Source organism: Streptomyces sp. A01 (assembly GCF_059026195.1).
This window is the reverse complement of sequence record NZ_JBWLKN010000001.1, coordinates 567,781-624,031: the sequence shown is the minus strand read 5'-3', so window position 1 is coordinate 624,031 and position 56,251 is coordinate 567,781. Positions and strand designations below refer to the sequence as shown.

The 56,251-nt window shown below is 72.5% G+C and carries 42 protein-coding genes (1 of these 42 cut by a window edge); 13 read left to right on the top strand and 29 right to left on the bottom strand.

What is annotated here, in order from left to right; genetic code table 11:
- The 3 genes from AC5P1B_RS02515 to AC5P1B_RS02505 form a co-directional block, all read right to left on the bottom strand.
- Nucleotides 1-4,757, bottom strand: a 4,757-nt coding sequence (locus AC5P1B_RS02515) for a beta-ketoacyl synthase N-terminal-like domain-containing protein (RefSeq protein ID WP_493884469.1), incomplete at its 3' end; no start/stop codon positions are given.
- 446 nt (nt 4,758-5,203) lie between these two features.
- A complete protein-coding gene (locus tag AC5P1B_RS02510) occupies nt 5,204-13,774 on the bottom strand; it encodes a type I polyketide synthase (protein ID WP_493884468.1) in 8,571 nt (2,856 codons plus the stop codon).
- 411 nt (nt 13,775-14,185) lie between these two features.
- Nucleotides 14,186-14,905: an SDR family oxidoreductase gene (locus AC5P1B_RS02505; RefSeq protein ID WP_493884467.1), complete on the bottom strand. Its 720-nt coding sequence runs from the start codon at nt 14,903-14,905 to the stop codon at nt 14,186-14,188.
- A gap of 105 nt (nt 14,906-15,010) precedes the next feature.
- Between AC5P1B_RS02505 and AC5P1B_RS02500 the strand changes: the two genes are divergently transcribed.
- Nucleotides 15,011-15,883, top strand: coding sequence for a LysR family transcriptional regulator (locus AC5P1B_RS02500; RefSeq protein ID WP_493884466.1), 873 nt, complete (start codon nt 15,011-15,013; stop codon nt 15,881-15,883).
- 43 nt (nt 15,884-15,926) lie between these two features.
- Here AC5P1B_RS02500 and AC5P1B_RS02495 read toward each other — a convergent pair whose 3' ends face one another.
- The 4 genes from AC5P1B_RS02495 to AC5P1B_RS02480 form a co-directional block, all read right to left on the bottom strand.
- Nucleotides 15,927-16,676, bottom strand: a complete 750-nt coding sequence (locus tag AC5P1B_RS02495; protein WP_493884465.1) for a maleylpyruvate isomerase family mycothiol-dependent enzyme — start codon at nt 16,674-16,676, stop codon at nt 15,927-15,929.
- The gene (locus AC5P1B_RS02490; RefSeq protein WP_493884464.1) at nt 16,666-17,520 is read right to left on the bottom strand and encodes a fumarylacetoacetate hydrolase family protein; all 855 of its coding nucleotides are present in this window, start codon (nt 17,518-17,520) and stop codon (nt 16,666-16,668) included. Before AC5P1B_RS02490 ends, AC5P1B_RS02495 begins: the two co-directional genes overlap by 11 nt.
- On the bottom strand, nt 17,517-18,560 hold the full coding sequence (locus tag AC5P1B_RS02485; RefSeq protein ID WP_493884463.1) for a cupin domain-containing protein: 1,044 nt from the start codon (nt 18,558-18,560) through the stop codon (nt 17,517-17,519). The genes AC5P1B_RS02490 and AC5P1B_RS02485 overlap by 4 nt, the downstream gene beginning before the upstream one ends.
- Before the next feature lie 88 nt (nt 18,561-18,648).
- Nucleotides 18,649-19,830, bottom strand: coding sequence for an FAD-dependent monooxygenase (locus tag AC5P1B_RS02480; RefSeq protein WP_493884462.1), 1,182 nt, complete (start codon nt 19,828-19,830; stop codon nt 18,649-18,651).
- A 439-nt stretch (nt 19,831-20,269) separates the two neighbouring features.
- Between AC5P1B_RS02480 and AC5P1B_RS02475 the strand changes: the two genes are divergently transcribed.
- Both AC5P1B_RS02475 and AC5P1B_RS02470 read left to right on the top strand, forming a co-directional pair.
- Complete coding sequence (locus AC5P1B_RS02475; protein ID WP_493884461.1) at nt 20,270-21,106, top strand: IclR family transcriptional regulator; 837 nt, start codon at nt 20,270-20,272, stop codon at nt 21,104-21,106.
- 101 nt (nt 21,107-21,207) lie between these two features.
- Nucleotides 21,208-21,663 carry a GNAT family N-acetyltransferase gene (locus AC5P1B_RS02470; RefSeq protein WP_493884460.1) on the top strand — a complete coding sequence of 152 codons (456 nt, stop codon included), beginning with the start codon at nt 21,208-21,210 and terminating at the stop codon, nt 21,661-21,663.
- 232 nt (nt 21,664-21,895) lie between these two features.
- Here AC5P1B_RS02470 and AC5P1B_RS02465 read toward each other — a convergent pair whose 3' ends face one another.
- Nucleotides 21,896-22,879: a helix-turn-helix transcriptional regulator gene (locus AC5P1B_RS02465; protein WP_493884459.1), complete on the bottom strand. Its 984-nt coding sequence runs from the start codon at nt 22,877-22,879 to the stop codon at nt 21,896-21,898.
- A gap of 136 nt (nt 22,880-23,015) precedes the next feature.
- Between AC5P1B_RS02465 and AC5P1B_RS02460 the strand changes: the two genes are divergently transcribed.
- Nucleotides 23,016-23,411 (top strand): RidA family protein, encoded by a 396-nt coding sequence (locus AC5P1B_RS02460; protein WP_493884497.1) that lies wholly within the window; start codon nt 23,016-23,018, stop codon nt 23,409-23,411.
- Nucleotides 23,412-23,939: 528 nt separating this feature from the next.
- Here AC5P1B_RS02460 and AC5P1B_RS02455 read toward each other — a convergent pair.
- The 4 genes from AC5P1B_RS02455 to AC5P1B_RS02440 all read right to left on the bottom strand — a co-directional run bounded on the left by AC5P1B_RS02455 (nt 23,940) and on the right by AC5P1B_RS02440 (nt 29,115).
- Nucleotides 23,940-24,194, bottom strand: a complete 255-nt coding sequence (locus tag AC5P1B_RS02455) for a hypothetical protein (RefSeq protein ID WP_493884458.1) — start codon at nt 24,192-24,194, stop codon at nt 23,940-23,942.
- Nucleotides 24,195-24,239: 45 nt separating this feature from the next.
- The gene (locus tag AC5P1B_RS02450) at nt 24,240-24,473 is read right to left on the bottom strand and encodes a hypothetical protein (RefSeq protein ID WP_493884457.1); all 234 of its coding nucleotides are present in this window, start codon (nt 24,471-24,473) and stop codon (nt 24,240-24,242) included.
- Nucleotides 24,474-24,627: 154 nt separating this feature from the next.
- Nucleotides 24,628-25,548 (bottom strand): lytic polysaccharide monooxygenase auxiliary activity family 9 protein, encoded by a 921-nt coding sequence (locus AC5P1B_RS02445; RefSeq protein WP_493884456.1) that lies wholly within the window; start codon nt 25,546-25,548, stop codon nt 24,628-24,630.
- Between the two features lie 240 nt (nt 25,549-25,788).
- On the bottom strand, nt 25,789-29,115 hold the full coding sequence (locus tag AC5P1B_RS02440; protein WP_493884455.1) for an ATP-binding protein: 3,327 nt from the start codon (nt 29,113-29,115) through the stop codon (nt 25,789-25,791).
- Nucleotides 29,116-29,357: 242 nt separating this feature from the next.
- On the opposite strand from AC5P1B_RS02440, the gene AC5P1B_RS02435 reads away from it, so the two are divergent.
- Nucleotides 29,358-30,401 (top strand): NADP-dependent oxidoreductase, encoded by a 1,044-nt coding sequence (locus AC5P1B_RS02435; RefSeq protein ID WP_493884454.1) that lies wholly within the window; start codon nt 29,358-29,360, stop codon nt 30,399-30,401.
- 278 nt (nt 30,402-30,679) lie between these two features.
- Here the strand turns inward: AC5P1B_RS02435 and AC5P1B_RS02430 are convergent, their stop codons facing one another.
- Entirely contained in the window at nt 30,680-32,065 is a 1,386-nt protein-coding gene (locus tag AC5P1B_RS02430) for a pyridoxal phosphate-dependent decarboxylase family protein (RefSeq protein WP_493884453.1), read from the bottom strand.
- A 127-nt stretch (nt 32,066-32,192) separates the two neighbouring features.
- Between AC5P1B_RS02430 and AC5P1B_RS02425 the strand changes: the two genes are divergently transcribed.
- Nucleotides 32,193-32,612: a YchJ family protein gene (locus AC5P1B_RS02425; protein WP_493884452.1), complete on the top strand. Its 420-nt coding sequence runs from the start codon at nt 32,193-32,195 to the stop codon at nt 32,610-32,612.
- A gap of 28 nt (nt 32,613-32,640) precedes the next feature.
- On the opposite strand, the gene AC5P1B_RS02420 is transcribed toward AC5P1B_RS02425, so the two are convergent.
- Together AC5P1B_RS02420 and AC5P1B_RS02415 are read right to left on the bottom strand one after the other, a co-directional pair.
- Complete coding sequence (locus AC5P1B_RS02420) at nt 32,641-33,453, bottom strand: SAM-dependent methyltransferase (protein ID WP_493884451.1); 813 nt, start codon at nt 33,451-33,453, stop codon at nt 32,641-32,643.
- Nucleotides 33,450-34,355: a helix-turn-helix domain-containing protein gene (locus AC5P1B_RS02415; RefSeq protein ID WP_493884450.1), complete on the bottom strand. Its 906-nt coding sequence runs from the start codon at nt 34,353-34,355 to the stop codon at nt 33,450-33,452. The genes AC5P1B_RS02420 and AC5P1B_RS02415 overlap by 4 nt, the downstream gene beginning before the upstream one ends.
- A gap of 220 nt (nt 34,356-34,575) precedes the next feature.
- Between AC5P1B_RS02415 and AC5P1B_RS02410 the strand changes: the two genes are divergently transcribed.
- Nucleotides 34,576-35,196 carry a hypothetical protein gene (locus tag AC5P1B_RS02410; RefSeq protein WP_493884449.1) on the top strand — a complete coding sequence of 207 codons (621 nt, stop codon included), beginning with the start codon at nt 34,576-34,578 and terminating at the stop codon, nt 35,194-35,196.
- Nucleotides 35,197-35,254: 58 nt separating this feature from the next.
- On the opposite strand, the gene AC5P1B_RS02405 is transcribed toward AC5P1B_RS02410, so the two are convergent.
- Nucleotides 35,255-36,163, bottom strand: a complete 909-nt coding sequence (locus AC5P1B_RS02405; protein ID WP_493884448.1) for a LysR family transcriptional regulator — start codon at nt 36,161-36,163, stop codon at nt 35,255-35,257.
- Between the two features lie 102 nt (nt 36,164-36,265).
- On the opposite strand from AC5P1B_RS02405, the gene AC5P1B_RS02400 reads away from it, so the two are divergent.
- Nucleotides 36,266-37,552, top strand: a complete 1,287-nt coding sequence (locus AC5P1B_RS02400) for an MFS transporter (protein WP_493884447.1) — start codon at nt 36,266-36,268, stop codon at nt 37,550-37,552.
- Nucleotides 37,553-37,557: 5 nt separating this feature from the next.
- Here AC5P1B_RS02400 and AC5P1B_RS02395 read toward each other — a convergent pair whose 3' ends face one another.
- Nucleotides 37,558-38,022: a hypothetical protein gene (locus AC5P1B_RS02395; protein WP_493884446.1), complete on the bottom strand. Its 465-nt coding sequence runs from the start codon at nt 38,020-38,022 to the stop codon at nt 37,558-37,560.
- Nucleotides 38,023-38,312: 290 nt separating this feature from the next.
- On the bottom strand, nt 38,313-39,077 hold the full coding sequence (locus tag AC5P1B_RS02390; protein ID WP_493884445.1) for an SCO4651 family lipoprotein: 765 nt from the start codon (nt 39,075-39,077) through the stop codon (nt 38,313-38,315).
- Nucleotides 39,078-39,470: 393 nt separating this feature from the next.
- Between AC5P1B_RS02390 and AC5P1B_RS02385 the strand changes: the two genes are divergently transcribed.
- Nucleotides 39,471-40,289 carry an APH(3'') family aminoglycoside O-phosphotransferase gene (locus AC5P1B_RS02385; protein ID WP_493884444.1) on the top strand — a complete coding sequence of 273 codons (819 nt, stop codon included), beginning with the start codon at nt 39,471-39,473 and terminating at the stop codon, nt 40,287-40,289.
- A gap of 210 nt (nt 40,290-40,499) precedes the next feature.
- On the opposite strand, the gene AC5P1B_RS02380 is transcribed toward AC5P1B_RS02385, so the two are convergent.
- Complete coding sequence (locus AC5P1B_RS02380) at nt 40,500-41,327, bottom strand: endonuclease I family protein (RefSeq protein ID WP_493884443.1); 828 nt, start codon at nt 41,325-41,327, stop codon at nt 40,500-40,502.
- Nucleotides 41,328-41,720: 393 nt separating this feature from the next.
- On the opposite strand from AC5P1B_RS02380, the gene AC5P1B_RS02375 reads away from it, so the two are divergent.
- Nucleotides 41,721-42,533, top strand: a complete 813-nt coding sequence (locus AC5P1B_RS02375; protein WP_493884442.1) for an amidohydrolase family protein — start codon at nt 41,721-41,723, stop codon at nt 42,531-42,533.
- 65 nt (nt 42,534-42,598) lie between these two features.
- Here AC5P1B_RS02375 and AC5P1B_RS02370 read toward each other — a convergent pair whose 3' ends face one another.
- The 5 genes from AC5P1B_RS02370 to AC5P1B_RS02350 all read right to left on the bottom strand — a co-directional run bounded on the left by AC5P1B_RS02370 (nt 42,599) and on the right by AC5P1B_RS02350 (nt 48,912).
- On the bottom strand, nt 42,599-44,050 hold the full coding sequence (locus AC5P1B_RS02370) for an MATE family efflux transporter (RefSeq protein ID WP_493884441.1): 1,452 nt from the start codon (nt 44,048-44,050) through the stop codon (nt 42,599-42,601).
- 6 nt (nt 44,051-44,056) lie between these two features.
- Nucleotides 44,057-45,085 carry a cysteine synthase family protein gene (locus AC5P1B_RS02365; protein ID WP_493884440.1) on the bottom strand — a complete coding sequence of 343 codons (1,029 nt, stop codon included), beginning with the start codon at nt 45,083-45,085 and terminating at the stop codon, nt 44,057-44,059.
- Between the two features lie 29 nt (nt 45,086-45,114).
- Nucleotides 45,115-46,599 carry a Y4yA family PLP-dependent enzyme gene (locus AC5P1B_RS02360; RefSeq protein ID WP_493884439.1) on the bottom strand — a complete coding sequence of 495 codons (1,485 nt, stop codon included), beginning with the start codon at nt 46,597-46,599 and terminating at the stop codon, nt 45,115-45,117.
- Nucleotides 46,596-47,633: an ornithine cyclodeaminase family protein gene (locus AC5P1B_RS02355; protein WP_493884438.1), complete on the bottom strand. Its 1,038-nt coding sequence runs from the start codon at nt 47,631-47,633 to the stop codon at nt 46,596-46,598. Before AC5P1B_RS02355 ends, AC5P1B_RS02360 begins: the two co-directional genes overlap by 4 nt.
- 286 nt (nt 47,634-47,919) lie before the next feature.
- Complete coding sequence (locus AC5P1B_RS02350; protein WP_493884437.1) at nt 47,920-48,912, bottom strand: TauD/TfdA family dioxygenase; 993 nt, start codon at nt 48,910-48,912, stop codon at nt 47,920-47,922.
- A 452-nt stretch (nt 48,913-49,364) separates the two neighbouring features.
- Here AC5P1B_RS02350 and AC5P1B_RS02345 point away from each other — a divergent pair, with 452 nt between their 5' ends.
- The gene (locus AC5P1B_RS02345; RefSeq protein ID WP_493884436.1) at nt 49,365-50,741 is read left to right on the top strand and encodes a GH1 family beta-glucosidase; all 1,377 of its coding nucleotides are present in this window, start codon (nt 49,365-49,367) and stop codon (nt 50,739-50,741) included.
- A 78-nt stretch (nt 50,742-50,819) separates the two neighbouring features.
- Here the strand turns inward: AC5P1B_RS02345 and AC5P1B_RS02340 are convergent, their stop codons facing one another.
- Nucleotides 50,820-51,464, bottom strand: a complete 645-nt coding sequence (locus AC5P1B_RS02340; RefSeq protein WP_493884435.1) for a LysE family transporter — start codon at nt 51,462-51,464, stop codon at nt 50,820-50,822.
- Nucleotides 51,465-51,533: 69 nt separating this feature from the next.
- On the opposite strand from AC5P1B_RS02340, the gene AC5P1B_RS02335 reads away from it, so the two are divergent.
- Both AC5P1B_RS02335 and AC5P1B_RS02330 read left to right on the top strand, forming a co-directional pair.
- Nucleotides 51,534-51,962 carry an Lrp/AsnC family transcriptional regulator gene (locus AC5P1B_RS02335; protein ID WP_493884434.1) on the top strand — a complete coding sequence of 143 codons (429 nt, stop codon included), beginning with the start codon at nt 51,534-51,536 and terminating at the stop codon, nt 51,960-51,962.
- Nucleotides 51,963-52,198: 236 nt separating this feature from the next.
- A complete protein-coding gene (locus AC5P1B_RS02330) occupies nt 52,199-52,966 on the top strand; it encodes an AfsR/SARP family transcriptional regulator (RefSeq protein ID WP_493884433.1) in 768 nt (255 codons plus the stop codon).
- A gap of 85 nt (nt 52,967-53,051) precedes the next feature.
- Here the strand turns inward: AC5P1B_RS02330 and AC5P1B_RS02325 are convergent, their stop codons facing one another.
- The 4 genes in view from AC5P1B_RS02325 to AC5P1B_RS02310 are tightly spaced (at most 9 nt apart) and all read right to left on the bottom strand, a layout consistent with a single transcriptional unit that may run on beyond the window.
- Nucleotides 53,052-53,264: a ferredoxin gene (locus AC5P1B_RS02325; protein WP_493884432.1), complete on the bottom strand. Its 213-nt coding sequence runs from the start codon at nt 53,262-53,264 to the stop codon at nt 53,052-53,054.
- A complete protein-coding gene (locus AC5P1B_RS02320; protein ID WP_493884431.1) occupies nt 53,264-54,544 on the bottom strand; it encodes a cytochrome P450 in 1,281 nt (426 codons plus the stop codon). Before AC5P1B_RS02320 ends, AC5P1B_RS02325 begins: the two co-directional genes overlap by 1 nt.
- 9 nt (nt 54,545-54,553) lie before the next feature.
- Complete coding sequence (locus AC5P1B_RS02315; RefSeq protein WP_493884430.1) at nt 54,554-56,119, bottom strand: long-chain-fatty-acid--CoA ligase; 1,566 nt, start codon at nt 56,117-56,119, stop codon at nt 54,554-54,556.
- A protein-coding gene (locus AC5P1B_RS02310) for an SDR family NAD(P)-dependent oxidoreductase (RefSeq protein WP_493884429.1) crosses the window boundary here: on the bottom strand, nt 56,119-56,251 show its final stretch. It continues 6,215 nt past the right edge of the window; the window shows 133 of its 6,348 coding nt (coding positions 6,216-6,348); its start codon lies beyond the right edge, outside the window; it ends in the stop codon at nt 56,119-56,121. Before AC5P1B_RS02310 ends, AC5P1B_RS02315 begins: the two co-directional genes overlap by 1 nt.

Genomic DNA, 56,251 nt, shown 5'->3' with positions numbered 1-56,251 from the left:
CGACTGTCTCCGAACACCACAGCCCGGTGATCAAACACCGACCGCGTAGTAGCCAACGACCAACCCACGTCCGTAGGTGATACGTCGGTGGCGGCGGCCAGGTGCCTGGCCAGCGCCCGCGCCTGGCCGCGCAGGGCTTCGGCGCCGCGCGCCGAGAGGACCCACGGCACCAGGCCGCCGGCACCGGTGTCCGCGGCCGCTCCGGCCTCCTCAGGCTCGACCGACCCGGCTGACCCGGTCGACTCGCCCAACTCCACTGTCTCGGGCGGCTCTTCCAGGACCAGGTGCGCGTTCGTACCGGAGATGCCGAAGGAGGACACCGCCGCCCGGCGTGGCCGCCCGGCGCGCGGCCACGCGACAGGCTCGGCCAGCAGCCGCACGTCACCGGCGGTCCAGTCCACGTGAGGGGTCGGCTCGTCGATGTGCAGCGAGGCGGGCAGTACGCCATGCCGCATGGCCTCGACCATCTTGATCACGCCCGCGACGCCCGCGGCCGCCTGGGTGTGCCCGATGTTCGACTTCACCGACCCGAGCCACAGCGGATGGCCCTCGGTGCGGCCCTGGCCGTACGTGGCCAGCAGCGCCTGCGCCTCGATCGGGTCGCCCAGGGTGGTGCCCGTGCCGTGCGCCTCGACGGCGTCCACCTCCGCGGGTGCCAGCCGGGCACTGGCGAGCGCTTGGGCGATCACGCGCTGCTGCGAGGGCCCGTTCGGCGCCGTCAGGCCGTTGCTGGCGCCGTCCTGGTTGATCGCCGAACCCCGGATGACCGCCAGCACACGACGGCCGTTACGCCGCGCGTCGGACAGCCGCTCCAACACCACCAGGCCGACGCCCTCGGCCCACCCCGTGCCGTCGGCAGCGGCGGCGAAGGGCTTGCACCGCCCGTCGGGTGCCAGGCCGCGCTGCCGGGAGAAACCGGTGAACATGCCTGGCGAGGCCATCAGGGTCACGCCGCCCGCGAGCGCCAGCGAGCAGTCGCCCTGCCGCAGGGCCTGGGCGGCGAGGTGCATGGCCACCAGCGACGACGAGCAGGCGGTGTCCACGGTGATGGCCGGGCCCTCCAGGCCGAAGGTGAACGCGACGCGGCCGGAGGCCACGCTGGGCGTGACGCCGGTCAGCAGGTGCGCGTCGATGCCGCCCGCCGCCTGGTGCAGCCGTGGGCCGTAGTCCTGAGGGGTCGTACCGACGAACACGCCGGTCGCGCTGCCCCTCAGCGCCGCTGAGCCGATGCCCGCCCGTTCGAACGCCTCCCAGGCGGTCTCCAGCAGCAGGCGCTGCTGCGGCTCGATCGCCAGTGCCTCGCGCGGGCTGATCCCGAAGAAGCCCGCGTCGAACCGCGCCCCCTCGTACAGGAAACCCCCCTCCCTGGCATAGCTCGTTCCCGGCTGGTCGGGGTCGGGATCGAAGAGGCCCGCCAGGTCCCAACCGCGGTCCGTAGGGAACGCGCCGACGGCGTCGACCTGCGCGCGGACCAGTTCCCACAGGGCTTCGGGGGAATCGACACCACCGGGGAACCGGCAGCTCATGGCCACCAGGGCGACCGGTTCGCCGTCGGTTGGCGCGGCGGCGGCCGAGGTGGCCAGGGGCGTGGCGGCCGGGGCGGGGGCGTGCAGCAGCGTGCGCAGGTGTCCGACGACGGCCGTGGGCGTCGGGTGGTCGAAGGTGAGGGTGGTGGGCAGCGGCAGTGCGGTCGCCGTGCTCAGGCGTTCGCTGAACTCCGCCGCCGCCATCGAGTCGAAGCCCAGCTCCTTGAAGGTCAGGCCGGGGTCGATGGTGTGTGTGGTGGCGTGCCCCAGCACGAGGGCCACCTTCGTCCGCACCAGTTCCAGCAGGTCGCGGTGGGCTTCCCGGGCACTGGGCGCGACCGGCGGCGGGGGCGCGTCGGCGGGCCGTGCCCGCTGTTCGACCGCCGGGTGGGCTGCGGGATCGGCAGGATCGGCAGGAGGAGCCTCGTCCGTCGCGCGCGCCGGTTCCGGTGCGGTGCCGGGCCAGTAGCGCTCGCGCTGGAAGGCGTACGTCGGCAGGCTGACGCGGCCGCCCGGCCGCCCGGGCTCGCGCTCCTGCACGTCGCCGCCGAAGGACTGACCCCAGGTCAGTGCGGCGCCGCGCACGTACGCCTGGGCCATGGCCGAGGTGAACGTGCGGGTCTCGGGCCGGTCGCGGCGCAGCACGGCCAGGGCTGCGGGGCGGGGCCGCCCGGAGCCGGACCGCGCGGCGTCGGACTGTGCGCGGTGGGGCCGTGCCGAACAGGACTGATGGGCCTGCCGGGGGTGCTGGGGCTGGACGGTGAAGCATTCCCGCGCCATGGCGGCCAGCGGCGCGTCGGGGCCGAGTTCGACGAACGTGTCCACGCCCGCGTCGCGCAGGGTGCGTACGCCTGCCATGAACCGGACCGCTCTCCGGGCGTGTTCGGCCCAGTAGTCCGGGGAGCTGAGCTGCGCGGCGGTCGCCAGGCGGCCTGTCACATTGGAGACGAGGGGAATGCCGGGCGCGGCGAAGGACAAGCTCGCGGCGACGGCGCGCAGTTCGTGGAGTATCCCGTCCATGTGGGGTGAGTGGAACGCGTGGCTGACCCGCAGTTGGCTGGCTTTGCGGCCGTGTGCCCGCCAGGCGGCCGTCGCCTCGCGTACGGCGTCCTCGTCGCCGGAGACCACCACCGAAGCTGGGCCGTTGACCGCGGCGATGTTCACCTGTTCGCCGTGCTCGGCGAGCGCTTCGGCGGCTTCGTCCGCGGTGGCCTGCCAGGCGGCCATGGCGCCCGGCGTGGTGACGGACTGCATGAGGCGGCCCCGGGCGGCCACCAGCGTGCAGGCGTCGGCGAGTGAGAGCACTCCCGCCACGTGCGCGGCGGCGATCTCGCCGACCGAGTGCCCCATCAGGTAGTCGGCGCGCATGCCCCATGACTCGGCCAGCCGGTAGAGGGCCACCTCGATGGCGAACAACGCGGGCTGCGTGTACGACGTCCGGTCGAGCAGCGCCGGGCCGGACGGGTCGTTCGCGATCCACATGACCTCGCGGAGCGGCCGCTCCAGGTGGGGGTCGAGGCAGGCGCACGCCGCGTCGAGGGCGGCGGCGAAGACGGGGTAGGCCGCGTACAACTCGCTGCCCATGGCCGGCCGCTGGCTGCCCTGGCCGCTGAACAGCAGCGCGATGCCGCCACCGGTGACACGCCCGTGGGTCACAGCGGCGGTGTCCACGCCCTGCTCAAGGGCCCGCAGCGGGTCTTGGAGGCGTGTGGTGTCGTCGGCGAAGATCACCGCGCGGTGGGCGAAGGCGGTCCTGCGGGTGGCCAGCGCGTGGGCGACGGCGGCCGGGGCCTGCTCCGGGTGGTCTCGCAGGTGCTCGCGTAGCCGTCCCGCCTGGGCACGCAGGGCAGCCGGGCTCTTGCCGGACAGCAGCCACGGCAGCACAGAGGGCGGGGCGGGCGCGGCGGGCGGCGCGGACTCGTCGGGGGCGGACGGGGTGGGCGCCTCGGCGAGTACCACGTGGCAGTTGGTGCCGCCCATGCCGAAGGAGCTGACCCCGGCGAGCAGCGGCCGGTCCGGGCGCGGCCAGCCGGTCAGCTCGTCCTGTACCCGCAGGCCGAGTCCGGGCAGCGGGATTCGCGGGTTCGGGGTGGTGTGGTTGAGGCTGGGCGGGAGCTGCCGATGGGCCATGCTCAGGGCTGTCTTGAGCAGCCCGACGATTCCGGCGGCGCTCTCCAGGTGTCCCACGTTCGTCTTCGCCGAGCCGACCAGCAGCGGTGCCCCGGCAGGGCGTGCGGCGCCCAGCGCGGCGCCGAGCGCGGCGGCCTCGATGGGGTCGCCGACCGGCGTGCCGGTGCCGTGCAGTTCGACGTACTGGACGTCGGCGGTCGACACCCCGGCACGCTCGTACGCCCGGCGCAGCACGTCCTCCTGCGTGGCGGTCCCCGGTGACGTCAGCCCGTCGGTGGCTCCGTCGTTGTTGACGGCGCTCGCCTGGATCACGCAGTACACCGGGTCGCCGTCGCGCAGGGCCGCTTCGAGCGGCTTGAGCAGGACCGCGCCACCGCCTTCACCGCGGACGAAGCCGTTGGCCCGCGCGTCGAAGGTGTAGCACCGGCCGTCCGGGGACAGGCCGCCGAACTGGGCGGCGGCCGCTTCCATGCTGTCCTCGCCGAGGATGAGGTTGACCCCACCGGCGAGTGCCAGGGTGCAGTCGCCCTGTCGCAAGCTTTCGCAGGCCATGTGTACGGCGACCAGCGCGGAGGACTGGGCGGAGTCGATAGTCAGGCTCGGGCCGCGCAGACCGTAGCTGTAGGAGACGCGGTTGGCGATGATGCTGCGGTGGGAACCGGTCATGGCGTACCGGTCGTGCGCCCGGTCGGTGACCTGGTCCAGGATGGCGGCGTAGTCGTCCCACATGGCGCCCACGAAAACCCCGGTGCGGCTGCCCGCGATGGTTCCGGGACGGATTCCGACGTCTTCCAGTGCTTCCCAGCACAGTTCGAGCATCAGCCGCTGCTGAGGGTCCATCGCCACCGCTTCACGCGGTGAGATCCCGAAGAACGCGGCGTCGAACGCGTCAACCTGGTCCAGGAAACCACCGAAGGGGGCGGGCGCGTTCCCGCCGGTACGGCGGCGGTCGTCCGGCATGGCGGAAATGGCGCTCTCGCCGTTCCGCAAAAGCCGCCAGAACGCGTCCGGGCTGGACGCCTGCGGCAAACGGCAGGCCATCCCGATGACGGCGATGGGCGCGGCGGACTGAGGTGACCGGGTGGGCGCGGTGCTAACCATCGCACCTCGTCCGGTACTCCGTGTAGGTGGGTATCGGGTCGTCTATGGCCATGGGCGGCACTCCCGCTCCGGACTTGGTGATCGGTGCGAGCACTGCGCCAGCGTGCGGCGTGCCTCTAAAGCCACACCAAACAGAACAGCAGATCACAGCCACGGCAGCGGCGGTCGCCCGCCGCGCGACTGGGCCGCCCGGGAGCGGCGAGGAATGCCACCGAGGACGGCGCGCGGGCCGCCGGTCCCGGCAGACCCCGCCCCCGCCCCAGCACCGAACCGGCACCGAACCGGCACCGAACCGGCGGCAGAACGCCGGTGACCGGCCCGCGTCTCACCGCCGTACGGGTACGACAGCGCGCTGCCGACAGCACACCGCTTCGTCCGGCGGCCGGTCACTGGTCGCGTCAGCGGGGACGAGCGCGCTCTCGGTCCCGCCGGTCCGGGACGCGCGTTCAGTCGGGCTGGTCGAAGAGGGCGAACAGTTCCTCGTCACTGACGGCCTCGAAATCATCCTCGGCGAAGTCCGGAACGCCGGAGATCGCGGCGCTGAGGGAGGCGTTGGCGGCCTCTTCGGCGGTGGCGAGCAGTTCCCGTAGCTGATCGGTGATCCGACCGTGGTCGGACGCGTCCCACGCGGCCGCCTCGATCACCGGCCTGAGCTTGCTCAGTCCGGCGAGCACCGCACTGGTCGGCACGGTCTCCTCCGTGGTGAGCCGCTGCTGGAGGTGGGCGGCGAGGGCGGTGGGCGTGGGGTGGTCGAACATGACGGTCGCCGGCAGCCGCAGCCCTGTGGTGATGTTGAGCCGGTTGCGCAGCTCCACCCCGGCCAGTGAGTCGAACCCGACCTCCTTGAAGGTCCGGTCCGTGTCGACGGCGGCGGCGTCGGTATGGCCGAGGACCGCCGCGGCCACCTCGCGCACCAGCGCCAGGACGGCCCCGTGCCGGTCGTCCTCGGGGAGGGCGGCGATCTGCTGTGCCCACCCCTGGCTGGAGGACTCGCCCTGCGCGGCGGGCTGCGGGGTCCGCCGCGCGGTGCCGCCGACCAGGCGGCGCAGCAGGGCGGGCGGTTCGTCGGCGGAGGCGCGCAGCCGTGCGAGGTCGAACGGGGCCGGGACGAGCAGTGCTTCCGGCCTGCCGAGCGCCGCGTCGAACAGGGCGAGGCCCCGCTCGGGGGTGAGTGGCGTGAGGCCGGTGCGCGCCCACCGGGTCAGACCGGCCTGGGTGAGCGTGCCGCCCATGCCGTGCCCGGTGTCCCACAGCCCCCAGGCGAGGGAGACGGCGTGCTGCCCGTGGGCGGTGCGGTGGGCGGCGAGCGCGTCGAGGAAGGTGTTGGCCGCCGCGTAGTTCGCCTGGCCGCTGGTGCCGCTGATGCCGGACAGGGAGGAGAAGAGGATGAAGGCGGCGAGCGGCTGGTCCTTGGTCAGCGCGTGGAGGTGCCACGCGGCGTCGGCCTTGGGCCGCAGGACGGCGGACAGGTGCTCGGGGGTGAGCGTGGTGACGGTGGCGTCGGCGAGGACACCGGCCGTGTGCACGACGGCGGTCAGCGGATGCCCCGCCGGTACGGTCGTGAGCAGGCGGGCTACGGCGTCGGCGTCGGCCACATCCGCGGCGCTGATGGTCACCTCGGCGCCGTGCTCGGCGAGTTCACCGGCCAGCTCCCGCGCGCCTGGGGCTTCCTGGCCTCGGCGGCTGGCCAGCAGCAGATGGCGTACGCCGTGCCGGGTGACCAGATGCCGGGCGAGGAGCGCGCCGAGCCCTCCGGTGCCGCCGGTGATGAGCACGGTGCCGTCCGGATCGAGGGCGGGGTGCGTCGCGTCGGGCGCCGGTGGTGCGACGCGGGCCAGGCGCGGTACGTACAGCGTCCCGCCGCGCACCGCGATCTGCGGTTCTCCGCTGGCGACGGCCTCGGACAGCGCGGCGTCGCTCTCCGGGCCTTCGAGGTCGACCAGGGTGATGCGGCCGGGGTGTTCGGACTGGGTCGCGCGGATCAGTCCCCACACCGGGGCTGCCGCGAGGGACGTGACGTCGTCGCCGGGGCGGGCGGCCACCGCGCCCGTGGTGACGAACACCAGCCGGGCCCGCGGGGACCGGTCGTCGCTGAGGAAGCGCTGTGCCTGGCGCAGGGCACGGGTCGCCGCGCTGTGCGCGGCGGTCACCGGGTCGGTGCCCACCGGCGTGGCTTCGGTCCTGATGACGATGCCGTCGGCGTCCGGGTCCTCGGGCAGGTCGTCGCCGTCGGCCTCGACCAGCCGCAGCCGTCCATGCCCGGCGGGCCGGAGCACCTCCCACGCCACGGTGAACAGGGAGTCGCGGTCGCCTTCTCCGGTGGCGGCCAGCTGCCGGCGGGCGACGGGGCGCAGGGTGAGGGATTCCACGGCGCCCACTGGTGTGCCGGTGAGGCTGGTGAGCGCGAGGGAGACGGTGTCGGGTCCTGTGGGTGAGACGCGGGCCCGGAGCGCCGTGACGCCGGTGGTGACCGGGGTGAACCCGGACCAGGCGAAGGGCAGCCGGATCTGGTCCGGTGCGGTGGTGGGTGAGGTGTCTGCGACGAGCGGGTGGAGCACGACGTCGAGGAGCGCGGGGTGGATGCCGAAGTGCTCGGCGCCCGCGTGGTGTTCCTCGGGCAGTCGCACCTCCACGTAGAGGTCGTCCTCGTGGCGCCATGCGGCGGTCAGGTTCCGGAAGGCGGGTCCGTAGTCGTAACCGAGCGCGGCGAGGCGGGCGTATACGTCGTCGGGCGGCTCGGCGACGGCGTCGGCGGGCGGTTCGGCAGTGGCGTCGGCGGGCGGCCACGGTCGCGGATCGCCGTCGGGCCCGCGCCCGGCAGGGCCGACGGTGCCGGAGGCGTGCCGGGTCCAGGCGGGTGGTGTGTCGTCGTCGGTCTCGGGTCGCGCGTGGAGAGTGAGGGAGCGGCTGCCGGACGGGCCGGGGCTGGTGACGGTGACCTGGAGGTGGACGGCGCCGCGCTCCGGCAGCGGCAGCGGTGCTTCCAGGGTGAGGTCTTCGACGCGGTTCGCGCCGACCTGGCGGGCCGCCGCGGCGGCGAGTTCGAGGAAGGCCGTGGCGGGCACCAGGGCCGTGCCCGCGATGGTGTGGTCGGCCAGCCAGGGGTGACTGCTGAGCGAGAGCCTGCCGGTGAGCACCAGGTCATCGCGGTCGGCGAGGTCGACGGCGGTGGCGAGCAGCGGGTGGCCCGCGGGGGCCAGGCCGAGGCCGCGCGCGTCGGCGCGGGGCGTCGGCGCCAGCCAGTAGTGCCGGCGCTGGAAGGCGTAGGTCGGCAGGTCCACGCGGTGCGCCCCGGGGAAGAAGGAGGCGACGTCCAGGGGGGCGCCGCTCGCGTGGGCGCGGCCGACTCCGGTGGCGAGCGTGTCGGCTTCGGGGCGGCCCGCGCGGAGCAGTGGGACGGCCGTGGCTGACCCGGTGGTGAAGGAGTCGGCGGCCATGGCCGTGAGGACGGCGTCGGGGCCGACCTCGACGAAGACGGTGGCTCCCCGCTCCTCCAGGGTGCGGGTCGCGTCCATGAAGCGGACGGTGCCGCGGATCTGCCGCACCCAGTAGTCGGGGGAGGCGAGTTGGTCGGGGGTGGCGAGGCGGCCCGTGACGGTGGACACGATGGGGATGGCGGGACGGCGGAACCGCAGGCCGGTGGTGACCTCCCGGAACCGGTCCAGCGCCTGGTCCATGTGCGGTGAGTGGAAGGCGTGGCTGACCCGCAGGCGGCGGGTCTTGCGGCCGCGCTCGCGCCAGAGCGCGGCGATGTCCTCGGCGGCGTCCTGGTCGCCGGAGATGACGACGGCGGCGGGGCCGTTGACGGCGGCGATGGACAGCCGGCCCTCGTACCCGCTGAGGGAGAGCGCGACCTCGGCTTCCTCAGCCTGAAGGGCGATCATCGCGCCGCCCGCGCGCGCCGACTGCATCAGGCGGCCGCGGGCCGCGACCAGGGTGGCGGCGTCGGGAAGGGTGAGCACCCCGGCGACGTGCGCGGCGGCCAGTTCGCCGATGGAGTGCCCGACCAGCAGGCCGGGGGTGAGCCCGTGGTGTGCGAGATACCGGAAGAGCGCCACCTCGATGGCGAACAGGGCGGGCTGGGTGTAGGTGGTCTGGTGGAGCAGCGCCCCGTCCTCGGTTGCCTCGGCGGCGAACATCACCTCGCGCAGCGGGCGTTCAAGATGCGGGTCGAAGGCGGCGCACACGGCGCGCAGCACCTCGGCGAACACCGGCTGTTCCGCGTAGAGTTCGCGGCCCATTCCGGCCCGCTGGGCGCCCTGCCCGGTGAACAGGAACGCCGTCGGCGCCGGGTGGTGTACGCGGCCCACCGCGACGTGGGGCGCTTCGGCTCCTCGGGCCAGCGCGTCGAGTCCGCCGCTGAGGTCGGTGGTGTGGCGGCCGGTGATGACGGCGCGCCGTTCGAAGGCCGTGCGCGTGGTGGCGAGCGACAGCCCGATGTCGGCGGGGCGGGCGGGACCGGTGTCCGGCCGGTCGGCGATGAACGCCCGCAGGCGCTGCGCCTGTTCGCGGAGCGCGGCGTCGCTACGGGCCGAGATGACCCAGTGGACGGGGGTGACGGGGGCGGCCGGGTCCTCCGTGGGGCCGGGGGACGGGCGGGGGGCGTCGGTGGGGCTTGGCTGTTCGATGATCACGTGGGCGTTGGTGCCGCTGATCCCGAAGGAGGAGATGGCGGCGCGGCGTGGGCGGCCTGTCCGGGGCCAGTCCCGTTCCTCGGTGAGCAGCGCGAGAGCGCCGCTGTCCCAGTCGATGTGCGGGGAGGGCTCCCGCACGTGCAGGGTCCTCGGCAGGACGCCGTGCCGGATGGCCTCCACCATCTTGATGACGCCACCGACCCCGGCGGCGGACTGGGCGTGGCCGATGTTGGACTTCAGCGATCCCACGTAGACCGGCTCCCGGCCCTGCCTGTCGCTGCCGTACGTCGCGAGCAGCGCCTCCGCCTCCAGGGGGTCGCCCAGCTTCGTACCGGTGCCGTGTGCCTCGATGGCGTCGACGTCGGCCGTCGTCAGGCGCGCGTCGGCGAGCGCCTGGCGGATGACCCGCTGCTGGGCCTGTCCGTTGGGGGCGGTCAGGCCGTTGGAGGCGCCGTCCTGGTTGACGGCGGTGCCGCGCACCACGGCGAGGACGCGGTGGCCGTTGCGGCGTGCGTCGCTGACGCGCTCCAGGATCAGCAGGCCCGCGCCTTCGGCCCAGCCGGTGCCGTCGGCGGTCGCGGCGAAGGGCTTGCACCGCCCGTCGGGGGACAGGCCGCGCTGCCGGGAGAACTCCAGGAACATGCCGGGGGTCGCCATCACGGTCGCTCCCCCGGCCAGCGCCAGGGTGGTCTCGCCCTGCCGCAGTGACCGCACCGCCATGTGCAGGGCGACCAGCGAGGAGGAGCAGGCGGTGTCGACGGTGACGGCCGGCCCCGTCAGTCCCAGCTGGTAAGCGATGCGCCCGGACAGGACACTGGTGTGCCCGCCGGTCAGGACATGCCCTTCCACGCCTTCGGGGGCGTCGTGCATGCGGGGCCCGTAGTCGAGGGCTGTGCCGCCGACGAACACGCCGGTGCGGCTGCCGTGCAGCGACGCGGGGTCGAGCCCGGCCCGTTCGACCGCCTCCCAGGCGGTTTCCAGCAGCAGCCGCTGCTGCGGGTCCATGCCCAGCGCCTCGCGGGGTGAGATGCCGAAGAACGCGGCGTCGAACTCGCCCGCGTTGTGCAGGAAGCCGCCCTGCCGGGTGTAGCTCTTGCCGGTCCGCTCCGGGTCCTGGTCGTACAGGTCCTCGTGCCAGCCCCGGTCCGTGGGGAACCCGGAGATGGCGTCCGCGCCGTCCGCGACCAGCCGCCACAACTCCTCGGGGCAGGTCACACCGCCCGGATAGCGACAGGCCATGCCGACGATGGCGATGGCTTCCTCGGGCCGGGCGGCGGGGGCCACGGTCCGCGCGCGCGGTACGGGCGCGGGGGCGGACTCCTGCGGTTCCGGTTCCGGGGCGTCGGCCAGTGCGGCGGTGAGGTGGCGGACCAGCACCTCGATGGTGGGGTGGTCGAACAAGAGGGAGGAGGACAGCCGCAGTCCGGTGGCGCGGCTGATCCGGTTGCGCAGCTCCACCGCGCCCAGGGAGTCGAAGCCCAGGTCCTTGAACGTCCGGTGTTCGTCGGCGTCGTCCGCCTCGTACTGCAGCACCACGGCGACCTGGGCCCGCACCAGCTCGGCCATGGCCCGGCGGCGCTCCTCCTCGTCCGCGCGGGCGAACCGCTCGCGCAGCGGGGTCACGTCCGCGCCCGCCGTGTCGTTCCCGACGTAGGCTTCCTGGCCCGGCCAGTAGCGCCGACGCTGGAAGGCGTACGTGGGCAGCTCGACGCGGGCGGCCCCCGTGCCCGCGTACGGGACGGTCCAGTCGACGGGGACGCCGTGGACGTAGGTCTCGGCGAGCGAGGCCAGGAAGCGGCGCATGCCGCCCTCGCCCCGGCGCAGTGTGCCGACCGCCACGGTGTGCTCCGCGTCGCGGGCCTCGGCACTCTGCTCGATGCCGGGCAGCATCACGGGATGCGGGGAGACCTCGACGAACAGGGCGTCGCCCGCGTCGAGGACGGCGCCGATGGTCTCCTCGAACCTGACGGTCTTCCGCAGGTTGCGGTACCAGTACCCGGCGTCCAGTTCCGTGCCGTGCAGGAGGGCGGCGGTCACCGTCGAGTAGATGGGCACCGACGCCGCCCGCGGGCTGATGCCGTCCAGCGCCCGGGTCAACCGCTGCTCGATCTCCTCGACCTGGGCGGAGTGCGAGGCGTAGTCCACGGGAACGCGCCGCGCGCGTACGCCGTCGTCGGCGCACTGGGCGAGCAGTTCGCCGACGGCCGCCGCCTCGCCGGACACCACGACGGAGGACGGGCCGTTGACCGTGGCCACCGAGAGGCGGTCGCCCCAGGCCGCGATCCGCCGGGCCGCCTGGTCGGCGCTCTCGGCCAGCGAGACCATGCCGCCGCGCCCCGCGAGCGCCCCGATCACCTGGGAGCGCAGCGCCACCACGCGGGCGGCGTCGCGCAGCGTGAGGGCTCCGGCCACGCACGCGGCCGCCGTCTCCCCCTGGGAGGCGCCGACGACCGCTGAGGGCACCACGCCGTGGGCGCGCCAGAGTTCGGCCAGGGAGACCATCACCGCGAACAGCGTGGGTTGGATGACGTCCACCCTGTCCAGCGACGGCGCTCCCGGGGTCTGCCGGAGGACGTCTTCCAGGTCCCAGTCCACGAACTCGCTGAGCGCGGTGGCGCATTCGGCCATGCGGCGGGCGAAGGCCGGTGCGCTGTCGAGGAGTTCCACGGCCATCCCGGCCCACTGGGAGCCCTGGCCCGGGAAGACGAACACGACCCGGTCCCCCGCCGGGCCCGTCCCGCGCGCCGGCGGTTCGGTCAGGGCGGGAGCGGACTCCCCGCGCGCCAGCGCGCGCAAGGCCGCGGTGAACTCCTCGCGGCTGTCGGCGATGACGACGGCCCGCTGTTCGAAGGCTGAGCGCGTGGCGGCCAGGGTCCAGCCCACGTCCACCGGCCGCAGTCGAGCGTCGTCCGCGACGCGGGCCGCCAGGCGCTCGGCTTGGGCGCGCAACGCGCGGGCGCCGCGGCCCGACACGGCCCAGGGGACGGCGGTGGGCGCGCTCGCGGGCGCGTCGGCGCGGGCCCGCGCCGGGGACCCGGCCCGGGCGGCGGCGGTGGGCGCCTCGGCGCCGGGCGCGCCGGTGGCGGCCGATGGCCGGGGGGCCTCGCCCACGACGAGATGGCAGTTGGTGCCGCCCATGCTGAACGCGCTCACCCCGGCCACCAGCGGCTGGTCGGCGCACGGCCACGGCGTCAGTTCTCGCTGGACGGCGATGCCCAACTCCGCGAGGGGGATGCCGGGGTGGGGTGACGTGTGGTGGAGGCTTGCGGGAAGCTCGCGGTGGCTGATGCTCAGCAGGGCCTTGAAGAGTCCGGCGATGCCCGCGGACCCTTCGAGGTGGCCGATGTTGGTCTTGGCCGAGCCGACCAGCAGTGGGCCGGTCCGCCCGCTTGCCGTGCCGAGCGCCGCGCCGAGCGCGGCGGCTTCGACGGGGTCGCCGACCGGGGTGCCCGTGCCGTGCAGTTCGACATACTGGACGTCGGCGGCGGCCACCCCGGCCCGCGCGCAGGCCCGCCGTACGACCGCTTCCTGGGCGGCGGCGCTGGGGACGGTCAGGCCCGTGGAGGCACCGTCGTTGTTGACCGCGCTGCCCAGGATCACACCGTAGACCCGGTCCCCGTCGGCGTGCGCGCGGCTGAGGGTCTTCAGGACGGCGACGCCGCCGCCCTCTCCGCGCACGTAGCCGTTGGCACGGGCGTCGAAGACGAAGCAGCGGCCGTCCGGCGAGAGCGCTCCCAGCTGCTCGGACGTCACCGTGCTCGCACTGGTCAGGATGAGGTTGACGCCCCCGATGAGGGCGGCGTCCGACTCGCTCTCCCGCAGGCTCGCGCAGGCCAGGTGCGCGGCGACGAGTGAGGAGGACTGTCCGGAGTCGAGCGTCAGGCTCGGGCCGTGCAGGCCGAGGAGGTAGGACACCCGGTTGGCCAGGAGGCTGCGGTGGGTGCCGGTCATGGAGTGCCGGGAGATCTCCGTGGCGCCCGCCTGGTGCAGCAGCGCCGCGTAGTCGGCCCACATCGCCCCCACGAACACGCCCGTCTGGCTGTCGCGCAGCCGGTGGGCGGCGATGCCGGCGTCTTCCAGGGCCTCCCAGGCCAGTTCGAGCATCAGGCGCTGCTGCGGGTCCATCGCCACGGCTTCCCGGGGCGAGATGCCGAAGAAGGCCGGGTCGAACGCGTCCACCCGGTCCAGATAGCCGCCCGGGCCGCACACGTCGTCACCGGTGGCCGCCGCCGTCTCCCTGCGGTCGGCCCCCGCCTCGCCGACCGCGTCCCCGCCGTCGCGGAGCAGTCTCCAAAAGGCGCTGGGGTCGGGAGACCCTGGGAACCGGCAGGCCAATCCGACGACTGCGATCGGCTCACCCTGCGGTCCACTTGACACCGGCATCGCTTACCCCACCGAACTGTTGACGAAGGGCTGGGAGGCTGAGGCCAGCCGCCTCAGCGCGCGGCGGCGCGGTCCCTGCGCCCGGCCTTCTTCCGCTGCCGACCGCCACGGATCATGCGTCTCCCCGCGTCACCCTGTGCACCCAGATGATCACACACGAGAGGCTGAAGTCCGCCCCTCTGGCTGGATTTAACCGGCAAGTTGACCAATACACCGAGTAGCCATTCACTCACATGGAGTATCTTTGGGTAAAACTCTGCGGCGCCGAGAGGAACTCTTTACCAACCGGCGGGAAGCGGCGGATCGGCGGCGGCGCGTTCCCAGGGAGGCGGGCGCGCCGGGAGCCCCGCCGGTGGCGCTCCCGGCCCCGCGACCTCCCACCAGGCGCCCGGGGACCGGCCGCGACGGCTCTCAGGCCGCCTGGGCGGTCGCGGCCATGACGACCTCACGGACCGTCAGCCGCTGCGGCTGGTCGTAGACGAACCGGATCGCGGACGCCACATCCTCGGGCGTCAGCACCTCGGTGGAGTCCTTCCACGCCTGGTAGTCCGCCTTGACCGCCTCGTCGGTGGTGTGGGAAAGCAGTTCGGTCTCGACGGCGCCGGGGGCGATGGTCGTGACCCGGACCCCGTGACCGGAGACCTCCTCGCGCAGGCTCTCCGACATCGCGTGCACCGCGAACTTGGTGCCGCTGTAGACGGCGTGACTGGGGAAGCTCTTACGGCCCGCCACCGAGCTGACGTTGATCACAGTGCCGCGCCCGCGGGCGATCATGCCGGGCAGGACCGCGCGGACCCCGTTCAGCAGCCCCCTGACATTGACGTCGAACATCCGGTCCCACTCCACGACCGGCTGCCGGGCGACCTCGCCGAGCAGCATCACGCCCGCGTTGTTGACGATCGCGTCGGCTGGTCCGTGGACCTCCTCGGCCTCGGCGACCGCCGCGGCGACGGCCTTGGCGTCGGTCACGTCCACACCCCGGCTCAGGGTGCGCGGGAGCCCGAGCCCTTCCAGGCGCTCGACCCGGCGCGCGAGGAGCAGGAGCGGGTGGCCGAGTCCGGCGAAGGTCCGGGCAGTGGCGGCGCCGATCCCGGAGCTGGCACCGGTGATGACGACGAGTGGCTGGTTCATGAGCTGGTGGGCCTTTCCCTGCGCGTTCCGCTGACTCCTCAACGATCAGTCCTGGACCAGCACCGAACAACACCCAAGATCGCATCGACCGATAACCTGTCGGTTATGGAACGGCGTGAGATCGAAATCTTCCTGACGCTCGCTGACGAGCTGCACTTCCGGCGGACCGCCGAGCGCCTGCGCGTCTCGCAGGCGCGGGTCAGCCAGACCGTCCAGAAGCTGGAGCGGCGCTTCGGGACGGCGCTGTTCGCGCGCACCAGCCGCCGGGTCGCGCTCACCCCGGTGGGACAGCGGCTCCGCGACGACATCGAGCCCGGCTACCGGCGCATCGAGGAAGGGGTCGCCCGGGCGATCGCCGCGGGCCGCGGGATCGACGGGGTGCTGCGTGTGGGCTTCTCCAGCCCCATGGCGGGCGAGCTGATCCTGGAGGCCAAAGACGCCTTCCAACTGCGGCACCCCGCGTGCGACGTCCGGATTCGCGAGGTGCCTGACACCGACCCGTACGGGCCGCTGCTCGCGGGCGAACTCGACCTCCAGATCGCGCGGTTCCCCGTCGCGGAGCCCGGCCTCACCACCGGCCCCGTGCTCATCTCCGACCCGCCTGTGCTCGCCGTCTCCTCCCGGCACCCGCTCGCCCGCCGCGCCGCCGTCTCCCTCGCCGAGCTCAACCGCCATCCGGACCTCCGGCCCGGCGCGGGGAGCGATGAGCCGCCCGCCACCCTCCAGGAGGCGCTCGCACTGGTCGGCGCGGGCCACGCGGCGCACCAGACGACGGGGCAGACCGCCAAGTACCACGCGCGCCCGCACATCACCTTCATCCCGCTCCAGGACGCGCCCCCCGCCGAGTTCGGGCTGGTCTGGCGGACGGCCGGGGAGACGGACCGTATCCGCGCCTTCGGCCGCGCCGCCGCGGACGTCGTCACCGCTGGGGGCGGGCCCGCCGAGGTCTGCTCGTCCTGCCGGATGGGAAGCTCCTGATGGGCAGCTCCTGACAGGAAGCTCCTGAGCCACCCCGTACACGTCACAGCCAGGCGGGCAGCCCCGGCAACTCCCCCGCACCCGGATGGAGTCCGGCGCCCCGCGTGCGCCCGGTGACCCAGCCGAGCAGCGCTGCCGCGCTGCCGCTCACCTCGGTCATCCCGGCCTCGGCCTCCTCGCCGGTGCCGCCGGGCGCGGCGGCGGCCGCGTTCCCCGCGTCCGTTCGGTACGTGCCGTCGCCGTCCACGGGCCGGATGACGAGAGCGGGGCAGCCCGCGCGGGAACCCAGGGTGGTGACGGCGTCGGCGAGCAGCGCGGCCGTCAGGGGGCCGGGCAGGTCCGCGAAGGACGCCCCCGTGCCCAGGTCGACCGTGTGGATCGCGATCTCCCTGGTCCGCAGCCAGGGGATGCGTGCCGCCGGGAGCGAGCGGCCCTGCGCGGTACGGACGGTGACCGCCCACTGGCCGGGCCGCAGCGCCGCGAGGTCGTCGGCGAGGAGGGCGGCCGACGCGGTCGCATCGGCGCGGATGTCGGCGGCGGGCCGGGTGGCACCGGTCTCGATGTCGTGCAGGCGCTGTGCGGGGCTCGCGTACATGGGCGTCTCCACGCCCGTGCGCGCCCAGGCCGCCAGGTTGCGCAGGGCGTCAGCGTTGCGGGCGAGGTGGGTGAGCAGATGGGCGCGGCTCCAGCCGGGCAGTGGGCTGGGCTCCGCCAACTGCCGGTCGGAGAGCGCGGCGAGGTGGGTGTGGAAGGCGGCGGTCAGCTCCCCCAGCCGGTCGAGCTCAGCGGACATCGCGCTTCTCCCGTTGGCAGAGGTTGCGGCACTCCCCCACGCCTTCGATGCGGGTGACCAGCCGGGCGGCGTCGCTCAGATAGCGCCCCGGTTCGCGTGCGTGCCCCACGCCGCCGGGGGTGCCGGTGGCGATCACGTCGCCCGGCTCCAGGGTGATGACCGTGGAGATGTACGCGACGAGAGCGGCCGGGGTGAAGACGAGGTCGCCGGTTTCGGCGTCCTGCATGGTCTCGCCGTCGACCTCGGTGGTCAGCCTGCGATGCGGCCCTCGCGGGCCGAACTCGTCCGCCGTGACCAGCGCGGGCCCCAGCGGCGTGGTCGCCTCGAAGGTCTTGCCCTGGAGCCATTCCCTGGTGCGGAACTGCCAGTCGCGCGCGGTGACGTCGTTGAGGACGGAGTATCCCGCGATGCGCGTAGCGGCCTCTTCGGGGGTCACGTGCCGGGCGGCGGCGCCGATGACGACGGCGAGTTCGCCTTCCCAGTCCACCTGGGTGGAGGCCGCGGGCAGGGTGATGGTGTCGTACGCCCCGACGAGCGCGCCCGCGAACTTCGCGAAGAGGGTGGGGTGCTCGGGGATCTCCCGCCCCATCTCGGTGATGTGCGACCGGTAGTTGAGGCCGACGCAGATGATTTTGCCGGGCCTGGGGATGAGCGGCGCGTAGTCGAGCGTGCCGGAGGCGTGCCGGGTCCCGGTGGCGGCCGCCGCGCGCTCGCGCCAGTCGTGGCGGGCGAGCAGCGCCCCGAGGTCGGCGTCGCCTGTCTCGACCGCCGTCACACCGGCCGGTCCTTCGTCGAGGCGTACGGCTGCGGTGCGGCCCTGGGTCCTGAGGGTGGCGAGTCTCATCGGGTCTCTCCTGTGTCGCTGCGGGCCAGGCCCAGGCGTTCGAGGATGGGGGCGTCGCTGAACCGGAAGAGGTCCAGGGCGGGCTGCCCCGGGTCCGCCTCGATGGCGGTCTCGGTCCAGGACGGCACGGCGATCAGGTCGCCGCGTACGACGGGGTGGCGCGCGCCGCCCAGCGTGAAGGCGCCGGTGCCGCTGAAGACCTGCCAGACGCTGGACCCCGCTTCCCGTACGGCCGCGCCGCGCGCTCCGGGCGCGAACCGGTGCATCTCCAGCCGGATGGTGCGCAGCGCGTCGTCTCCGGTGGCCGGGTTGGTGAACCGGACGGCGGCGTGCCCTGGTTCGAGGGCGGCCGAGAGGTCGAGTTGGGCGGCCAGCGCCGCGTCGGTGTGCTCCCAGCGGTAGGCGGCCAGGGGCGAGTGCGGGGGGACGGGCGCGCCCAGCGGGCGCACGCCCGGGTGGCCCCACAGGCGCTCGGCCCGGGAGCGGTCGGGCGTGGAGCGGTCCTGGAGGGTGTCGTCGCCGTACTCGAAGAACCCGGCGTCCGCGTAGTGGACGAAGGGGATGTCCAGGCCGTCCAGCCAGGCCATCGGCGCCGGGTTGGGGTTGTGGTGGCCGTGGAAGCACATGCCGGGCGTCAGCAGCAGGTCGCCGCGGCGCATGGCGACAGGATCGCCGTCGACGACCGTCCAGACGCCGTCGCCTTCGAGGACGAACCGGAAGGCGTTCTGGCTGTGCCGGTGGGGCGGGGCGACCTCGTGCGGCCCGAGGTACTGGATCGCCGCCCACAGCGTCGGGGTGGCGTACGGGGCCCCGGCCAGACCCGGGTTGGAGATCGCGATGGCCCGGCGCTCGCCGCCTCTGCCCACCGGTACGAGGTCACCGGCCCGTGCGGCGAGCGGGTACAGCTCGTCCCAGTGCCACAGATGGGGCACGGCCCACGGGCTGGGTACCTCGGGCATGAGCCCTTCGCGGATCGTCCACAGCGGGACCAGGCCCGCCTGGTCGAAGTCCGCGTAGAGCCGCTTCTCCTCCGGGGTCATCGGCGGGTCCTGCCTTTCAGGGCGTGGGTCGGCGCGCGGGGCGGGGGTGCGCGGGGGCGCTGTGGGCGGTCGCGGTGTGCCCGGACTCTCAGAGGGCGACCGGCTGGTAGAGCCAGTCCAGGTCCGTGTAGTCGTCGGCGGCGCGCCGGGTGAAGACCCGGTCGCGCAGGGCGGGGATGACCGCGCCGCCGTCGTGCCAGATCTCGCCCCAGGAGCGGGCCAGCCGCTGCACGGCCGCGGTGCGCGGGATGCGCTCGGCCTGGTAGGCGGCGAACGCCTCGGGGATGGCGCCGTCGTGCTTGACCATATGGCGGCTGAGGCATGCGGCGTCCTCGATGGCCTGGCAGGCGCCCTGGGCGAGGTACTGGAGCATGGGGTGCGCGGCGTCGCCCAGCAGCGTCACGCGGCCCCGGGTCCAGTTGGCGATGGGATCGCGGTCGTACATCGGCCAGCGCCGGTGCGTCCCCAGCAGGCTGATCGCGGCGCGCACCTGCTCGGTGGCGCCCCCGAAGTGCTCGCCCAGCTCCTCGGCGATCCCCCACTGGTCGGTTTCGGCGATCTCGGGGCGGAACCGGTCGCTGCGGAAGACCGCGACCTGGTTGTACAGCTCGCCGCGCCGGATGGGGTACTGCACCAGGTGCTTGCCGGGGCCGATCCAGATGAGTTCGTCGTCCGCCTCCACACCGGACGGGAGGCCGCTGGTGGGCACCGCGCCGCGGTAGGCGACGTACGCGGAGCAGACGGGCCGGTCGTCGGAGACGAGTGAGCGGGTACGCGACCAGAGGCCGTCGGCCCCGGCGACCGCGTCACAGCGGTACTCGCCGCCGTCGGCGAACCGTACGAGAGCCAGCCCGCCGTCGAGGTCGGTGACGCCGGTGACCTCTCGCCCGGGCTCCAGGGTGACCTTCTCGTGTGCCCGGCAGGCGGCCAGCAGGATGTCGAGCAGGTCGCCGCGGTGGAGGACGGTGTACGCCTGGCCGTAGCGGGCACGGAAGGCGGCGCCGAAGTCCACGGTGGTCAGCCGCTGCCCGGTGTCGGCGTGCAGGAAGACCAGGTTGCGGGGGTAGACGGAGACGGCGTCCACCGCGGGCAGCAACCCCATGTCCGCCAGCACCCGCATCGCGTTCGGGGCGAGCTGGATTCCCGCTCCGAATTCGCCGAACTCCGGCGCCTGTTCGACGATGTGGACGTCGAAGCCCGCCTGGGCGAGAGCGAGTCCGGCGGTCATGCCGCCGATCCCGCCGCCGATGATCAGAAAGGGGACGCGCACGCTCACTCCTTCGTCCACCCGGCCCTCGGCGGCGCCCCGGCTGTCGCCCGGTGCGGCGCCAAGGTCCGCGTACGGGTCGGCGTGCGGAGAACGGACGCGCGCCGGCCTTACGGGCGTGTACGGACTCCGCGAGCGCGGAGCTCTCGCCGTCCGCCCCGTGCCGGACGGCGAGAGCGCCCTCGCCTTCGGTGCCGCCCCCCGCGAAAGACCCGCCGCGATCAGTTTCCTGACGGGCCTCCGGCACGCGTCCCGGTCGTCCGCCCTGGCAGGACGGCACCGGTGCTTGACGAAGACTCAGATAAAGGACATTGTCCTTTACGTGTCACGATGAGGAACACCGATCCGGATACTGCAACACAAAGGCGAGGGGCCGCAAGAGGCCCGCATAGCGCGACACTTCACTACGGGAGGCGCGCCAGGCTGCGCTACGGTGCACCCCATGAGCGCGGAGGAGGCGGACATCCCCCAGCAGGGACCCGTTCACCAGGGCAAGAGCGGCCAGGGCCCGAGCACAACGGCGGGCCGGCCGAACGGTCTTATCGGCGCCGTCGACAACGTGCTGCGGCTGCTGCGGCTGTTCGAACACCACGAGATGATCCGCGTCAACCAGGTCAGCAGGGACATGGGCCTCTCGCGGTCCACCGTCCACCGCATGCTGGCGACCCTGAACTACCACGAGTTCGTCGAGCAGGACACGTACTCGCGCGCCTATCGCCCCGGCCCGGCCCTGGTCGACATCGGGCTGGCCGTCGTCCAGAACATGGACATCCGCGCCCTCGCGCGCGGCTCGCTCATCCAGTTGCGCGACGAGACGGACGAGACGGTGCATCTGGCGACCCGGCGCGGCACCGAGATGCTGTACATCGACAGCGTCGAGAGCGAGCAGACCGTACGCGTCGGAAGCCGGGTCAGCTGGACCCTGCCCGCACACGCGACAGCGGGCGGCAAGGCGCTGCTGGCCCAGCTGACCGACGAGGAACTGACCGCGCTGTACCCGGCGGAGCAGCTCGACACCCCGACCGAACGCGCACTGTCCACGGTGACCGAGCTGCGCGGCCATCTCGCCACCGTGCGCGAGCGCGGCTACGCGGTGAACCACGCCGAGAGCGAGGACGACGTCAGCGCGGTGGGCGTGGCGATCGTGGACCAGCGCGGCCGGGCCCGCGCGGCGCTGGTGACCACGGCGCCGAAGTCGCGGGTCGATGAGGCGTGGATCGCGTCCGCCGCCGCGGCGACGGCCCGGGTCGCGGGGGAACTCGGCCGCCGCACCAGCTAGGTTCTGCCCCTTCCCACAGGCTGGGCCGGTTGGCAGCCGGGGTGATGGGGGGCGGGGTAATTGAGTGATGTGGAGTGACCGCGCGGGATAGCCTCCACCGCATGTCCATACGCGCCTTCGTCCCCGACGACTTCATTGCCCCTCGGAGCCTGTCCGGCGATGGGTTCCGCTTGGAGCCGTTGCATCCACGGCACAACGAGGCCGACCACGCCGCCTGGATGTCGAGCATCGAGCACATACGGGCCACCCCGGACTTCCGGGAACGCGGCTGGCCGCCACCGGCCGGTATGAGCCTTGAGGAGAATCTGCGGGACCTCCAGCGCCATGCGGTCGACTTCGAGCAGCGGGCCGGCTTCACCTACTCGGTCCTCGACAGCAGCGGTCAGGTGATCGGCTGCGTGTACATCTACCCGTCGAGCACAGACGAGCGAATCGCCGAGGTCCGCTCGTGGGTGCGCGCCGACCGCAGCTCGCTGGACGGACCATTGCGCGATGCTGTGGGTGCGTGGCTGTCGTCGGCCTGGCCTTTCGGGGAAGTCCGCTACCGGTCGGTGTGATGCCCCGTGCACCGAGAAGCCGGCGGTACTTGTCGTAGTCGTCACCGTGGCCGGCGAACAGCCGCCCGGGCCGGTGGCATGCCCTGCTCCGGCGGCCGCGAATACGGGGTACGGCGTCCAGCGGCGGCATGAGCTGGGTGACAGCGTGACGCCACCTCAACCGCCGAGCCCCCGTCCCCGCACCCGACTCATCCCGAAATGATCGATCAACCGAATGAGTCGGCTTCTCCTCTCAGGACTCCAGGGATGAGTCTCCGTAGCGGGTGGCCATCGCGGCGGCGCGGTCGCGTAGGGAGATGCGCAACGACTGCGGGGATAGGGCTTCCGCGTCCGTGCTGAGCTGCCACAGCGCCCATTCGGCGTGTCGGAAATCTTGGAAGGTCACCTCCAGCCGCAGCCAGCCGTCCGCGTCGGGGTCTTCTGCGCGGACAGCCAGCGTGGTGTCCAGCAGCTCCTCCCGCCGCGCCGGGTTCACCCTCACCAGCACGGTGATGTGGTCGCCGCCTGAGAGAAACTGCGCGGAGCGTTCCTGCCAGATCCGGTCTAGATCGACCCGGTTTGGTCGCTGTGCCGTTTCGGGGAGCTCCTCGGCGGCCAGCACCCGCGACAGCCGGTAGGTGCGGTCCGCACCAGATCTCGTGGCCAGCAAGTAGCCCCGGTCGCGCACGGTGACCAGGCCGATCGGGTCCACCGTGCGCCACTGCGGTGTCTGGCCTGTGGCCGCGTAGTGGATGCGCAGCTTGCGTCCGGCGAGCACCGCGCGCCTGACCTCGATCATCGTGGTGTCGGGTACCTCCTCACCGACCAGTCGGCGGGAGAGCAGGTCGGTCTCCGGGTCGACGAGAAATCGCTGGGCCGCGTCGCTCGCGGAGGCCCGGTGGCTTTCGGGCAGCGCGTCGACCACCTTCCGCATGGCCGAAGCGAGCGCCGAGCTGAGACCGAATACCTGCTCGCCGCGCCCCGATCCGGCGGTCAGCAAGGCGAGGGCCTCGTCGTGGTTCAGTCCGGTGAGCTCCGTCCGGAAACCGGGCGACAGCACGAAACCGCCGTGCCTGCCGCGTTCGGCGTAGACCGGGACGCCGGCCGCGGACAGCGCCTCGATGTCGCGCAGCACGGTGCGGGTGGACACCTCCAGCTCGCTGGCCAGCGTGTCCGCTGTCAGCCGACCGCGCTGGCGCAGCAGTAGCACCAGTGAGACCAGCCGGTCGGCGCGCATACGAGGACTTTAACGGAATACGTGACTAAGGGTGTCGTGATTTGTTGGCAGGCTCGTTCACGCGACGTCACAGCAGGCGGCTACCGCGCCGATGGACGTACGCGGTCCCGATGAATCGAATGGAGCTGTTGTGGCAGTGGAACGAACGGCGATCAACCCGGTGACGTGGTCGGTGGAGATGGGATTCAACCAGGGTGAGGTGGTCTCCGGGCACACACGGACCCTGTACATCTCGGGGCAGACCGCGATGAGCAGCGACGGCAAGCCCCAGCATGACGGTGATATCGCCGCGCAGTTGACGCTGAGCATCGACAACCTGGAGGCCGTGCTCGGCGAAGCCGACATGTCTCTCGCGAACCTCGTCCGGCTCAACGTCTACACGACCGACGTCGATCTGCTCTTCCAGCACTACGGCGTGCTGGCGGCGCGGTTGGGCGCCGCCGAGGTGGCGCCGACGACCACGATGCTCGGGGTGACACGACTGGCGATCCCCGGCCAGATGGTCGAACTTGAGGGGACCGCCGTGGCGTAATACGACCTCGCCGCCCTGCTGCTCGTACCGGTCGAACCGGCACGAGCAGCAGGCAGGTGGGTGATGACCTGGCCGGTGCAGGGGAGTCGGCCTAAAACACCGCATGTGACAGAGGGCCGCTGCACCTGTAGCGACCCTCTGTCACGTAGGTGGCTAGTCAACTGGCGTTGGGCTCTTACCCCATAGGGAGATGAGGCGCTCGAAGACCCGGGCGTTTCCGGTACGCACCTCGTGACGACTCCCCCTCCGGTGCCCACGGCCGTGCGCCGCCTGGTCCTCAGCGTGCGCCCCAAGGGAGCCGTATCCGTATCACCGACTCGCCGGTTAGATCCGACCCTGCCGAGCATGACCAGAACAACGGCACTGATCGAAGAGACACCGCCTAACCAGGCGTCCCGGGTGCGGGTCGGCGCAGCACACGCCCCCCCGGGCGCTACGCGAGCCGCGTCGCGGGCTCCCGTCTCGCGGTGTGCGCGGCCCGGCCGGCGGATGCGCCCGCACGGCGCGGCAGACCGTGTGCCGCGCGGCTCATGAGAACGGTCCGCCATGCCGGGGCGCCCAGGTGTACTGGTCGCCGCCGACCCACCGGATGATGTCGGGGTCCTCAAGGTCGAGATGATGTATACCGGCCCGCTGGGCGATCTCGATCACGTCCACCACGGAGGTGGCCGTACCGGCCAGCTCCCCGCCGACCTCCACTACCCGGAAGGCCGGGTCGCCCGCCTGTACGGGCAGCACGACGAGAAGCGGCGACGAGATGTGTGGGCTCGCACTTTCAGTCATGCCTCCACGGTGCCGTCCATCCCGCGCGAGCGCACACCGGCGACGTCAGCGGGGCGGCGCGTCCAGCCACACGTCGGGGCCGCCCCCGCGCCACTCGACGGTTTCGGGGTCGTCCAGCGCGAGGTTCTCCTCGGGGAAGCCCGCGCGCCGCATCATCCGCCGCACCTCCTCGCGCTCGATCGCGACGCCCACGTCGCGACCGTCGATGGTCACCCGGCGCCGCCCGTCGAGCGGCGCGTCCACGACGACAGACGGTCTCCGCCGGTTTGTGTCTTCCATGGCTCCAGCGTGCGACAGCCCACCAGGGGACGCATCCCGACGGACAGGGCACGGCGGGGGCGTGCCACCCGTGCGCGGGGCCGTTCCGCCCCCGGGCGAAGGCCCGGGGGCGGGGCTCAGCGGGGGCTGGAGGTCTCCCGCCGGGCCGCACGGATCAGCTGTTCACCTTGCGGCGGCGGAACAGCACGAAGCACACGGCCGTGACCGCGACGGCCGCCGCGCCGCCGACGGTCTGCGGCAGGGTGCTGTCGCCGCCGGAGGCCGCCGCGGTGTTCTCGGCGCGCAGGGCTACGGAGCCGTCCTTGGCGGTCGCCGCGCGGGCGGCGTCGTTCTCGCCCTGTACGTCACCACCGTGGCCGTGGTGGCTCACCGTGGACTGCGACGCTCCCGCGTCGATCTGCTTCTCACTGGGCGCCTTCGCCGTACCGCTCTGCGCGCCCTGGCCGTAGACGACGTCGGAGCAGCTGTAGAACGCCTCACCGCTGTCGTTCCGCTGCCAGATCTTGTACAGCAGGTGGCGCCCGGTCCTGTTCGGCAGGGTGCCGGCGAAGTTGTAGTAGCCGCTCGGAGCCGTCCTGGCCACGCTGGTCTGCGCGACCGGTGCCGCTTCGAGGTCGGACCACTTCAGCGGCTTGGTCGGGTCGTAGCCGGCCTTGGTGATGTAGACGGTCATGGTGCCGGGGTGCGCCGCGGTGACGCGGTACCTGAAGTCGAAGGAACCCGCGGCGACCTTCGTGGCGGGCCAGTCGGTACGGGCCCAGTCCAGCGCCTTGTACTTCTCGCGGTTGGCCGAGCACAGCTTGCCGTCGGGGATGAGCTGCTTGTGCTGGCCGTTCGCGTTGGCGATGTTCACCTCGTTCCAGTCGTACAGCGGCTGGGTGCCGCTCGCGGCGACGAGGTCCTTGCACACCTGCGTCTTGGGCTGCTCCGGGCCTTCCTGGTAGCACGTCGCTACGCGGCTGACCGGATTGAACATCGTGCCGTGCGCGCTCGCCTCGCCGGGAGTGAACGAGACGAGGAGCGTGGACGCTGCACATAAGGCGCCTGCGGAGGCAGCCTTGCGTCGAGCGGACATGTCGGGGGGCTCCATTCTCCTGCTGTGGGGACACGGATGAGGAACGGCCTGCTGGCACAGGCCGCGTTGCCCGCTGAAGCCTTGCCGGGCAGGGGCATGACACATGGCGCCGTGGGGAGGCGCCTGACAAGGAGAGTCGCATTGGCCTAGACCAACTGGCAAGAGCTCTGCACCAGGCAATCCGAACAGGCTGCCGACTGGAGGGATTCCGGCGGTTCGGTGGCGCGGGGCGCTGAACCGTCAGGCTGGGGCGCCGGTCCCGTCCAGCGAGGCGGCCTCGGCCGTCGGCTCGCCCGCACGCTCCAGCGCGGCGCCGTACGCGTCCCGCGCGGGAAGCCCCGCCCCACGGGCGAAACGCTCCTCGTACGCCGAGGGCCCCAGCCGCCGCAGCACCGCCCCGGCGATCCGGTCGACGTCACCGCGCTCGGCCACCGGCAGGGGCGCGGCCACCGCCCGGCGGGCCGCGTCGGCCGCGCCGAGCAGCAGCGCGGCCACTTCCGCCCGCCCGGCGAGCGCGTGCGCACCGGCCAGGCCCTCCAGCGCCAGCGCCACCGCGCGCCGGTCCCCCGTGGTGCGGGCGATGGCAAGGCCCTCCTCGTGCCGGGTCAGCGCGAGCCCGGCCGCGCCGCGCTGCTCAGCGGCGAAGCCCAGTTCGGCGAGCACCAGCGCGTTCGCGCCGTGCAGCCCGGCCTCGCTGTGCCAGGCGAGCACCGAGAGCAGATACTCCTCGGCACCGGCGGGGTCCCCCGCGCGGCGGGCGATGAGGGCCAGGCCCAGTTCGGCGTTGACCTGCCCGGCGCGGAAGCCCTGTTCCGCCGCGAGACGGCGGGCCCGCACATGGAGTTCGCGCGCCTGGTCCAGGTCCTGGTTCAGCAGAGCGATCCGGCCCAGGCCCGCGGTGAGGTCGGCAGCCAGCGTGGACAGGCCGAGCTGTTCGGCTGTCCGCAGCCCCTCGCGCAGCCGTCGCGCGGCGAGGCCGTAGTCGCCGAGGATCTCCGCGCGCGCCGCGCGCGTGGCGGCGGTCTGCGCCAGGCCCCACAGGTCGCCCAGGTCGGCGAATTCCGCCGCGCTCCGCTCTCCGTCCCGCTCGACGGCGACCAGGTCTCCCCGGACGAGGGCCTGCGTCGCCCGGTCGCTCAGCGCGGCCGCCACGCCCCACCGGTCACCGAGGGTGTGGAAGGACTCCAGCGCCCCCGCGGTGAGGTCCTGAGCCCCGCTCATGTCGCCCAGGCCGCTCAGGGCGTGGCCGAAGAACCACAGCGCGTGCGCCCGGCCCGCCTCGTCGTCGGCCGCGTCGAAGTGGCGCAGCGCCTCCCGTATCCGGGCCGCCCGGTCCGCCCCGCCGCCCTCCAGGACCGACACCCCGGCATGCCAGGCCGTGGCCCTGGCGAGCAGCGCGGCCGGGGCGTCCCCGGCGGCTGCCAGCGCCGCCGCCAGCGCGCGGCGCGCCTGCCCGAGGCGGCCCCGCAGCACCCAGTACCACGCGAGGGCCGCGGCCAGCCGCAGGGCGCCCGTGCCGTCCCCGGTCTCCACCAGCCCGTCCAGGACGGCGCGCGTGTCGGCGGCCTCCGCGTCCAGGCGTGCCAGCCACCGCCGTTGGTCCCGGCCGCGCAGCCCGGCCGTGGCGTGCTCGGCCCACGCGGTGTGGTGCGCGTAGAGGCGGAGGCGAGTGGGGCGTTGTTCGCCCGCCTCGCTCAACTTCTCGGCGCAGTACGCGGCGACGGACTCCAGCATCCGGTAGCGCGGCCCGTCGGCGTCCCCCGTACCGGCCGCGCCCTCCACCGTCACCACGAGGGACCGGTCCACCAGGCGCCCGAGGACGTCGGGGACCTCGGCCCCGGGCACCTCGCCCCATCCGGCGACCGCTTCGGCAGCGGCCTGGCCCCAGCCGTCGGCGTGCACGGCGAGGCGGCGGAGCACGGTGCGTTCCGGTCCGGTCAGCAGCCCCCAGCTCCAGTCGATGGTCGCCCGGAGGGTGCGCTGCCGCGCCGGGGCGCCTCTGCGCGCGCCCGTCAGCAGCCCCAGCCGGTCATCGAGCCTGGCCAGCAGCCCGGGCACACCCAGGGCGCGGACGCGCCCGGCGGCGAGTTCGAGGGCCAGCGGGTTGCCGTCGAGGCGTCGTACGAGTTCGGCTACGGCGGGCGCGTTGCCCGTGCCGAGCGCGAAGCCGGGCGCCGCGTCCGCCGCGCGCGCGACGAACAGCCGCACGGCGGCGTCACCGTCCAACGGCCGCACCTCCCACAGCCGTTCGCCGGAAACCGCCAGCGGCTCCTGACTGGTCGCCAACACGCGCAGCCCCGGCGCCGCGTGCAGCAGTAGCCGCGCCACCTCGGCGACCGGTTCGATGACGTGCTCGCAGTTGTCCAGCACCAGCAGCAGTTCCCGCTCGCGCAGCGCCTCGGCGAGCCGGGCGGCCGGGTCAGGGTCCGGCTCGTGCGGACGCTGCCCCCACGCCCCGTCGTCCCGTACCCGCAGGGCGGCGGCGATGGCCTCCACGACACCGGAGGCGGCGCTCCCGCCGCGCAGCCCCGCGAACTCCACGAGCCGCGCCCCGTCGTGGAGCGTCCCCGCGAGGTCCGCGGCCGCCTCCAGGGCGAGCCGGGTCTTGCCGACGCCGCCGGGTCCGACGAGGGTCACCAGCCGGTGCGAAGAGGTCAGCGAGCGGAGCGCTTCGACCTCGGCCCGCCGCCCGATGAGGTCATCGATGGGGGCGGGCAGGCCGGTACGCGGCGGGCGCGGGGCGGCCGGGGCGATGGCCCCGCCGCCGGGACCGGCGGCGCCGGTGGGCGTCAGGTCGGCGTCCTGCCGCAGGATCGCCCCGTGCAGCGCGACCAGTTGCGGGCCGGGGTCGATCCCCAGTTCGCCGGAGAGCGTCGCGCGCAACTCCTCGTAGCCGGCCAGCGCCTCGCTCTGCCGTCCCGACAGGTACAGGCACCGCAGGTGCGCGGCGCGCAGCCGTTCCCGTAGCGGGTGCTGGGCGACCAGGTCGGCCAGCTCACCGCTCAGCGCGCCGTACTCGCCCAACTCGATTCTGGCCTCGGCCCGTTCTTCCAGCGCGGTCAGCCGGTCCTCTTCCAGCCGGGTCACCGCTCCCCTGGCGAAGGGAGCGTCGGCGAATCCGGCGAAGGCGGGGCCGCGCCACAGCGTCAGCGCCTCCGTCAGCCGCGCCACGCGGACGCCCGGCGCGCCCGTGGCCCTGGCTCGGGCGAGCAACGCCCGGAACCGGTCGGCGTCCAGCGCCTCCGGCCCGACACGCAGCACATAGCCCGGTGCGTGGGACTCCACCGGCGAGGGCGCCTCCCCCGGCACACCAGGGCCGCGTCCGGCACCGCCCGCCTCCCGGAGGGCCCGGCGCAGTTGCGAGACCTTCGCCTGGAGCGCCCGCTCCGGCCGCCCGGGCTGCCGCCGCCCGTCCCACAGCGCGTCGATCAGCCGCTGGGAGGAGACGGGCGCGCCCGCGTGGGCGAGGAGAGCAGCCAGCAGCGTGCGGACCTTCAGCTCCGGGATCGCCACCGGCTCCCCCTGTGCCGTCCGCACCTCAAGCGGGCCGAGAACCCCAAAGCGCATGGACGCACCCTAACCCACCTGAGCTGCGAAAACCCCAGCCTGGCCGGGGCAGGCGCGCTCGCCCGAGCGCTACCGCGACCGCACCCGAACCAAACCCGAACAGCCGGGCCGCACCGTAGATCACGTCGCCACACCAACCGGGCCTGAGCCCGGGAACACACGGCGCGGCGACGGCACAACGGCAGAGCACGACGAGACCGCACGGTACGAGACCCGCGGCACCCCCCTGGAGAGGCACCGACATGACGCACAGCACCCCGCACACCACTCCGCGCACCAGCCGCGAGATCCACCTGGCGAGCCGCCCCGTCGGCGAACCCGTCCTGGGCGACTTCCAGCTCGTGGAGGCTGACATTCCGCAGCCGGGCCCCGGTCAGATCCTCGTCCGCAACACGTGGATGTCGGTCGACCCGTACATGCGGGGCCGCATGGACGACGCCGAGTCGTACATCCCGCCGTTCCCTCTCGGCGCCGCGCTGGAAGGCAGCGCGGTCGGCGAAGTCCTGGCCTCCCAGGCGGACTCCGTACCGGTGGGCGCCACCGTCTCGCACTTCCTCGGCTGGCGCGAGTACGCCGTGCTCGACGCGGACACCGCCACCGTCGTGGACACCGCACGCGTACCCGCCCAGGCGTATCTGGGTGTGCTGGGCACGACCGGCCTGACGGCCTACGCCGCACTCACCGATGTCGCTCCGGTACGGCGCGGCGACACGGTCTTCATCTCCGGGGCCGCCGGTGCGGTGGGCAGCGTGGCCGGGCAGATCGCCCGACAGCTGGGCGCCGCGACGGTCATCGGCTCCGCCGGAGGGCCGGGGAAGGCGGCCAAGCTGGTCGAGCGGTTCGGCTTCGACACGGCCATCGACTACAAGGCGGCGCCGATCGGCGAACAGCTGGCGAAGGCCGCCCCCGACGGCATCGACGTCTACGTCGACCACGTCGGTGGCGACCACCTCCAGGCCGCGATCGAAACGGCGCGCGTCGGCGCCCGGATGGCGCTGGTCGGCGCCATCAGCGGCTACAACGCCACCACGGCGCCCCCCGGGCCGAGCAATCTCTTCCAGGCGTACACCAAGCGCCTGAACCTGCGCGGCATGCTCGTCAGCGACTACTTCCACCTGTTCCCCGAGTACATCGAGCGGGCCACGGAATGGCTCAACGACGGTTCACTGCGCACCGAGGAGACCGTGTTCGACGGCATCGAGGAGGCCCCGGCCGCCTTCCTCGGCGTACTGAACGGCGCCAACACCGGCAAGATGCTCGTCCGCCTCGGTCAGGACGCCCGCTGACCGTCGCCCGCGAGGCCCCCGGCAGTCCCCCGGCGCGCACGGCGCCGGGGGCTGGCACGGTTGTGCTCCGCGCGCGTCACCGCCGAGTGGTGCCTGTTCGTGGGCGACCGGCGCAGGCGGACGTCGACGCCGCCGTCGCACTGGGCATGACCGGCGTCCGCTCCCGCGAACCGGACGGCCTCCGCCGGTCGGTCGGCTTCCTGCCGGCAGACCGCCGCTGACGGTCTCCCACCGGGCGGGCCCGCCCCCGCCCGGCGGGGCGCGGCGGGCGCGATACGTCAGGCCGGCTTCCGGGCGGCGCGTTCCAGCGCGCGGACGACGCGCTCGGTATCGGCGCTGGTCGTACGCCAGTTGCTGAAAGCGGCCCGCAGCGCGGGCACGCCCCCGTACACCGTGGGCGTCAGGAACACCTCGTCGGCCAGCTCCTCGGCGAGTGCGGCGAGCCGCTCCGGCACCGGGTCGGCGGACAGGGTGAAGCAGACGACGTTGAGCCGGACCGGCGCGAGCAGCCGCAGGTCCGCACTGGACTCGACGGCCTCGCCCACCGTTCGGGCGCAGGTCACGCACCGCTCGACGATCTCGCGGTGGCCGTCGCGCCCGTAAGCGCTCAGCGTGAACCATGTCGCCAGCGCGCGCAGGCGGCGGGAGTTCTCCGGTGTGAGATGGACGGGGTCGGGCGTCTCACCCAGTGGGCCGAGGTACGCGGCCGCGTTTTGGAACACCCGGGCCTGGAGGTCCCTTCTGCGGGTGAACTGCACCGCGCTGTCGTACGGCACGTTCAGCCACTTGTGCAGGTCCACGCAGACCGAGTCGGCGAGGTCCAGGCCGTCGACCAGCGGGGCGTGGGCGGGAGACAGGGCGGCGAAGCCCCCGAAGGCGGCGTCGACGTGCAGCCAGCAGCCGTACCGGTCGCGCAGCACGGCGAGGGCGCGCAGGTCGTCGAAGTCGGCGGTGTTGACCGTGCCCGCGTTGGCCACGATGACGCACGGGCCGTCCGCCGCGCGCAGTGCGGCTTCCAGCGCGGCCGGGTCCACCGCCTCCCGCCCGGCGAGGACCGGCACCGTGACCAGCGCGCCGCGGCCGAGGCCGAGCAGCGACAGGGCCTTGGCCACGCTGGAGTGCGGACTGCCCGACAGCACCCGCACCCGGCCCAGCGCGGCCACCCCGTGCTCTGCCGGGGAGACGCCGAGCCGTTCCCCGAGCCATTCGCGGGCGATCGCGAGGCCGACGACGTTGGACTGGGTGGCTCCGCTGACGAGGCTTCCCCCGTGACTGCCGGAGAGGCCGAAGAGGTCGCGCAGCCAGTGCACGGTCTCGCGTTCGAGGTGCAGCCCCGCGGCGTCCAGCGACGACATGGAGTTCTGGTCGTAGGCCGCGGTCAGCCAGTCACCGGCCAGCGCGGCGGGGGTGCAGCCGCCGGTGACGAACCCGAGGTAGCGCGGGCCCGCACTGGCCGACAGGCCCGGCTCCCAGCGCGCCGTGAACTCCTCCAGCGCGGCCCTCAGCCCCATCCCCCGCTCCGGCAGCGCGCACGCCGCCGGGGCGGATGCGGCGGGGACCACCGGCCGTTCCCCCAGGCCGTCGAGGAAGTCCGCGGCATGCTGCCGGGTGGCCTCCAGCAGCTGGGGCAACTGGGCGAGATCGGCGGCTAGTCGCGGGTGCATCGGCGGGGCTCCGTTCATCGGGTACGAGAGGAACCTAGCCCGCCGATGACCCCCGTGACCTGGGCCAATCCCGGGAAAGTGGCCCCCTCGGCCGCGAGCTCGCCGCAGCGCGGGCGACAATGGGCGGATGTCCAGAAAAAGCGCTCGCCCGCGAACGGCGACCGATCCCGGCTCGCCCTGCCCGTGCGGGCGGGGCGACTCCTACCGCGACTGCTGCGGCGCCCTGCACGACGGGCGGGAGGCGGCGCCCACGGCGGAGCGGCTGATGCGCTCCCGGTTCACCGCGTTCGCCGTGCGCGACGCCGCCTACTTGCTGCGTACCTGGCACTCGGCGACCAGGCCCGGCAGCCTCCGCTTGGACTCGCAGCAGCGGTGGACCCGGCTGGAGATCCTCGGCACCACCGGCGGGAGCGCGTTCCACTCCGAGGGCACCGTCGAGTTCCGCGCCCACTACACGGTGCGTGGGAAGGCGGACAGCCAGCACGAGAACAGCCGCTTCGTCCGTGATGAGGACGGGCACTGGGTGTATCTGGACGCTCTCGGCTGACGGCGGGGGCGCCCTCCGAGACACCCCGTCAGGTTTTGCGGCCCACGCCGCCGTACATCGAGATGTCGGCGTCCGAGACGTCCGTGCGGGTGCCGGGGTCCGGGCGCCAGCGGTGAATGGGCGTCACCCCGGGCTCCACGAGTTCGAGCCGGTCGAAGAAGCGCAGCGCGTCCGCCCTGCTGCCCTGCCGGAGTGCCACCCCGGACTTGTGGTAGACCGCCGCGGCGCGGGCCATCTCCTCGGGGGCGAAGTCGGTGGTGGCGTAGGACATGGCCAGGAAGGAACCCGGTGGGAGGGGCCGCATGAGTTCGTCCACGATGGCGTACGGGTCGTGGCCCTCGGGCAGGAAGTGCAGCACGGAGATCAGGGTGAGCGCGACGGGCCGTGTGAAGTCCAGGGTGTCGCGGACCTGCGCGGAGTCGATGATGCCGGCCGGGTCGCGCAGGTCCGCCTGGACGTAGGCGGTGCGGCCCTGAGGGGAGCTGTGCAGCAGCGCCTGAGCGTGGGCGAGGACGATGGGGTCGTTGTCGGCGTAGACGATCCTGGCGTCAGGGGCCGCGCCCTGCGCCACCTGGTGGAGGTTGGGCTCGGTGGGGATGCCGGTCCCGATGTCGAGGAACTGGGTGACGCCCGCGGTGCGGGTCAGGTACTCCACGGCGCGGTGCAGGAAGGCCCGGTTGGTGCGGGCGATGGTGCGCGCCGTCGGCAGGACCTCCATGACCTTCTCGGCCGCTTCCCAGTCCGCCGGGTAGTTGTCCTTGCCGCCGAGGAAGTAGTCGTACATCCGCGCTGAATGCGCCGCACCGGTCGGCGCGACGGGCGTGGCCGGATCTCCGTTCACCGTTGTCCTCCTGTGCCGTGGGGGGCTGTGGTCCATTGTGCGCGCACCTCTTCGAGCCGGTCGCGCGAAGCCGGGGCGGGCAGCGCCTGGGCGCACACGTGGTCCATGGCGGCCTGGTAGCGCGCGACGTGCTCGCGTCTGGTGTCGATGGTGGCCGCGGTCAGGCCGTTCTCGCTGCACACGATGTCCGGCAGCTCGCGCGCGCGGACCCGGAAGACGGTGAAGGCCCCCGCGCGGCTGGCGATGTGCGGGCCGTGGCTGTACGGCATCAGCTGCACGGTGATGTGGGGCAGGGCGGCGAGCTCCAGCAGCCTGTCCAGCTGGGCGCGCATCACGTCGGCGCCGCCGACCGGCCAGCGCAGCACGGTCTCGTCGAGGAGCACCCACAGCCGTGGCGGCTCGTCGCGCTCCAGCAGGGCCTGGCGGCGCATCCGCAGCTCGACCCGCCGCTCGGTGCGCTTCGCGTCGGGCGCCGTGAGGGGGTCGTCGGTGTGCAGCAGCGCGCGGGCGTAGTCCTCGGTCTGGAGCAGGTCGGGGACGTGCTGGGGGGCGTACCCGCGGATGATGTGGGCCGCCTCCTCCAGGCCGATGCAGGTGCGGAGCCATTCGGGCGCGACATCCCGGTACGGGTGCCACCAGCTGGGCTGGCTGGCCTCGTCGGCGAGTCGCTGTACGGCGTCGGCCTTGTCCGGCGCCGTGACGCCGTAGCAGGCGAGCAGAGCCATGAGTGACGCGCGTAGATACCGAGTCGCCTGCCCCGCTTCCATGCGGCGGATCGTCGCCTCGCTGACTCCGACCGCTCTGGCCGCCTCCTGATAGGTCCGCCCCGCGCCCTCGCGCAGGTCCTTGAGCTGGGCTCCGAGGATCTGCCGGAGCACCTCCGGGGGATCTCCGACGGCCAATCGGTCCCTCCTTGGGAACTGCAATTTGCAAACTGGACTTGCATTCTGACTTTTTCCGTCACCATAGTGGGTGTGGCCTGGATGACACGAGACGACGACGTCCGGGGAAACCAGGCACCAACCCAGGCACCGTGCCCGCCACCGCGGCGGGCCGAGCCCAAAGCGCCGTCCCGCTGCGTCAGAGCGACATCCCGCACGCGGGAGAGCACCTGGAGGACACATGGCCCGCTACCCCGCGCTAGAGCGGCTGGCGCAGTGGTTCTCACAGGACGGACACCCCCGTCGCCCACCACTGACCCCGGAACGCGCCGACGCGGCCGAGCAGTGGATCTACGACGCGCACCCCCGTCCCGAACGGCTGACCGCCGAATGGCTCCGCCCGCCACTGAACACCGCGCTCATCCCGGCGGGCTTCGGCTGGGACGCCGTCGCGCTGCCCTGCACACTGGCCGCCGCGGCCTGCGAGGAACTGAGCCCGCAGCAGCGCGAGAGCCTGGACGGGCTACCGCTGCTGTGCGACCTGGACAGTCAGCTCGTGTACATCCCTGTCGCCCCTGGCAGCGCCGACCGGTGGGGCGACCCCGCCGTCACCGTGCTCAGGCAGGACGACTGGCTGGTCGTCCCGCATCCGCGCAACCCGCCGGCCGGCCATCGCGCGCTGTGGGTCTCGCTTCCCGACGGCAGCGGGCGCCTCGCCGAGGTGGCCGTCCTGCGGCTGGCCGTGGCGCGGGCACGCGACCGGCAGCGGGCCGCGCGTGCGCTGGTGCCCGCCCCCTCGCCCGGAGCGCCTCCTCGGTCGTTCCCCGCTCCGTCGGCGGTCTGCGAGCAGGACGCCGGCTAGCGGCGTCCTGCTCCGGGGCGGCGGCCCTCGACCGCCGCCCGCCCCGCTCACCACGCGCTCACCGCGCGATGAGCGAGCCCAGCTCCCCGGCCAGCGCGATGGTCAGCGCGCGGAAGGTCCGCACCTCCGGATTGCCGTCGTCCGCCCGCGACGCGAGGTAGCTGCTCTCCCACGGGGCGTCGATGACCGGCACGAAGACCGCTCCCGGCCAGGAGTAATAGCGCGCGAAGGACTTCAGTCCCGAGCCCGCCGCACGGCCGGTGATCACTCCCGTCAGCACCTCCTGAGGCGTCAGCGCGAAGTGCTCGCCACGGCCCTGCGCCTCGTCGTTGAAGTACACGTAGTCCGTGAAGGGGCGGGGCGTACGGTCCGGCAGCCGGAAGAACGGCAGGCCCGCGATGTCGGCCACGCGTACACCGTCCGCCACCGCGTCCGCGATCGGCGAACGCTCCGGGACGGCCACGATGCGCTGCTCGGTGGTCAGCACATCGGCGGTGATCCGCTCGTCGTCCGGGGTGGGGCGTACGAAGGCGATATCCACCTTGTCGTCGACGAGCGCCGTGACGTGCTCGGTGAAGTCGAGGTGCCGCAGATCGACGGCGACCTCGGGACGGGCCCTGCGGTAGGCGTTGATGGCGGCGGGCGTCAGCTCCGCCGAGCCATGGCCCATGATGCCGACCCGCAGCGGGCGTACGGCCTCGGCCGATCGTTCCTGCACGGCGTCGGCCACATCGTCCAGCGCGGCGTTCGCGGCGGCGAGCAGGGTGCGGGCGTGTCCGACGAGGCGCGCGCCCGCGGGCGTGAGGGAGACGGGGCTGCGGTGCAGCAGCCGGGTACCGAGATCGCTCTCCAGGCGGCGGATGTGCTGGGTGACGGCGGGCGGCGACAGGAAGAGCCGCGCGGCGGCCCGGCCGAAATGTTCCTCCTCGACGACCGCCAGGAAGGACGACAGCAAGCGAAGGTCCATACCCGTCACCCTAGATACGCCACGCGGGTGACTTCTCCCCGCGTTCACGATTCGTGAACGCGGGCGGCGCGGGCCAGGCGGCGCCGCGTACTACTGGCCGCCATGAGCACCACCGCGGAACACCACGCACGACCTGGGCGGCTCTCCCGCCCCCGCCCCGCAGGCCCACGGCCACCGGCCCGCTACGGGCTGCGGACGGCCTGGCTGATGACGGCCTCCGGCTGGAGCGCCAACCAGTTCTCCGCCCTCCTCGGCGCCTATCGCACGGAACAGGGGCTGGCCGAGTCCACCGTGACCGGTCTCTTCGCCTTGTACGTCGTCGGCCTGGTCCCCGGCCTGCTGGTCGGCGGCCCGCTCGCCGACCGGCGCGGCCGCAGGCCCGTGGCGCTCATCGCCCTGGGGCTGAACCTGCTCTCGACCGTCCTGCTGATGGCGGGCTCGACCGCGCCCGCCCTGCTGTTTCCCGCCCGCTTCCTGACCGGCCTCGGCGCGGGCGCGCTGCTGGCGGCGGGCAGCGCGTGGGTCAAAGAGCTGTCCTCCCCGCCGTTCGCCCCCGGGATCGCGCCCGGCGCCGCCGCCAAGCGGTCGGGGCTGTTCGTCTCCGCGGGTTTCGCCTCGGGCGGGCTGGTCGCCTCCGTCATCGCCCAGTGGGCACCGCACCCGATGCTGACCGCGTATCTGCCGCACGTGGCCCTGTCGGTGGCCGCCGGGGCCGCCGCCTGGGGCGCGCCCGAGTCCCGGCCACCACGCCCCGCCGCGCCGTCGGGCATACCGGCGCCCTGCTCGCGGCCGGGCCACCCGGCTTCCTCGCCACCGGCCGCGGCCCGCCCCCGGCGCCGCTTCCCGCGCGCGCTCCTCCCCCTCGCCCCCTGGGTGTTCGCCGGGCCCGCCGTCGGCTTCGCCACCCTGCCCGGCCTCGTCGACGGCGGGCTGACGGGGTGGCAGACCGTCTACGCCGGGGTGACCACCGCCGTCGTTCCCGGCGCCGGGCTGGCCATCCAGCCGCTGGCCCGCCACCTGGCCGCCAGGCACCGGCTGGGCTCGGCCGTGACGGGGCTCCTGGTGACCGCGGCGGGTTTCGCCCTGGCGGCACCCGCGGCGGCCGCCGAGCAGCCGGTCCTCGCGCTCGCCGCCGCCGCCGTCCTCGGGTCCGGCTACGGCCTCGCTCTGACCTACGCGCTCACCGAAGTCGCCACCATGGCCCCGCCGGACCGGCTGGCCCAGCTCACGGCGCGCTTTTGGACAGTCGCCTACCTCGGCATGTTCACGCCGTACGTCATCGCGCTGCTGTCCCCCACGTTCCCGGTGCCCGCACTGCTGGTGGCGGGCGCGGCACTGGCGGTGCTGTCCTGCGCCACGCTCGTTCTGCTCAACCGCGACGCGACCTGACCGGCTCAGGCCCCTGACGGAACGTCGTCAGCGGCCTCGACGACGGGCGTCGCGGCGGCGGGGGCTTCGGCGGGGGCTTCCGCGACGGGGGCCGGACCCGCCGCCGGAACGACGATGACCTGATCCTTGTCCTCGTAGATGATCCGCCCCGGCGCCGACGACCAGACAGCCTCACAGGCGATGCCATGCGCGGCCAGCAACTCCAGATAACCGTCCACCCGGTCGATGAAGGGCCGCGCCGACGCCTTGAACCACGCCGCCGCCCCCGGGTTCAGCTCCGGGTCGTAGACCGAGGGGTCGACATCGACGGGGTCGGTGAGCGATGCGTCGTACCAGTCGTTACCGGCCCGCCAGAAACGATGCTGCTCCGCCGAGAGCTTCCCCTCCCGCGCGAGCCCGTTGGCCAGTCCGAACACCCCGGGAAAGAGCCCCCGTTCGTTACGGCTCGGCCCCTGGAACCTCACATACATCCGGCCTCCTCGCGCTCCCGCCGACAACCGGAACGGATGATCGCACAGTCCCCGCGGGAAGCCACCCCCGCTCCGGTCGTCGCCCTCCGTGGAATAACCGCTCGCCCAGCGCCACTTGGCCCAGCAAACCTGAACTGGGCCACCCGCGCCCCGAGCCCGGACGCTCCACGCCTCGGAAGCTCCGCCCGCACGTGCGGCGTCAGTGCCCGCACGTGCGGCCTCAGTCGAGCTCACGCCCGAGTTGCGGCCGGGTCAGTTCGCGGGCCGTCGGGGCGCGGTGTCCGGGCCGGCTACTCCTTCGGCATTCCCTTGAGCATGTCCTTCATCGAGGCGACCTCACCGGCCGGGGGCGCCTGCACCTTTACGGGGATGCCGTACTCCAGGTACTCGATAGTCGAGGTGGTCTTCCCCTTGGAGCCCTTACCGGATTCCCGGGTCTTCGCGGGAAGTTGGTTTTCGCCCACCCAGACATCCATCTCGATCGACTTCACGCCGTCGCTCTTGGAAAGCCGGACATACGAATCCCGCTGCTTCGCCGTCAGCAGGTCGCCCTTGTACGTGGCGAGTTCCGAGAGGACGACGGCCCCCTTGTAGTGGGTGGTCTTGCGCCCACCCACCGACTCCTCACCGGCCTTCTTGACGTCTTTGGACGTGGCAAGCACGGCGGCCTGAAGGCCCGCGGAGTGCATGGAGTCATTCTTGGACGTCTCTGGCGCGTTGCCGCGCTCGATCTTCATCCACGGCTTGCCATCGACGGGTTCACCGCCCTTGATGTAGAGGGCGTCACCGGTGCGTATCATGCGGACCTCGCCGGTCGGGTTGTCGGCCGTCTTGGGGCCGGTCCCCTTCAGGTCGGACGTGGCGGGCTTCTCCGAATAGACCACCTCGAACGAGGTCTCGCCCTCGTGGTCGTTGTTCAGGCCCTTGGCCTTGTACGAATTCTGCTTCGCCGCGTTCTCGGCGGCCATTTTCAGCTCGGAGACCGGGTCCGCCTTGTCATCCTTGTCGCCGCCACAGGCCGTCAGACCCAACACCAGTCCAGTTGCCACAACCACCAGGGCACTTCTGCTGAATGCTCGCAAGAGACTACCAATCTTTACTCGCTCTTTAAAAATCCCGGTAACGATAACCCATGACCCGGCGGGCTTGATCTTGTGCTGTGTTTTCAGCAAGCTGCGAGTTCAGCAACGAGAACGCTCGGCAAAGGAACACCTCGGCATCCGCCTTTCCGCCCCACGGGGTCAGGGCCGCTCAGGAGATCCGCGTGGATTCAAGGCGCTCGTCAAGCCGGACGTGAACGACAGGCGTAGGGCCGCCATACGGAGCCGGTGGTTCCGGGCGCACATGGTGGGTGCGGGACGGGGCCATGAGTGCGAACTGGTGAGCCGCCGTTCGACCGCGGTTCATCGCGGTGCGGAGGGCCGGCCGCACTGGTTAGGTTGGCCACCATGACCGACGCCATGTCCACCTTCCGCACGTTGCTGCACACCGGCCGCGATGACGGCGGGTGGGAGCCCGTCACGGATGGTGAGTCCGAGGCCAGTGTCTTTCGTTCTGGCGACGGGGCGCGCTACGCCAAGTGCGTCCCCGCTGACCATGTGGCCTCGCTGGAGGCGGAGCGGGACCGTGTGGACTGGCTCAGCACGCAAGGTGTGCCCGGTCCGCGCCTGCTCGGCTGGCGCGTCAGCGCCGATGGCGCCTGCTTGGTGACCAGCACCGTCGCAGGGGTCCCCGCCGATCGCGTCTCGGCTTCGGCGCTTCAGGCGGCATGGGAGCCGATCGCGGACGCGGTACGGCAGTTGCACGATCTGCCGCCGCGGCAGTGCCCCTTCACACGCGACCTCACCCGGATGTTCGCCGCCGCGCGCGACGTCGTAGAGCGCGGTGCGGTCAACCCGGAGTTCCTGCCCGAAGAACAGCAGCAAACGCCTCCTGACGAGCTGCTCGCGCGTCTCGCCCCGCTCCTCGGACGCCGCCTCGCGCAGGAAGCAGCGGACACCGTCGTCTGCCACGGAGACCTGTGCCTGCCCAACATCATCCTCGACGCGGAGACCCTGACCGTGGCGGGCTTCATCGATCTCGGTCGCCTCGGACGGGCCGACCCCTACGCCGACATCGCCCTCCTTCTCGCCACCGCCCGGGAAACCTGGACCGACGACCAGCAGTCGAACTCAGCGGACGAGACGTTCGCCAGCCGCTACGGCATCGCCCTCGACCGCGAACGGGAGCGGTTCTATCTGCACCTCGACCCCCTCACCTGGGGGTGAGAGTCTTGCGCAGCGGCGGCGAAGCCCCCGCAGACCCCAGGCGTACGCCCCACCAAGCCGCGAGCGGCTGCGAGTTGCCCAGGTCCGCGCGGCGCTGAGCCGTGCGCGGCATACATGCGACAGCGTCCCGCCCGGCCACCAGATGACCGGCTTCCGGGTCACTCGGGGCCGAGCGGGACGCTCGCGTCACAGCGCGGGGGTCGCGCTCACTCACTTCCAGATCTCGTCGACCCACTCCGGGTGGTCGATGAACGGGTTCCGGTTGTGCTGGTAGTCGTCGTATATCGTCTGGTTCCGCTTCTTCTCGAACGCGTCGGGGGCGTCCTCGGCATTCCACTTCCGCAGCACGGACAGCCGCCCCAGATACGGGTTGGAGCCGTTGGAGACCTTGTCGTTGGGCTCAAGGTCGGGGAAGCCGTCCTCACCCTCGTAGCGCACCGCCATGTAGAGGACCATCCGGGCGACGTCGCCCTTGACCTCGTCCCGGGGCTCCCAGGAGTCGCTGTCGGTGAAGTTGCCGGGCGCCTCGCCGACTTCGGCGCCGCCCATGTCGAAGTCCTTGTTGCCGCGGTTGCCGTTCACCGAGACATCGGTGGGGCGCAGGTGGTGGATGTCGGTGCCGGGACCGGTCGCCGTGCCGAAGTCGCCGTGCGACTTGGCCCAGACGTGCTCCCGGTTCCACTGGTCCGGGTCGCCGCCGTTGCTGTCCTTGGACTGCGAGCGGCCGGTGTACAGCAGGATGACGTTGGACGGGTTGGCCGGGTCCTCGTCGGTGGCCTTGAGCGCGTCCCAGACCTGGCTGTACGAGAGCTTGGTGTTGGTGCTGATGATCTCGTGCAGCGCGTCCTTGAGGGGCTGGCCGGTCTTGCCGACGGCGTCCTCGTAGTACGTGTCGTCGTACGCGCCCGACGCGGCCTGGACCCGCTCGGCGGACGAATCGACGAGGGCGGTGGCCGGTGCCTGGGCGGCGATGGCAGCGAGCGCCACTCCGGACAGCAGGGTCAGCGTTTTCCAGCGGTTCGCGCGGCTGATGCGCATGGGCGGTGCCCTCTCCCCGTGACGGACATCCGCCGTGCTCGGCAGCACCGCACGGACATCTTTGCGAACTGTCGTTCGGACAGGGGCAGCGTCGCATGCGGTGGATCATCAAAGGTGAACGGTTTGGATCGGTTCGGTGGAGCCAAGCGGTCGTTCAGTTCCGGCTCTGCCCGTTCCGGCGGGAGTTGTCCATCACGTCCCGCGGCGGTGCGGCGATGCTGACGGGAGCGGCGCTCCGCGGCCGCAGGGCCGAGCCTGTCTCTGTGATGGCGGAGGGGATGCCGCTCAAGGGATGGCTGTCGATGACACGTGGCGACTAGAGTGGAAGTAAGCGAACGCTTAGCCGCGGCTCCTCCTGATCAGGACCGGTGGCGCGAGGAAAGGCAGGCGCCCGTGCCGGTCATCGACGCGTGGATGCAGCACCCCACGCTCCGCCACTCCAACCATGAGATGTTCGAGTCGCTGCGCCGTTGGACCGGGCGAGAGCCGCTGACGGAGCCGTTGCCGGTCAAGGCCACGGTGGCCGCGATGGCCGCAGCCGATGTCGAAGTCGGCCTGTCCGCGGCGTGGTACGGGCCCCAGGGCGCGCTGATCAGCAACGACGAGGTGGCCGAGTTCGTCGCGCAGTCCGAAGGACGACTGCGTGGGGTGGCCGGCGCGGACCTCACCAAGCCGGTCCAGGCCGTGCGTGAGCTGCGACGCGCCGTCGACGAGCTCGGCTTTGCCGCCCTGAGGCTTGTGCCGTGGCTGTGGCAGCTCCCGCCCACCGACCGGCTGTACTACCCGCTGTACGCGGCCTGCGTCGAGCTCGATATCCCTTTCTGCACCCAGGTTGGGCACACCGGCCCGCTGCGCCCGTCCGAGACAGGCCGGCCCATCCCGTACATCGATCAGGTCGCGCTCGACTTCCCCGAGCTGACGATCGTGTGCGGGCACATCGGCTACCCGTGGACCACGGAGATGATCGCGGTGGCCGACAAGCATGCCAACGTCTACATCGACACCAGCGCCTACACGGCCCGCCGCTATCCGCGTGAGCTGATCGACTACCTGCGCGGCCGGGGCCGGAGGAAGGTGCTGTTCGGCACGAACTACCCCATGATCTCCCCGGCCCAGGCCCTGGAACATCTCGGTGAACTGGGCCTGGACGAGGAGGCCACCGAGCTGTTCCTGTCCGGCAACGCGCGACGGATCTTCAACCTCTGAGTGCTGAGGACTGGAGGAGATCCCTCTCCCCACCCCCCGCACAGGCGCGGGCGCAGGCACAAGCGCTAGACCTCGGCGGGAGTGCCCGGCTGTTGTCCGGCGCGCAGGTCCAGGGCGCGGCTGTAGCGGGTCAGCAGCAGGACGGCGGTCGTGGCCAGTCCGATCAGGAGTCCGAGCCAGACGCCGAGCGTGTCCGCCCCTGCCACGTAACCCAGGAGCGCCGCGGCGGGCAGGCCGACGATCCAGTAGCCGATGACGGTGATCCGGAAGCCGCTCTTCGTGTCGTCCAGGCCGCGCAGGAGGCCCACGCCGATGTTCTGGGCGCAGTCGAAGAACTGAAGTACGGCGATGACGAGCAGCAGCTGCGTGGCGATCTCCACGGCCTTCTCGTCGCCACGGGCGTCCGGGTCGAGGAAGGGGCTCAGGACGAGTTCGGGCAGCGTGGCGTAGACGACGGCGACGACCGCCATCACCGCCCCCGCGCAGACGAGCGCGGTGTTCTTCAGCCGCCTGGCGGCGTCGATCCGGCCGAGCGCCAGTTCCCGGCTCACGTTGATCGACGCGGCGTGGGAGAGGCCGACGGCGACCTGGAAGACGATGTAGACGAGCTGGTTGATCGCGGTGTGCGCGGCGAGGGCGGCGCTGCCGAAGCTGCCTGCCATCAGCGTGGTGACGGAGAAGAAACCGGCCTCGGAACCGTAGGTCGCCGCGATCGGCACTCCGAGCGCGAACAGGTCGCGCATCGTCTCCCGGTCGGCGGACCGCAGGTCGAGGGTGAGCAGCGGGGCGAGCACCGGGTCCCGCTTCGCCGAGACGAGCAGGGCGAGGAAGGACAGCAGGTAGACGGTCGAGGTGGCGATGCCGACGCCGGGCAGGCCGAGCTTGGGGAGCCCCCAGGTGCCGTGGATGAGGACCCAGTTCAGCCCGGCGTTGACCGCCACGGAGGCGATCGTGATCTGAAGCAGCGCCTGCGGGCGGCGCATGCCGACGGTGAACTGGCGGATGGCCTGGAACCACAGGCAGGGTATGAGGCCCGGCGCGAGGGCGGTCAGCATCGTCTGGGCCCGGTCGACGACAGCGGCGTCCTGGCCCAGCCAGGACAGCCCCTGCCCGATGAGGATCATCGCGAGGGCGCCGACGACACCGGCGAGCGTCGCGAGCGCGAGGCTGGCCTGCACAATGCGGCGGACCTCCGCGCCGCGCGCGGCAGCGCCGTCCCGTACGCGGTCGGCTTCCGCTCCGTCACCGGCCGCGGCCTGGTCGGCGGCGAGTTCGGCGCGGGCGGAAGCGGCGGCGATCTGGTTGCCCACCGAGGTGACGAGGCCGACCCCCATGGTGCGCAGCTGGTTGAAGATGACGATGGCCAGGCCGCCCGCCGCCAGGTCCTTCGTGCCGAGCATGCCCATCATGACGGTGTCGGTGGTGGTGAGCGCCACCTGGGCGAGCTGGGTGAGGATGAGGGGAACGGCCAGTGTGGCCAGCGCGCGGCTGTCGCCGATGAGGGTGGTCAGTCGCATCGATTATCAGTTCCTGCGGAGCTTGGTGAGTGTTTCGTCGATCTCGCGCTCCACAGCGGAGTCGATCAGGTTCCGGGCGTTCATCCAGTCGTCGTTGAAGACGGTGTCCATGTATTTCTCGCCACCGTCGTTGACCAGGGCGACCATAGTCGTACCGGGTGGCAGGGCCGCCATGCGGGTGAGGGCTTCGTAGACGACGCCACCGGCGGAGCCGCCGATGAGCAGTCCGGTCCTGAGGGCGACGACGCGCGCGGTCGCGAAGGCCTCGACGTCGCCGACCTTGACCCCCTCGCCGATCAGGTCGAAGTCGACCAGCGCCCCGATCTCGGCGCCCTCGGGGGTGCCAGTGCCGGACTGGTAGTAGTCGTGCGCGGGGCCGCCGAAGGCGATGGACCCCTTGGGCTCTACACCGATGGTGCTGACGCCGGGCACCATCGTGCGCAGCTCGCGGGCGGTGCCGCACAGGGCGCCGCCGGTGCCCACGGCGCCGATGAGGATGTCGACGCGCCCGTCGAGTGCCTGGTGGAGTTCGTGGGCGACGGGGAAGTAGCCGACACCGTTGGCGGGGTTGTTGTGCTGCTCGGTGAAGATGGTGTTGTCCTGGCCCCGCGCCATGTCCTCGGCCAGCTCCTCGCGGGCCGCCGTGGCCAGTTCCTCGGTGCCGTCGTCGACGACGTAGACGAGTTCGGCGCCCAGGGCCTTCATGCCGCGGAGCTTGTCGGCGCAGGCGTGGTTGTCGACGACGGCGGTGAAGGTGTAGCCGCGTTCGGCGGCGACGACGGCGAGGCCGAGGCCGGTGTTGCCGGAGGTGGATTCGATGATGCGCCCGCCGGGGCGCAGTTCGCCGCGCTCCTCGGCCGCCAGGACCATCTGGCGGGCCATCCGGATCTTGGCGGTGCCGGTCGGGTTGTACATCTCCAGCTTCAGCAGCAGGCGGCTGTCCGTCTCGGTGCGGCACAGCTCGAACAGCGGGGTGTATCCGATGAGGTCGGATATGCGGGAGACCACGGCGGGGCGGTTCAGTGCCTCGTACATGGGGAGGGCTCCTGTGAGGGTCGGGGCTTTCAGACGGCCGGTCGGCGGTCGAGGCGCCAGCGGGGGCGGCCGTCCGCCAGGTCGAGCACGATCTTGGGAGGCAGCGGTAGGTCGTGGAACGGCGACTCGTTGGAGTCCATCTGGTATCCGGCGGTGTTGGGGTACACCAGCAGGTCGCCGACGGCGGGCCGTGCCGGGAAGGGGATCTTCCGCCAGGTCAGCACGTCCGACTCCAGACAGCTGGCACCGGCGACGCACGCCGGGTAGCCGCCCGCGCCCCGGGCCCGCCCCGCGGCGGTCACCAGCACCGGGTCGGGCACGAACTCGCTGTTGAACCACTGCTCGGACAGGCTCAGGCTGGTGCCGTCCACGGTGAGGATGGCGTAGCTTCCCGCGCCCCCGGCCTGCCCGTCGTCCCCCCTGCCGCCGTCCGGGACACCGTCGCCTGCCCGGCCCGGCACCGTGTGGCCCGCCGCTTCGCGCGCCCCGCGTTCCTTGACGCCCTGGACCCGGAAGACGGTGGACCCGGCGCGGTCGAGCAGGGAGCGGCCCGGTTCCATCAGCAAGGTGATGTCCGCCGCCCGCAACTGCGCCGCCAGGGTGCCCCGCTGGCCGCGTGGTGTCACGTCGAGTACGGCGCGCAGCGCGTCGGCTCCCGCGATGGGCGAGTGATACGGGTAGAAGTCGGCCGAGGCGAACGCCTTGTCAGCGTGGTAGTGCGCGGGCCGCTGCGTGCCGAGGAAGTCCTCCCAGGTCTCGGCCGGGGTGTAGTCGACGGCGAAGCCACCGCCGATGCTGATGCTGTCGGCGCGCAGCCCCATCCCCCTGGCCTTGTGGCACAGGCCGACCAGCTCACTGGCCAGGTTGGCGCGCGGCCGGACCGCGTAGCCGGACAGATGGAAGCTGAACCCCTCCACGCTCACCGCGCCCTTGGCACGCGCGCACAACCGCAGGGCGGTGTCCAGTTCCGGCGCGGTCATCCCGAAGCGGCTGTGCGGCTGGTCGGGCGGCAGGCGGCGCAGCAGGACCCGGACGGCGCGGGTACCGCTGCCCGGACCCGCGCCGAGGAGGCGGTCGAGTTCGTCGAGCGCGTCCACGGCGATGAGGCAGTCGTGGGCGGTGGCGAGCCGCAGCAGCTCATCGGCCTTCGCGGGACCGGTGACGACGATGTCCTCGCCGCGTACGCCATGGCCGAGGGCCTGGCGCAGTTCGCCGGCGCTCGCCACATCGACGCCGATGCCGGTGGCCACGCAGCGTTCGATCCACACGGCGGCCTTGTTGGCCTTCTTCGCGTAGTAGACCTTGCCCCGCACGCCGGTGTCGGCGAGCACGGCACGGAACGCGGCGACGTTGGCGTCGAAGCGGTGCGGCAGCAGGAAGTGGAACGGGCCTCCGAAGGCGTACGACAGCTCGTGTGGCAGCCCGCTGTCGAGGATCGCGTCGGATTCCGGGTCGGAGTGAACGGGGACGGACGGGGACACCGCGGGAGCGGCCTCGGCGCGAAGCGGGGTCACTGCCACAGCGGCACCCGCTGACCGAGGCCCTGGTCCATCGCGAGCTGCGCGAACCGGTGACCGAGCGCGATGTCGGTGACGACCAGTCCGCTGTTGTACGCGAAGATCCGCTCCTGGGGGGAGCGGCGTCCGGCGGTGATTCCCGCGACGACGGGCGGGAACTCGGTGTCCACAGGCGGGAAGGCGCCGTCGGCGTTGGCCATGTCGGTGCCGGTGACCTTCATTTGCGCCTCGCTGGTGGCGATGACCCGGTCGGCGCGGTGCAGCGTGGACGGCGCCAGACCGTGCCCGACGAGGATGGACAGCGCGCCGGGCCGCAGCCAGCCCGCCTCAACGGCGGCGGTGGTGTGCGCACCGGCGGTGGCCACGATCACGTCGGCGTCACCGGCCGCCGACTTGAGGTCGGTGACGAGTTCGACGTCCCGGTCGGGGAAGTGGGCGCGCAGCTGTTCGCGGACGGCGGCGATGCCTTCCCTGTGCGAGCCCGCCAGCATCAGCCGGTCCAGCTGCGGCAGCGTGGTCAGCAAGAACGGCAGTGCCAGGCGGCCTTGCGTGCCGGTGCCGATGACCAGGGCGCTGCGCGCACCGGGCGCAGCGCATTCGCGGGCCAGCAGCGCGGACACCGCCGGGGTGCGCAGCGATCCGATGCGGCCGCAGTCCATCATCGCGACCGGAAGCCCGGTGACATCGTCGTAGAGCGTCAGCGTCGTGTAGTAGTGCTGCTCCTCACGGCCCTTGTCCAGGCCGTGCTTGTACGAGGTCTTGATGGCCACGACGTTCCGCGAGCCGTCACGCCCGAGCATGGCGTACGAGACGGAGTGCCCGTCCTGCGGCTTGACGGTGAGCTTGCGCGGATTGTCCGACTGGCCCGCTTGCAGTGTGCGGTAGGCCCCCTCGACGGTGGCGACGACATCGGCGAGGGAGATGTCGAGATCCGCGAGGTCGGACGTACTCAGCACACGCAGTGCCTTGTCGTCCCCGGCGACGTCAACGGCGACGTCACCGGCGGTGGTGGCCAGGGCGGGATCGGTCATGTCAGTCCTGTCTGCTCGGTGCTGCTCGGTGCTGCTCAGTGCGCGGTGGCGCTCGGTGCTACTCGGTGGCGTCTGGTCCGCTCGGTGGCGTCCGGTCCGCTCGTCGTGCGGTGTGCTGCTCGTTCCGTGGGACGGGCTCGGCCGCGGGACCCGCTGGGGGCCAGGTCGGCGCCTCGCCAACCGTCAGGCCGGCGGGTCGGGGACCAAGTCGGTCACGCGGCGGCCCGCGGACACGGCGGCCCCCAGACTCTGACGAAACGTTTCAGCAGCTCTACGACGCCTTCGCCTACGCGGCGTACGCCTCGATGGCGGCCTGGCCGTAGCCGTGTTCGTCCGTCTCGGCTGCCGGGCGCGTGCTCCGCCCGGCCACCCGGACCGAGGCGCGCTTGAGCCAGCGGTCGGTGCCGTCGTAGCGGGCTTGGAACGGGACCCGGCCGTGCACGACCAGGTCGTTGTCCACGACGAGCACCTCTCCGGGGATGAGGCTGACAGCCGTGGAAACCCTGGCCAGTTCGGCCTCAAGGCGCTGGTAGGCGGCCCGGTATTCGGCGGAGGCGTCGTCCAGCGGCGTGTAGGCCGGGTCGAAGCGCAGGGTCAGGCCCTGTTCGCTCTGGTACAGCGTGGGCACGGCGGGCGGGCTGCCCGTGAATCCGCGCGCCTCGGTGTACGCGTCGTCGGGAAGGATCGGCAGCTCCGGCCGCGACAGGATCTCGATGTCCGCGTCGGACAGCCGGGTGTTGCGGATGCTCGCCGCCGTGGTGGCGATGTTGTCGTGGTTGCGCATGCAGCCCAGCATCAGCAGATGGGCCCGGCCCGGGTGGAAGGCGTCCTCGGTGTGGGGGCTGAGGAGCACGGCGCTGCTCGCGCCCGTCTGCTCCTGCTCATGGCCGGGTGCGGGCACGATGTTGTGCACGAAGCGGCCGTCCTGCTGGCCTTCCCACGCGATCGGGTCGCCCATCACGGTGGCGAGCAGGAGCAAGACGATGTCCCACTCGGCAGCCGAGTCGTAGGCGCTGGCCCAGTTGCCCGGCGTGTCGCCGATGTCGGCGTCGTCGAGGCCAAGGCCACGCAGAATGAACAGACCGTCGTCGCTGTCGACGGGTCGCAGCCGCGCACGGGTCGGCTCGCTCAGTCCTGCGGCCGATTCCGCGACCTGCCGCAGCAACTCGCCGGAGGTCGCGGAACTGCCGAACTCAGCGAGGATCTTCTGCGCGGCGTGCGTCAGCTCGGCGGCCGAGACGGGATCGAGCTGTCGGACGGGGGCGGTTCCCGCGTTCATGGGCACAAATGTCCGTTCCGATTGAGGGGATGGGAATCGGGTCCGGGCATGACGGTGTCGCTCGTGGTGATTCGGGGAGGAGCGACTCAGGACAGACGCGAGGGGAAGCCACCCCCGGCCCGTCTTTCCGGCGTCACCGGACGTCAAGAACTTATCATCCAACTTAGGTAAGGCAAACCTAACCTGTACGCCCCCTTCTGGCCCTTTCTGGCCGCCTAGAGCAGCAAATCAATGGGAAATGAGGGGTCTTGCCTTCATGTCTGTCAGCGCGTGGCTACGCTCTCTTCCACGCGCCCACGTCGAGACCGGAACAGTCAGGCCGGTGAGGCGACCGGTGAGAGGTGCCCCTGACGGCGCCGGGCACGGCCGCGAGGTGGCGGCCACGCCGCGGTGACCGCCCCCGCAGCCACTCCCCCGCGCCCCGCGCGGCAGCACCGCGGACAAGGAGCCGGATGATGCCAGCCGATGAACTGAGCCGCTTCGGGCCGGACTTCCTGTGGGGTGTCGCGACCTCCGCGTACCAGATCGAGGGCGCGGTCCATGCGGACGGCCGGTCCGCGTCGACCTGGGACGTCTTCAGCGCGCGGCCGGGAGCGACGCGGGGCGGTGACACCGGGGAGACCGCCTGCGACCACTACCACCGGTACCGCGAGGACGTCGCCCTGATGAAGGACCTCGGGGTGCACGCCTACCGGTTCTCGATCGCCTGGCCACGCGTCCAGCCCGGCGGCAGCGGCCCCGCCAACCCGGCCGGGCTCGACTTCTACGACCGGCTGATCGACGAACTGCTCACCCACGGCATCCAGCCGGTCCCCACGCTCTACCACTGGGACACTCCGCTGCCGCTGGAGGAGGCGGGCGGCTGGACCCAGCGGGAGATCACCGACCGGTTCGCCGACTACGCCGCCCTGCTCGGCGCGCGGTTCGCCGACCGCGTCCCCCGGTGGATCACCGTCAACGAACCCATGGTGCTCACCATGTTCGGGTACGCCGTCGGCGCGCACGCCCCCGGGCGGCGGCTGTCCTTCGACGCGCTGCCCGTCGCCCACCACCAGCTGCTGGCCCACGGCCGTGCCGCGCAGGCGCTGCGCGCCGCCGGGGCACGAGAGATCGGCATCGCCAGCCACCACGCGCCGACGTGGCCCGCCAGCGAGAGCGCCGCCGACAGGGAAGCCGCGCGGCTCTACGACACCCTGACCAACCGGCTCTTCGCCGATCCCATCCTGATCGGCAGCTATCCCGACGGATGGGCGGAGGCCATGCCCGGGCCGGTAGCCGACGACCTGAAGGTCATCGGCCGGTCGGTGGACTGGTACGGCGTCAACTACTACGCGCCCCAGCGGATCGGCGCACCGGGCGGAAAGGCCAGCGCGAGCGCGACGGACGGCTTCGCTCTGCCCGGCACGCTCCCCTTCGAGACGCGCGCCATCGAGGGCTACCCGCTGACCGACTTCGACTGGCCCATCGTCCCGTCGGCGTTCAGCGCACTGCTGACGTCGTTCCGCGACCGCTACGGGTCCGGCCTGCCACCCCTCTACATCACGGAGAACGGCTGCGCCGTGAGCGACGGGCCCGACGCGCGCGGACACATCGGCGACACCCGGCGGATCGGCTATCTCGACGGGCACCTGCGCGCCCTGCGTGAGGCCATGGACAGCGGAGTGGATGTACGGGGCTACTTCCAGTGGTCCCTTCTCGACAACTTCGAGTGGGCGGCGGGCTATACGCAGCGGTTCGGGCTGGTGCACGTGGACTTCGAGACCCAGCGGCGCACGCCCAAGGACTCCTTCCGCTGGTACCGCGACCTGATCGCCCGGCAGCGGGCGTGAGTGCCGTACGCCACGCCCGCCTGGCGAACCGCTCCGCTGGCGGGCCACCGCTCACCGCTCCCCCGCGTACGCCGCGCCCTATGGCAGCGGCCAGGCCAGCACCGCCGCGTAGACCGTCACCAGGCCATACCCCAGGGCGTACGTCACCAGGCGAGCGCGCTCCGACATCCGTACGCCTGCGAACGCGCCACCCGCGGCGAGGAGTTGCTGCCACAGCAGGGAGGCGACGAAGACCGCTGCGACGAAGACGACGCCCGTCGCGCCGCTGCCGAGCTCTCCGCCGCGCGCCGTGGTCAGGGCCGTGAAGTACAGCGCCGTCGTGGGGTTGACCAGTGTGAGCGCGGCGAAGCGCAGGAACGTCCGCCGGGCCGTGCCGTCGCCGGGCGCCGCCGCGGCGGTACGCGCCGGGGGCGCGGCCCGGCGCAGGGAGAGCATGCCGTGCGCGGCGATCGCCAGAAGAACCGCGGCCGCCCCCAGCCGCGCCCACGCCTCCACACCCGACAGGGTCCGCGCGACAATCGGGCCCGCCACCGTCGCCAGCGCCGCGTACACCATGTCCGCCACGGCCACCGCCGTCGCCGCGACGGCCGCTCCCCGCCAGCCTCGCAGCCCCTCGCGCAGCAGCAGCACGCCCATGGCGCCCAGCGGCATCGCCACCCCGAGGCCCGCGGCGGCTCCCGCCACGGCGGCCGTCGTCCAGGAAGAAGACCCGTAATCCGTCATGCCGCCACCGTTGTGCGGTCCGCCGGGCTATCACTGCCGTATTACGGCGCGCGCTGCGATAATCGCGGCATGGACGAGCTGGACCGGGAAATCCTCAGTGCCCTGCAACGGGATGCGCGGATCTCCTACCGCGACCTCGGCGCGCGCGTGGGCCTGAGTGCGAACGCCGCCGCCGACCGGATGCGCAAGCTGCGCCGTACGGGCGTCATCCGCGGGTTCACCACCCTCGTCGACCCGGCGGCGGGTGACCGCCGCGGGCTGGTCGTCTTCATCGACGTGACGCTGCGGCTCGACACCACCGGCGACGCGTTCGAGGCGGCCGTCGCCCGGCTGCCCGGCATCACCGAGGTCGTGCACGTCACCGGCGAACACGACTACCTGCTGCGTGCCCACGCCGCCGACGCCACGGCCCTGGACAACCTGTTGCGCCGCCTGAAGCAGGAGGCGGGCGTCGCCCAGTCGAACACCCGGCTCGCCCTGCGCTCCGCGTTCGGCTGAACCCGTTCCAAGAGCGCGCGCCGGAGCCGACGAGCCGCTTCGCACACCAACTTCTCCGGCTCGCGCGCCCATTGGCGGACACGCCCGCGTGCGGCTCGCCGATAAGCGGGATATCGATATGGTCACGGCGTCTTCAGAGGTCGCCACCCGACATCCGATAGGCGGTTATGCCACTGGGACATGTTGCCGACTCATCAGTTAGTAGGGATGGGCCAAAGGATGGACGCGGGGGTCGGATGAGGTACGAGTTACTGGGCATGGTCCGTGTCGTCGGCGTGGAGGAGACGTCGTATATCAGCGCGCACAAGGCAGAGGCACTGCTCGCCGCGCTGCTGGCGCGGCCGGGGCGAGTCGTCACCGCCAGCCAGTTGATCAATGAGATCTGGGGGGACCGGGCGCCACGACGGGCGCAGGCCGCGCTCTACGTGTACGTCTCCCAGCTCCGCAAGTTCCTCCGCGACGCCGGGTTCGCGGAAGACCCCATCGTCACCCGGCCCCTGGGCTACCTGCTGCGCGTCGGCTCCGACGACCTCGACATCCAGGACTTCCAGCGGCTCATGGACGACGGCAGGGAGCGGACGAGACTGGGACGCCACGAGGAGGCGCTGCGGTGTTACGAGGACGCGCTCGCGCTCTGGCGTGGTCCCGCGTTCGACGGCGCGCGGGACGGGCCGATCGTCACCGCCTGCGCGAGCTGGCTGGAGGAGACCCGGTTGCAGTGCGTCGAACGGCTCGCGGAGGAGTACCTGGCGCTGGGACGGCACCGGGAGATCGTCGGACAGCTGTACGCGATGACCAACGAGCACCCGCTGCGGGAGACGTTCTACCGCCATCTGATGCTCGCGCTGTACCGGTCGGAACGGCAGGCGGAAGCCCTGATGATCTACCGGGTGGCCCGTGGCCGGCTCAACGATGAGCTCGGCCTGGAACCGTGCCGCCCGCTGCGGGATCTCCACCAGGCCATTCTCGCCGGTGACGACCAGCTCACCGGAAGACCGACCTGACCGGCACCGGCTGGTCTGGTGCGCCGGGCGGGCCTGGCCGGCCCGCGCGCCAGGCGCGGACCAGTCAGGGACTCACCCCCGCGACTCAACGCCCCTCGTCGTCCGTCTCCTCCAGCGAGATCACCTGAGCCGGGCAGTTGCGTACCGCGTCCCATACCGCCTCGTGCTGACCTTCGGCCGGTGTGTCCTGGAGCACGGTGACCACGCCGTCGGTGTCACGCTGGTCGAAGACGGCGGGCGCGAGGTAGGCGCACATGCCCGAGCCCACGCAGGCGTCCTCATCGACCCGCACCTTCATTACCGCTGTCCTTCCTCGATGGGTTCGGTGGCCCCGGCGGGCTCGATGGCGTCCCACGCCACCGGCACGGTCGCCGGGCCGATCACGGGAGTTCCCGTCTTGAACGGCACGTCCTCCACGCGGCCCGCGAGGCGCAGCGACGGAATGCGCCGCGCGATCGTCTCCAGCACCACGGCCAGCTCCAGCCGCGCGGTCTGCTGACCGAAGCACTGGTGGGTTCCGTAGCCGAAGCCGAGATGGCCCTCCATCCGACGGCCCACGTCGATCCGGTCGGGTTCGTCGAACTCCTCGGGGTCCCGGTCGGCGGCCTGGATCGCGACGACGACGTAGTCCCCCTTGGCGACGGGCTGTCCGCCGATCTCGGTGTCCCGCGTCACCTGCCGGGCGATTCCGGCGGCGCCCCCGAAGCAGCGGACGATCTCCTCCACGGCGCCGGGGACCAGCGACGGATCTCTCCGCAGCCGCGCGAACTCCTCGGGGTGGGCGAGCAGGGCGAAGACGCCGTGTGCCAGCGCGGTGGCCGTGGTGTCGAAGCCCGCCACCAGCATCACCGCGCACATCGACACCAACTCCATCTCGGAGAAGGGGCGATCGCTGCTCTCGCTGCGGGCGATCATGCGGCTGACGCCGTCGTCCTGCGGGTTCTCCCGCCGCGCGCGCACCAGCTGGTACAGATACGCGTGCAGCGGCTTCATCGCCGCGATCATCTCCTCCTCGGAGGTGACCGCGCTGAAGACCGCCGACGCCGCCTCGTGGAAGAAGTGCCGGTCGGCGTACGGGACGCCGACGACCCCGCTGATGGCGGCGGTGGTGACGGGCACGGTGAAGTCGCCGTAGAAGTCGGCGGGCGAGCCCGCCTTCGCCAGGGCGTCGATCCGCTCGTCCACGATGGCCTGCACTCTGGGGCGCAGTTCGGCCAGCCGCTTGGGCGTGCCGACCTCGGGGGCGATCTGGCGGCGGAACCGCTGGTACTCGGCTCCGTCCATGCGGGTGAACTCACCTGGCGCCACCGGCCGGTCGGGGCTGGCGTGCCCCATCATGTGGGGCACCTGGCCGGTGCGGCTGCTGAAGCGGTCCGAGTCGCCCAGCACCTCGCGCACATCGGCGTACCGGCTGACCAGCCAGGCCCGCATCCCGGTCGGGCACCTGACCTCGACCACCGGTGCCTCGATCCGCAGCCGGGTGAACTCGGGGGACGGCCCGAAGGGGCACTCGCGGGGCCGCGGCAGGGGCATGTCCATCAGCTCGCGGGTAACGGGTGGCTCTGTACGTTGGTCCATCGGGTCTCCCTAGGCGCGGCCGCGCAGCGCGCGGCGCAGGATCTTGCCGCTCGCGTTGCGGGGTAGTTCTTCCACGAACTCGTAGCTGGTGGGCAGCTTGTAGTCGGCGAGCCGGTCCTTGAGGAACAGCAGCAGCTCGCGCGGCGTCGGCCGCTCGCCGGGCCGGGCCACGATGCAGGCGTGCACCGCCTCGCCCCGCACCTGGTGCGGCACGCCCGTCACGGCGGCCTCGGCCACCGCCGGGTGCTTGCTCAGGGCGTTCTCCACCTCGGCCGGATAGACGTTCTCCCCGGCGACGAGGATGACGTCCTTGATGCGGTCGCAGATGTAGACGTAGCCGTCGTCATCGATGTAGCCCGCGTCGCCGGTGTAGAGCCAGCCGTCGACGATGGCGCGTTGGGTGTCACGGGGCCGCTGCCAGTAGCCGTCCATAAGGGCCGGGGTGTCGATGCGGATCTCGCCGATCTGGCCGCTGGGCAGCGCGGTGCCGCTCTCGTCCACCGCCTGCACGGCCACCCCCGGGTACGGGCGGCCCGCGGCCTTCAGCCGGTGGCTGCCGGGGTAGTGGTCGCCGGGCGGGAGGCAGACGGCGGAGGCGCAGGTCTCCGTGAGCCCGTAGATCTGGGCGAACTCGCAGCCCATCACCTCGATGCAGCGTTGCAGAACGGGCTCGGGGATGGGCGAGCCGCCATAGACGACCTTGCGCAGCCCCGCGAAGTCGGCCGGTCCCACGCCGGGTTCGGCGAGCAGGATCTGCAGCATGGAGGGGACCATGAGGGCGGTGGTGAGGCCACCGGTCCTGATCAGCTCCATGGTCCGCTTGGCGTCGAACCCGGGCACGAGCACGTTGGTCGCCCCGGCCCGGAAGCCCTGGAGAAACCACCAGGGGCCGCCGATGTGGTGGCCGGGCAGCAGGCTGAGGCTGTGGTCCTCCTCCCGCCAGTCGAGCCAGTCCAGTTCGTGCCGGGCGAGCAGGTCGTTGACCGCCCAGAAGCTGCGCTGGCTGAGCACGACGCCCTTGGGCACGCCCGTGGTGCCGCTGGTGTACATCTGCGCGAGGGGCCGTGCCGCGCCACCGGGCGGCCCAGGGTCCAGGTCGGTGCCGGGCTGGTCCGCCGACCAGGAGAGGAAACCGGCCCCGTGACCGGTCTCCTCCTCCAGCGGGATGACGCCGCGCAGCTCCGGAAGGGCGGACCTGACCTCCGTCACCGCGGGGAGGCAGGTCCCCTGGGCGAAGAGGAGGGTGCTGCCGGAGTCGCGCAGCACGTGCTCGATCTCGCTGGGCGTCAGCCGGGGATCGGCAGGGACGAGGACGGCACCGGTCTTGGCGCAGGCCAGGAGCAGGTCGTACAGGTGCTCGCTGTCGTGGCCGAGGTAGCCGACCCGGGTCCCGGAGCCCACCCCCGCCCCCAGCAGGGCGTGGGCGGTGCGGTTGCTGCGCTGGTGCAGTTCCCGGAAGGTGACCGTACGGCCCTCGCAGGCGATGGCGACACGGTCGGGCCTGATGTCGGCGTGCTGGGCGGACGCGGCGGCGACCGTGCGCGCCCGAGTGGCCGCCTGGGCGGGAGCGCTCATCACTGTTGTCCTTCCGCTGTTGTGGTCAGCCGGCCGTCGATGAACTCACCGAGCAGCGCGACCGAGGGGTGGTCGAAGACGCTGGAGGCCGACAGCGGCAGCCGGAAGCACACCTCCAGGGCGTTCTTCAGC

Excerpts from the sequence above, each read along its gene's own strand:
- AC5P1B_RS02345 (WP_493884436.1), top strand. The coding sequence starts at position 49,365 with ATGATGCCAGCCGATGAACTGAGCCGCTTCGGGCCGGACTTCCTGTGG.
- AC5P1B_RS02400 (WP_493884447.1), top strand. The coding sequence starts at position 36,266 with ATGAGCACCACCGCGGAACACCACGCACGACCTGGGCGGCTCTCCCGC.
- AC5P1B_RS02505 (WP_493884467.1), bottom strand. The coding sequence starts at position 14,905 with ATGAACCAGCCACTCGTCGTCATCACCGGTGCCAGCTCCGGGATCGGC.
- AC5P1B_RS02335 (WP_493884434.1), top strand. The coding sequence starts at position 51,534 with ATGGACGAGCTGGACCGGGAAATCCTCAGTGCCCTGCAACGGGATGCG.
- AC5P1B_RS02470 (WP_493884460.1), top strand. The coding sequence starts at position 21,208 with ATGTCCATACGCGCCTTCGTCCCCGACGACTTCATTGCCCCTCGGAGC.
- AC5P1B_RS02455 (WP_493884458.1), bottom strand. The coding sequence starts at position 24,194 with ATGACTGAAAGTGCGAGCCCACACATCTCGTCGCCGCTTCTCGTCGTG.
- AC5P1B_RS02485 (WP_493884463.1), bottom strand. The coding sequence starts at position 18,560 with ATGACCCCGGAGGAGAAGCGGCTCTACGCGGACTTCGACCAGGCGGGC.
- AC5P1B_RS02410 (WP_493884449.1), top strand. The coding sequence starts at position 34,576 with ATGGCCCGCTACCCCGCGCTAGAGCGGCTGGCGCAGTGGTTCTCACAG.
- AC5P1B_RS02425 (WP_493884452.1), top strand. The coding sequence starts at position 32,193 with ATGTCCAGAAAAAGCGCTCGCCCGCGAACGGCGACCGATCCCGGCTCG.
- AC5P1B_RS02495 (WP_493884465.1), bottom strand. The coding sequence starts at position 16,676 with ATGTCCGCTGAGCTCGACCGGCTGGGGGAGCTGACCGCCGCCTTCCAC.
- AC5P1B_RS02380 (WP_493884443.1), bottom strand. The coding sequence starts at position 41,327 with ATGCGCATCAGCCGCGCGAACCGCTGGAAAACGCTGACCCTGCTGTCC.
- AC5P1B_RS02490 (WP_493884464.1), bottom strand. The coding sequence starts at position 17,520 with ATGAGACTCGCCACCCTCAGGACCCAGGGCCGCACCGCAGCCGTACGC.
- AC5P1B_RS02500 (WP_493884466.1), top strand. The coding sequence starts at position 15,011 with ATGGAACGGCGTGAGATCGAAATCTTCCTGACGCTCGCTGACGAGCTG.
- AC5P1B_RS02330 (WP_493884433.1), top strand. The coding sequence starts at position 52,199 with ATGAGGTACGAGTTACTGGGCATGGTCCGTGTCGTCGGCGTGGAGGAG.
- AC5P1B_RS02365 (WP_493884440.1), bottom strand. The coding sequence starts at position 45,085 with ATGTACGAGGCACTGAACCGCCCCGCCGTGGTCTCCCGCATATCCGAC.
- AC5P1B_RS02370 (WP_493884441.1), bottom strand. The coding sequence starts at position 44,050 with ATGCGACTGACCACCCTCATCGGCGACAGCCGCGCGCTGGCCACACTG.
- AC5P1B_RS02430 (WP_493884453.1), bottom strand. The coding sequence starts at position 32,065 with ATGCACCCGCGACTAGCCGCCGATCTCGCCCAGTTGCCCCAGCTGCTG.
- AC5P1B_RS02340 (WP_493884435.1), bottom strand. The coding sequence starts at position 51,464 with ATGACGGATTACGGGTCTTCTTCCTGGACGACGGCCGCCGTGGCGGGA.
- AC5P1B_RS02450 (WP_493884457.1), bottom strand. The coding sequence starts at position 24,473 with ATGGAAGACACAAACCGGCGGAGACCGTCTGTCGTCGTGGACGCGCCG.
- AC5P1B_RS02435 (WP_493884454.1), top strand. The coding sequence starts at position 29,358 with ATGACGCACAGCACCCCGCACACCACTCCGCGCACCAGCCGCGAGATC.
- AC5P1B_RS02475 (WP_493884461.1), top strand. The coding sequence starts at position 20,270 with ATGAGCGCGGAGGAGGCGGACATCCCCCAGCAGGGACCCGTTCACCAG.
- AC5P1B_RS02445 (WP_493884456.1), bottom strand. The coding sequence starts at position 25,548 with ATGTCCGCTCGACGCAAGGCTGCCTCCGCAGGCGCCTTATGTGCAGCG.
- AC5P1B_RS02325 (WP_493884432.1), bottom strand. The coding sequence starts at position 53,264 with ATGAAGGTGCGGGTCGATGAGGACGCCTGCGTGGGCTCGGGCATGTGC.
- AC5P1B_RS02320 (WP_493884431.1), bottom strand. The coding sequence starts at position 54,544 with ATGGACCAACGTACAGAGCCACCCGTTACCCGCGAGCTGATGGACATG.
- AC5P1B_RS02510 (WP_493884468.1), bottom strand. The coding sequence starts at position 13,774 with ATGCCGGTGTCAAGTGGACCGCAGGGTGAGCCGATCGCAGTCGTCGGA.
- AC5P1B_RS02440 (WP_493884455.1), bottom strand. The coding sequence starts at position 29,115 with ATGCGCTTTGGGGTTCTCGGCCCGCTTGAGGTGCGGACGGCACAGGGG.
- AC5P1B_RS02315 (WP_493884430.1), bottom strand. The coding sequence starts at position 56,119 with ATGAGCGCTCCCGCCCAGGCGGCCACTCGGGCGCGCACGGTCGCCGCC.
- AC5P1B_RS02355 (WP_493884438.1), bottom strand. The coding sequence starts at position 47,633 with ATGACCGATCCCGCCCTGGCCACCACCGCCGGTGACGTCGCCGTTGAC.
- AC5P1B_RS02395 (WP_493884446.1), bottom strand. The coding sequence starts at position 38,022 with ATGTATGTGAGGTTCCAGGGGCCGAGCCGTAACGAACGGGGGCTCTTT.
- AC5P1B_RS02465 (WP_493884459.1), bottom strand. The coding sequence starts at position 22,879 with ATGCGCGCCGACCGGCTGGTCTCACTGGTGCTACTGCTGCGCCAGCGC.
- AC5P1B_RS02350 (WP_493884437.1), bottom strand. The coding sequence starts at position 48,912 with ATGAACGCGGGAACCGCCCCCGTCCGACAGCTCGATCCCGTCTCGGCC.
- AC5P1B_RS02405 (WP_493884448.1), bottom strand. The coding sequence starts at position 36,163 with ATGGACCTTCGCTTGCTGTCGTCCTTCCTGGCGGTCGTCGAGGAGGAA.
- AC5P1B_RS02385 (WP_493884444.1), top strand. The coding sequence starts at position 39,471 with ATGACCGACGCCATGTCCACCTTCCGCACGTTGCTGCACACCGGCCGC.